Raw genomic sequence first — 56449 nt, forward strand, 5'->3', positions numbered from 1 at the left:
ACGTGGGGGTATGTGCGCACGGAGCACCGAGCATGCTCTGGCGTCTTTGTCCGTGCAGCGCGACGCAGGGATGGCGAGTACGCACATACCCCCACGTCCCCGCCCCCCACGCCACGTACCCTTTCGCAGGGGCCGCACCCCTCCCCCGTACCGCTGAAGGAGTCCGATCGTGCTCGTCCTGCTGCCGCCGTCCGAAGGCAAGGCACCCTCCGGGCGCGGAGCCCCGCTCAACCCGGAGAGCCTCTCGCTGCCGGGGCTCACCGAGGCACGGCAGGCCGTCCTCGACGAGCTCGTCGAGCTGTGCGCCGCGGACGAGGAGAAGGCACGCACGGTGCTCGGCCTCAGCGAGGGTCTGCGCGGCGAGGTCGCGAAGAACGCGGAGCTGCGTACGGCGGGCGCGCGCCCGGCCGGGGAGGTCTACACCGGCGTCCTGTACGACGCCCTCGACCTCGCCTCGCTCGACGCCGCCGCCAAGCGCCGCGCCACCCGCTCGCTGCTCGTCTTCTCCGGCCTGTGGGGCGCCGTCGGCGTGCACGACAAGATCCCCTCCTACCGCTGCTCGATGGGCGTGAAGCTCCCCGGACTCGGCGCGCTCGGCCCGTACTGGCGCGGACCCATGGCGGACGTGCTGCCCGAGGCCGCGGGCGACGGGCTCGTCCTCGACCTGCGGTCGTCCGCGTACGCGGCGGCGTGGAAGCCGAAGGGCGAGGTCGCGGGGCGGACGGCGACCGTACGGGTGCTGCACGCGCAGGTCGACGAGAAGACCGGCGCCGAGAAGCGCTCCGTGGTCTCGCACTTCAACAAGGCGACGAAGGGACGCATCGTCCGCTCGCTGCTGACGACGGGCGCCCGGCCGAAGGACCCGGCCGAACTGGTCGAGGCGCTGCGGGATCTGGGGCACGTGGTCGAGGCGGAGGCCCCGGCCAAGGCGGGCAAGCCGTGGGCCCTAGACGTGGTGGTCCGCGAGATCCACTGACCCACTGACCCACTGAGAGGACCGACCGGGCCGGACGGACAGCGGATTGCAGCATGCGCAACACCCTTTGCGCATGCTGAACACACCAGTGCAGGATGCCCTCATGACCTCCTCCACGCCGTCCCCCCACACCTCCCCCGGGCCGACCTCGGTCCTCGACCTCGCCCCCGTCGTCCCCGTGGTCGTCGTCTCGGACCTCGCCGACGCCGTGCCGATGGCGCGCGCGCTGGTCGCGGGTGGGCTGCCCGCGATCGAGGTGACCCTGCGGACGCCGGTCGCGCTCGACGCGATCTCGGCCATCGCCGCCGAGGTACCGGACGCGGTGGTCGGCGCGGGCACCGTCATCTCGGCGCGGAACGTCGCCGACTCCGTGGAGGCGGGCGCCCGGTTCCTGGTCAGCCCGGGCTGGACGGACACGCTGCTCGACGCCATGCAGGGCTCGGGCGTGCCGTTCCTGCCGGGCGTCTCGACGACCTCGGAGGTCGTGGCGCTGCTCGAACGCGGAGTAAGGGAGATGAAGTTCTTCCCCGCGGAGGCCGCCGGCGGCACCGCCTACCTGAAGTCGCTGGGCGCGCCACTGCCCCAGGCGCGGTTCTGCCCGACGGGCGGGATCACGCCGGCCTCCGCACCCTCGTACCTGGCGCTGAAGAACGTCGGCTGCGTGGGCGGCAGCTGGATGCTCCCCGCCGATGCCGTGGCGGCGAAGGACTGGGGGCTCGTCGAGTCCCTGGCCCGTGAGGCCGCGGCGTTGCGCTGAAGCCGCCGGGCGCTTCTCAGAGCCGCAGGTGGGACGTGTCGTTGAGGAGCCGTACGGAGGCGTTGCCGTCCGCGTAGTACGCCACCGCCGAGACCGAGGCCGCCGCGAGCTCCATGCGGAACAGGGACTCCGGCGGGGCGCCGAGCGCGAGCCGCACCAGCGTCTTGATGGGCGTGACGTGCGTGACGAGCAGGACCGTGCGGCCCGCGTACGCGCCGGTCAGCCGGTCTCGGGCCGCCGACACCCGCCGGGAGACCGTCGCGAACGACTCGCCGCCGGGCGGCGCCGCCTTCGGCGAGGCCAGCCAGGCGTTCAGCTCCTGCGGGTGGCGCTCGCGCACCTCGCCGAACGTCAGCCCTTCCCAGGCCCCGAAGTCCGTCTCGCGCAGCCCCTCGTCGAGGTGTACGTCGAGTCCGAGGCGGGCGGCGACGGTGCGCGCGGTCTCCTGGCAGCGCTTGAGCGGCGAGGAGACGATCGCCTGGATCGTGCCGCGCGCGGCGAATGCGGCGGCGGCGCGCTCGGCCTGCGCTCGGCCGATGTCGGAGAGGGACGGATCGCTGCCGCCGCTCCCGGAGAACCGCTTCTCGGGCGTCAGCGCGGTCTCGCCGTGCCGCAGCAGGACGAAGGTCGCGGGGGCACCGAGGTCGGCGGGGGCGGCCCAGCCGACGGGCGGGGCGGAGGCGTTGCGCGCGGCGCGGGCGTCGGCGCTCTCTCCCGCCGTACCCGAAGTGCCCCCCGCACCTGCCGCACCTGCCATACCTCCCGTACCCGCCGTGGCGGATGCCCCGCTCGACGCCGCACCAGCACGCGCCGCGACACCGGCACTCATCGCCGCCCGCGCGGCCCTCGCATCGAACTCCGCCGTCGACGCCGACGGCGACCACCGCTCCCCCCGCTTGCCCGCGTCCATCGCCTCGTTCGCGAGCCGGTCCGCGTGCTTGTTCTGCGCGCGGGGGATCCACTCGTACGTCACCCGGGACGAGGGATAGACGCGCGCGGCCTCGGCGGCGAGCGGCTTCATGTCCGGGTGCTTGATCTTCCAGCGGCCCGACATCTGCTCGACGACGAGCTTGGAGTCCATGCGGACGTGCACCGAGGCGGCCGGGTCCAGCTGGTGGGCCGCCTTGAGACCGGCCACCAGACCCTTGTACTCGGCGACGTTGTTCGTCGCGACGCCGATGTACTCGGCGACCTCCCTCAGGGTCTCCCCCGTGGCCGCGTCGATGACCACCGAGCCGTAGCCCGCGGGCCCCGGGTTGCCCCGCGACCCGCCGTCGGCCTCGACGATGAACTCCCGCACGGGCACAGCTCCTAGAGGCACGGGCAAGGCTCCTAGATGCCGGACTCGGACGTGCGGATCAGGATGCGGCGGCAGTTCTCGCACCGCAGCACGGTGTCCGGGGAGGCCGCCTTCACCTCGTTGACCTCGGTGATGTTGAGCTCCAGGCGGCAGCCTTCGCAGCGCCGCTGGTAGAGCTTGGCGGCGCCGACGCCGCCCTCCTTCTCGCGCAGCTTGTCGTAGAGCTTGAGCAGGTCGGCCGGGACCGAGCCGGCCACGACCGCGCGCTCCTTGCCGACCGTGGCGGCCTCGCCGTCGATCTCCTCGAACGCGGCGTCACGGCGCCCCGTCGCGGCGTCGATCTTCGACTGGACGGAGGAGACGCGCTCGGTGAGCTCGGCGACCCGCTCCTGCGCGGCCTCGCGGCGCTCCATGACCTCGAGGACGACGTCCTCCAGGTCGCCCTGGCGCTTGGCCAGCGAGACGATCTCCTTCTGGAGGTTCTCCAGGTCCTTGGGGGACGTGACGGCGCCGGAGTCCAGACGCTGCTGGTCGCGGGCCGCGCGCTGACGGACCTGGTCGACGTCCTGCTCCGCCTTGGTCTGCTCGCGGGCGCAGTCGCTCTCCTCGGTCGTCGAGGCGACGAGCAGGTCACGCAGCTGCGTGAGGTCCTTGTTCAGCGACTCGATCTCGGCGTGCTCGGGCAGGGACTTCTTCTTGTGCGCGAGCTGCTGCAGGCGTACGTCCAGACCCTGGACGTCGAGCAGTCGGATCTGGTCGGCGGGCGCGGCGTTCAGTTGGGGGCTCCTGTTGAGTCGTTTGAGGCGTTGTGTGAGGCCGCGTGGGCGGTCCAGGGGTCGGTGACCGTCTTCGAGACGTGGACGCGAAGGCCCCATCCGTTCCGGTCGGAGATCTCGTCGAGCTGGGCTGCGGCCAGCTCGCACCAGGGCCACTCGGTGGCCCAGTGCGCCGCGTCGAGCAGCGCGAGGGGCGTGCGTTCGCGGGCCTCGGACGCCGGGTGGTGGCGCAGGTCCGCGGTGAGGAAGGCGTCGACCCCCGCGGCGCGCACGTCGTCGAAGAGGCTGTCGCCGGAGCCGCCGCTGACCGCGACGGTGCGGATCAGCGCGTCCGGGTCGCCCGCGACGCGGATCCCCTGCGCGGTGGCGGGCAGCCGCTTCGCGGCGCGCTGGGCCAGTTCGCTCAGGGTCAGGGGGTGGGCGAGCTCGCAGATCCTGCCGAGTCCGCGGCGCCCCTCCTTGTCGGTGGGGTCCGGTACGAGGGGGCGCAGGATCCGCAGGTCGAGCGCGCCCGCGAGGGCGTCGGAGACGCCGGGGTCGGCGCGGTCGGCGTTGGTGTGCGCGACGTGCAGCGCGACATCGTGCTTGATCAGGTCGTGGACGACCCGGCCCTTGAAGGTGGACGCCGCGACCGTCGTCGTACCCCGCAGGTAGAGGGGGTGGTGGGTGACCAGGAGCTGGGCTCCCAGGGCGACCGCCTCGTCGGCGATCTCCTGGACGGGGTCGACGGCGAAGAGGACCCGGGAGACCTCCGCGTCGGGGTCTCCGCAGACCGTGCCGACCGCGTCCCAGCTCTCGGCCAGATCGGCGGGCCACAGGGCGTCGAGCGCGGCGATGACTTCAGACAGACGGGGCACGGAGAAAGGCTACCTTCCCCGCGTGCCCCGCAGGTCGAGCGTTACGGACCGCTACGGTGCGGCTACTTGACGGGGTCGCGACGGGAGTCGTCGGTCCCCCCTCCCCCCACAGCACAACCGCCCCCGCGTCCTCAGGCGAATCGGGACATCGCCACCCTTCTGTGTGAAGCGGACGCTCGTCGGTGCCACGTCAGTGCGTACGAAAACTAGCTTCGGGGCCGGAGGTGACACCACGATGACTGCGCCACCAGCGCCGCCACCGACCCAGGCCCAGGCCCAGACCTCGGGCGCGACCCCGGCCACGGCCACGGCCCCGGCCCCCATCCGCGTCCGCGTCCCCGCCCGCCCCGCGGGGTGCACGATCGCGGCGGACGCTTCGTACGCGGCACGCCTGGCCCGCGCCGCCGGCGCTCCGGACTCCTGGTACCCCGAACGCTGGACCCTCGGCTCCCCCGAGCCGTACGCCGTGCCACTGCCCGGCAACCAGCCCGAGGAGCCGTCCACGGAGGTCCATCCGATGGCCGACGGCCGTGTCCTCATCCACCGCGTGGTGGGCGAGCGGCACACCTTCGCCCTCCTGTACCCGACGGGCCCGGGCACCGGCGAAGTACCGCTCGGGGCCGTGGAGTGCGGCGAGCTGAGCCTGCTGCCGCCCGCGCCGGGCGGCGAGCGCGCGTACGCCCTCGCGCCCGGCGCCCGCTCCTCGGACATCTGGCTGGTGGCGGGCGGCACCTTCGGGCCCGAGCACCTCGCCTCGGTGCCCGGCCGCTGCTCGGGCGGCGTCTGGCTGGACGGCACGGACCGCATGCTCGCGCTCGACCGCGAGCTGGACGGCCGCACCAAGACGGTCGCGGTGGATCTGGAGCGCGGCGGCGAGGTCTCACCCCTCCTGCAGATCTCGGAGGAGAGCGACGATCGGCTGCTGCTCGCCGACGCGGGCAGCGGACTGCTCCTGATCCGCTCCGACGCCCCGGGCGGGCCCCGCATCGGGTGGGGCGTCCTCGGCGGTACGCGGCCGGTGCGCTTCCCGGAGTGCCTGCGGCTGCCGGACCTCACGGTGACGCCGTTCGCGATCCAGCCGGGGCAGGTGCTGACGCCGGAGGCCTGCGCGGTGGCGCTGCGGATCGACGGTCCGGGGAGCCGTGGCGGCCGGGAGCCCGGCGGAGGCGGAGACCGTGGCGGCGGCACCGGCTGGCTCGGCCTGTGGCGGCCCGCCGACCGGAAGCTGCTCCAACTGGCGGCTCCCGAGGGGTGGTTGGCCGGTTCGGGATGGTGGACCCGGGACGGCGTCCTGTGCCTGCCGTACGCGATGGCCGCGGCGCCGTGCGGGGTGGCCCGGGTGAGCGCGCCCATGCCGCCGCCCGGCACGCAGACCCCGTCGGCCGGCACCGAGGCGCCCGCGCCTGGCGCCGCTCCCCTGGCGGCGAACCACGGCGCCCCCCACCTGTCCCCACCGCCCCCTCCACCTCCCCCGGCGGACCCCCCGCAGCCCGCTGTCGCACGTCCCGTCCCCCTGCAACAGGCACCCCTCGGCGGACGAACGGGCGACCGTTAGACTCGCCCGGCTGTACGAACGATCTTCTTTACGGGGTGAATGGCTTGACTACGACCGAGACCGTCACGGAGACGCAGCAGAACACCGCACCACGGTGGCCGTCGACCGTGCCCACCGGCGCGGGGACCGGGCCCGGCAGGCACCGGGGCCCGGTGGCCGAGCACGACGAGGCGGCCGCGCCGCAGGGGCGGCACCGCAGGCAGGACCAGCAGTACCAGCAGCAGTCCTGACCCGGAGCTCTGCAGAAAGGTCTCGCCCCCGTACCGCCACAAGCGGCACGGGGGCGAGACCTTTCCGCCGTCAGCCCGACCCTCAGTCCGTCAGCCCGACCGCCAGCCCGTCAGCCCGACCGCCAGCCCGCCAGCCCGACCGCCAGTCCGCCAGCCCGACCGCCCGCCCTTCAGCCCCGCTGATCCCGCTTGAGCCCCAGCACCTCCGCCGCCGCGAACGTCTCGTTCTCCGGACGCCCCGCGTAGTACGGCGAGAGCGCCTCGTCCAGTTCGTCGAAGGTGAACGTCTCCTTCGCCGCGTCGAACTTCGCCGCCACCCTGGGCCGCTCGACGACCGCGACCATGCCGCCGTGCACCACGAGCAGCTGTCCGTTGACCCGGGCGGCGGCGGGCGAGGCCAGGTACCCGACCAGCGGCGAGACGTGCTCGGGCGCCAGCGGGTCGAGCCGGCCGTCGGAGGGCTCCTGGAAGCCGGCGAAGACGTCCTCCGTCATCCGCGTACGAGCGCGGGGGCAGATGGCGTTGGCGGTCACGCCGTATTTGGCGAGCGCCAGCGCCGTCGACGTCGTCAGACCGACGATGCCGCCCTTCGCCGCCGCGTAGTTGGGCTGGCCCGCCGAGCCCGCGAGGAAGGCCTCGGACGAGGTGTTGACGATCCGGCCGTACACCGGGCCGCCCGCCGCCTTCGAGCGCGCGCGCCAGTGCGCGGCCGCGAAGTGGGTGGTGTTGAAGTGGCCCTTGAGGTGGACGTGGATGACCGAGTCCCACTCGGCCTCGCTCATCGAGAAGATCATCCGGTCCCGCAGGATGCCCGCGTTGTTGACGAGGATGTCGAGCTTTCCGTACGTGTCGACCGCCAACTGGACGAGAGCGCGGGCCTGTTCGTGGTCCGCGACGTCCCCGGTGTGGGCGACGGCCTCGCCGCCCGCCGCCCGGATCTCAGCGGCGACCTCCTCGGCGGGCCCCGCCGATGCCGCGCCCGAGCCGTCGCGGCCCGGCTGCCCGAAGTCGTTGACGACGACGCTCGCGCCGAGGCGGGCCAGTTCCAGTGCCTCGGCGCGGCCGAGCCCGCGGCCCGCACCGGTCACGATCGCGGTCAGGCCCTCAAGTGGCAGTGACATCGAAGTCCCTTCGGAGCTGGAGGGGCAGGTGGGGCGAGAACGTGGTTGCGGCAGCGGGGTGAGTGGGTCAGATCTCGATGCAGGTGCGCAGGGCGACGCCCGTACGCATCTGTTCCAGCGCCTCGTTGACCTCGGCGAGCTGCACGCGGTGGGTGATCAGACCTGCCAGGTCGATGCGCCCGGCCCGCCAGAGCGCGATGGCCCGCTCGTACGACGTGAGGACGTCGCCCCCGCCGTACATGGAGGGCAGGATCCGCTTCTCGTCAAAGAAGAGCTCGAACATGTTGAACTGCAGGTGGTCGTCCATGGCTCCGGCTCCGACGACGCACATCGTGCCGCCGCGCCGCGTCGCCTCGTACGCCGTGCGGGTCGTGACCGACTTGCCGACGACCTCGAAGACGTAGTCGAAGCCCTCGCCCGCGGTGATCCGCTGCTTCGCGTCGGCCAGTCCGTCGGGCGAGACCGCCTCGGTGGCGCCGAACTTCAGTGCCGCCTCCCGGCGCGAGGCCACCGGGTCGACCGCGACGATCTGCGCCGCGCCCTTGAGTCTGGCCCCCTGGATCGCGCAGATGCCGACGCCACCGCAGCCGATCACGGCGACCGACGAACCGACCGCCACATCGGCGGTGTTGACGGCGGCGCCGAGCCCCGTCGTCACCCCGCAGCCGATGAGCGCCGCGATGTCGAAGGGCACGTCGTCGGGGATCGGCACGGCGCACCCGACGTCGACGACGACCTCCTCGGCGAACGTGCCGGTGCCCGCGAAGCCGAATACATCAGAATGGTCGCCGGAGCGCTTGAAGTTGGGGGTGCCCGCGTTCATGAACCCGGCCAGACACAGCTGGGTCTGGCCGCGCTTGCAGGCGGGACAGGTACCGCAGGCGGGCAGCCAGCACAGCAGGACGCGGTCGCCCTGGGCCAGGCCGGTCACCCCGTCGCCGACGTCGATGATCTCGCCCGCGCCCTCGTGGCCCGGGATGAAGGGGGCGGGCTGCGGCAGCACGCCGTTCATCGCCGATATGTCGGAGTGGCACAGTCCGGTGGCCCGGACCCGGATCTTCACCTTGCCGGGGCCGAAGCCCGCCGTCTCGACGTCGTCGAGGACTTCGAGCTTGTCCTGGCCTGTCTCGTGCAGTACGGCTGCGCGCATGGTGCGGCTCCTCTCGTACGAAGATCCGGGCGGGCCCGAGCGGGTCGGGGGCGGCCGGGCTGACTCAGGCGTGTTCGACGACGGTGTCGGCCAGGACCGGCGCGTCGTCCCGTTCGACGGCGGTGACCGTGGCCTGCACCCGGCCCTCGGTCCGCCACATGCGGATCCGCAGGGTCTCGCCGGGGAAGACGACCCCCGTGAAGCGGGTGCTGTAGCCGCGCACCCGGGACACGTCGCCGCCGAGCTGGGTGTCGACGACGGCCTTGAGGGTCATCCCGTAGGTGCACAGACCGTGCAGGATCGGCTTGTCGAAGCCTGCGAGGGCGGCGAACTCGGGGTCGGCGTGCAGCGGGTTCCAGTCCCCCGAGAGGCGGTAGAGGAGCGCCTGGTCCTCCCGGACGGGGAGCTCGACCTCCAGGTCGGGGTCGCCCTCGGGCGCGGGGAGGCGGGTGGAGGGACCCCGGTCGCCGCCGAAGCCGCCCTCGCCGCGCACGAAGATCTGGGCGTCGCTGGTCCACAACGGCCCGTCGGCGTCGGCGGCTTCGGTGCGCAGGACGAGGATCGCGGCCTTCCCCTTGTCGTACACCGCGGCGACCCTGGAGGTGCTGACGGCCTCGCCCCTGACGGGGATGGGGCGGTGCAGCGTGATGCTCTGGCCGCCGTGCAGGACGGCGGCCAGGTCGACCTCGATGCCGGGCGCGGAGAGGCCGCCGACGACGCCCATGCCCGCGCCCGCGACGGTGGCGAAGCTGGGCAGGACGTGCAGCCGGGACTCCAGTGTGTAGCGCAGCTCGTCCGGGTCCGTGGCGGGCCGTCCGGCGCCGAGTCCCAGGTGGTAGAGCTGGATGTCCTTGTGGTCCCAGGCGATCTCGGCGGACCGGGGCTCGGCGGCCACGGCCTTCACTGCGTCAATGGGCATCTGGGGGCAGCTCCTTGGGCCGGTGATCGAAGACCTCGGTGCGGCCGTCCGCACCGTCGACCGCACCGAGGTCGCAACAGGGCCGGAGGGGCGGTCCGCGAACAGCCTCGTCCCAGAACGCACGGAGAGCCTCGTTCTAGAACGCGTTCCAGTCCGGCGATCCCATGTATAGCCGAGGCCACGGCGGTTGTGAAGACTCCTGACAGCTCGTCAGATGAGCTCGGCGGCCCGGCGGAGCCACGGGTGACATTTGTCCTGGCCGAGTCGGTACAGGCGCATCTGCCGACGGCCGGCCCCCGGTTCGTACGCTGTGATCTCCTACCGAACGGTCCGCGCACCCGCGGCCGCCCGATTGCCGAGGACGGGGAACGCCGAGATGGCCGCAGAGAACAGGATCAGCCGCTCCGTACGTGAGTGGCAGACCTCCCGTACGGAGCGGAACAGCGCCCGCGAGGAGTGGAGGGCCGAACGGAAACGGTGCGAGGCGCAGCGGCGGGAGGGCGGCCGGTGGAGGAAGGGCCGGTGGAAGGGGGGCGCGGCGGGCCCGGACGACGAGCACCTCGGCCCGCCGCCCACCGGCTTCGCGCTCCTGCCCTGGCTCCTGATGGGCCTGGGCGCCGCCTCCCACCTCCTCCAGGGCCGCACCCCCAACCCCTGGATCGGCGGCATCGGGATCCTCGTCTTCAACTCCCTCTACGTCTTCCTGGCCTTCCGCGCCTTCGACAAGTGCAGGCGCCAGTCCCGCGCCACGCTGGTCGCCCTGATCGCGCTCGGCCTGCTGACCGTCGGGCTCGCCGCCGGCTACGGAGGCACCTGGCTGTTCTTCTTCCCGCTGCTCGGCCTCGCCGTGGGCGCGATCGTGCGCGGCCGCGGCCTCGGCCCCATCGGCCTGGCCCTGAGCGCCCTGGCGGGCGTCATCGGCGGGCTCAGGGACGGCTGGGGCGCGGTGAACGTCGCCTACGCCACGTTCCTGTCCACCATGGTGACGGCCGCGATCCTCTCGCTCTCCGAGGCGGTCCGCGAACTGCGCGACACCCGCGAGGAACTGGCCCGCACCGCCGTCGAGAAGGAACGCCTCCGCTTCTCCCGCGACCTGCACGACCTGCTCGGCCACACGCTCTCCGTGATCGTGGTGAAGGCGGAGGCGACCCGCCGCATCGCCCCGCGCGACCTGGACGCGGCACTCGGCCAGGTCGCCGACATCGAGTCCGTCGGCCGACAGGCGCTCACGGAGATCCGCGAGGCCGTCACCGGCTACCGCGAGGGCAGCCTCGCCACCGAACTGGACGGCGCCCGCGACCTCCTTGAGGCCGCCGGGATCAGCGCGACCGTCCGCCAGTCGGGACCGCCGCTCGCCCCGCAGACCGCGGCCCTCCTCGGCTGGGTCGTCCGCGAGTCCGTCACCAACGCCGTACGCCACTCCGGTGCGGCCCACTGCGAGATCGACGTCACGGGCACCGCCGACCGTGCCCGCCTGGTGATCACGGACGACGGCCGCGGCGCGGGCTCGGGGCCGCCCGGCAGCGGCCTGAAGGGGCTGGCCGAACGCCTCGCGGCAGCCGGGGGCTCCCTCACCTCCGGCCCGGCGCCCCGCTCCGGCTTCCGCGTCACGGCCGTACTCCCGACCACGGAGCCGGACCCGGCCCTGACGCCCACCCCCGCCCCGGCGGGCGCCCGACGGGATCACGCCGGATGACCGACTCAGCCCGCAACTCCGCTGTCCCCACTGTCCCCACTGTCCCCGCTGTCCCCGCTGTCCCCGCTGTCCCCGCTGTCCCCACTGTCCCCGCCGCGACATGATCGCGGCCCCGGGGGTCGCCGGGGGTTTCCCTGCGGAGCACGCCTCAATACGGTGGCCCGATGATGTCGATCAAGAAGTTCCAAGTCACCTTCGACTGCGCGGAACCCGAGCGTCTCGCCCGCTTCTGGTGCGAGGTCCTGGGGTACGTCATTCCGCCTCCTCCGGAGGGTTTTGCCACGTGGGACGATTTCAGGAGCGCCCAGCCTCCTGAGGAGCAGGACGCGTGGTTCGCCTGCACCGACCCCTCGGGCGAAGGCCCCCGGCTGTACTTCCAGCGCGTCCCCGAGGGGAAGTCCGCCAAGAACCGGGTGCACCTCGACGTGCGGGTCGGCACCGGACTCGTCGGCGAAGAGCGCCTCGCCGCGCTCGAGGCCGAGTGCGCACGTCTGATCCCGCTCGGAGCGGTACACGTCCAGACGCTGTACGACGGCACCGATTCGTGCATTCCGATGCTGGACATCGAGGGCAACGAGTTCTGCATCGACTGACGCATCGACCGGGCGACGGCCACGGCCCGCCGTCACGGGCTCCCCTGGCCCGTGGCCCGTGGCCCGTCAGCATGTCCGGCGTACTGCCGCTCGTGCTGCCTGACCTGTCCCCCCGTCGGTCGCCCCTGTCGCTGGGGTGCCTGGCGGGGATTTTCGGCGTTCCCGGTGGACCCTTCGGATCGAAGGCCCTCACGCCCTCTTGCGCTGCTCCGCCACAGGGGTGACGCTCAAGCAATCGGTAGCAATCGGATCGACGCAGCGAGGGGGCAACCATGAGGCTGCGGTTCCTGGGGATCATCCCGAACACGCCCGTTGACGACTCCCCGACCATCTGGCTGGAGGAGGACACCGGGGATCTGCTGATCCAGTCCTACAAGGCCACGGAGGAAGAGGTGCAGGCGTGCCAGGAGATCGGGTCGATCCCCGGTCACAGCACGGACGTGCCGGATCACGAGACGATCATCCGGCTTCCCGCTGTCATGCTGAAGTACATCCCGCGACCGGAGGGCAACAACGGTGAAGTACCCCGTACGTGAGGGGCTGGCGAAGGCCCGGCACTCCGCCGTACATCTGGAGATGCGCGACGCATACACCCCGGATGATCCGGAGTTCGCCCGCTGGCGCGCTGGCCACCGGTACGACGGCGATCCTGCGAGGCTTCCTGACTGGTGGGGGACGTGGCGGGACCTGGTACAGGAGACGACGGCTCGCGGCGTGGTGATGCGGCGGGCCCGGATCGTGTCGGAGCCGCTGACGGACTACATCCGATACGAGCACGACATGACGTTCGCCAACGTGGCGGCGGGTGAACTGGTGCGCTGGCTGCCCCGGCGCCGGGCTGCCGACATCCCGCTGCCCGGTACCGACCTGTGGATGTTCGACGGGGAAACGGTCTTGTTCACGTACTTTTCCGGGGTCGGGGAAGTCGTTGACCGGGAGTTGCGAACCGACGCCGAGGCCGTCCAACTGGCCATATCAGCCTTTGAGTTGGTGTGGCAGCGGGCCACGCCGCACGAGGAGTACAAACCGGTCTAGCGCGTCATGCCCGAATCAAGCAGTGTCCAGCAAGCCCGGCAGCTCCTCGCCAACCGCCTACGGGAGCTGGTCCATGACTCCGGGTTGGAGGGGAAGGAAGTAGCCGCGCTGTGCGGCTGGGCCCCGTCCAAGGTCTCCCGCATCGCGACGGGGCGGCAGAAGCCCAGCGAGGATGACATTCGCGCATGGTGCGCAGCCTGCGGGGCCCAGGAGCAGACAGCGGACCTGGTGGCCTCCCTGCGGGCCGTAGAAGGCATGTGGGTGGAATGGCGCCGCATGGAACGTGCAGGGCTGCGACGGGCACAGCAGGCGGTTCTGCCCCTGTTCGAGCGAACTCACTGGTTCCGCGCCTACTCCTCATGGTTCGTGCCGGGGCTCCTTCAGACCGCCGGGTACACCGAGGACGTGTTGCGCGCTGTCCAGCGAAGGCGGGTCACGGTTGATGACGTGGCCGACGCGGTGACCGTCCGCATGGAGCGCCAGCGCGTGCTCCACGACGCTTCCCGTCGCTTCGCGTTCCTGGTCGAGGAATCCGTGTTGAGCAACGGACTCGGGGACGCTGACACACAGACCGAACAGCTTGAGCGACTGCTCGTCGTCGGCACGCTGCCCAACATCAGCGTGGGAGTGGTCCCCACCCGTCTAGAGCGGACTCGCATGCCGGTAGAGGGGTTCTGGATCTTCGACACGGCGCAGGTGAACGTGGAGCTCGTCTCCGGGCATCTCACGTTGACGCAGCCCAGCGAGGTGGGCATGTACGCCGACACGTTCGCCACGCTGGCCGACATGGCGGTCTACGGCCAGAAGGCCCGCGCGCTGATCGTCAAAGCGCGTGAATCGCTGCGGTAATCCGCGCGCAATCAGGCGCAATCGGCTGTGAGTCGGGGGCCTGGGGTGCCTAGCGTGGTGACTGACGGATCACACGAGGGGACCGCGCCGATGGCAACGAGGACCGATGCACCCGCAACTGACCTAATCAACGGGGAAGTTGGGTACGTCGTGTCCCACGCAGTGTGCGGCTACGCGCTGACGGCACGCCGCTAGGCCCCTGCCTCGCTGCGGACGTCGATACCGCATCGAGTCTCCCAACCCCACGGGAAGCCCGCAGGAGAGACAGGTACAAACCCCCGTCCGGTCGCATGCCCCGTGAAGCGGAGACGGCCGGGTGGGGCACAAGCGCCCGCCCTGGTTGGCGGAAACCCTGGACAGGTCGAGCAACCGGGGCGGGCCTCTATCAGGGAGGAACGCACATGCACGATGCACGCGCCCTACTGACCCCTGACGGGTTCGAGGGTGTGGTCGCCACAGTGCGCGACAACAACCTCGACATGCCCGACGCTACGGCACAGCGGATCGTGGTGGAAGCGCTCAAGTTCGTTGCCGCTGCTGCCCAGTTCCCCAAGGCGAAGATCACTCCATCCAACGTCGTGGACGAGGGATGGCACGCACTGATCTTGCATACGAACCTGTACACGAAGCTGTGCGAGCGGCTGGGGCGGTTCGTGGACCACTGGCCTGAGCGACCCGACGAGGAGCGGCACGACCCGCACGCGCTGACTCGCACGGTGGCGCTGATCGAACAGGCCGGGTACGGCGTGGACGGCGAGCTGTGGACAGGGCCGACCAGGGCGCTGGTAGCCGTGGCCGCGAACTGCTCGCACACTCCCAAGCCAGGCGGGTGCGGGCCGATCAACCCCGGCAAGTGCGCTTCGCACTGTTCGGGCGGGAATGGGGGCGGGGGTAGCTAGGCTGCCCGCACGTACGGCTGAGAGGTGAGCGCATGGACGCGGAGCAGGCCCGGCAGGTGGACGCCACGTTGAGGCGTCTGGGTATCCCCGGTGTGGTCGCGCCGGAGGATCCGGAGGACCCGGCGGGAGCGTGGCGTGTGTACGACAGTGCCGATCCGACGACACGCAGGGACACGACCGCCGACGCGCTGGCGTCCGTCGTGGCGAAGTTCCGCGAGACCAGCCCCGAGTCCCCGGAGAAGCGGCAGCAAGGTCCGGCGCGGGGGTTCGTCTTCCCGTCCGAGGAAGGCTGACGATCCACACGGCCCCGGTCGGCACGTTGCCCGTGTGCCGGCCGGGGCTTTTGCTGCCCTGAGCTGGGGCGTTGGCCGTAGCCTGAGCCCATGGACGAGATGCCGCAGGACCACCGCCCGGCCAAGAGTGTGCGCGTTCTCCTCGCCGAGGACCAGGGCATGATGCGGGGCGCTCTCGCCCTCTTGCTCGGCATGGAGGAGGATCTCGACGTCGTCGCTCAGGTCGGTGCGGGCGACGAGATCGTCGACGCGGCGCTGGTCGCACGCCCGGACGTGGCGCTGCTCGACATCGAACTGCCGGGCCGCAGCGGCCTGGAGGCCGCGGCCGACCTGCGTGAGCAGTGTCCCGACTGCCGGGTCCTCATCCTCACGACCTTCGGCAGGCCCGGCTATCTGCGCCGCGCCATGGAGGCCGGAGCGGTCGGCTTCCTGGTCAAGGACGGGCCCGTCGAGGAGCTTGCCGAGTCGATCCGCCGGGCGCTGCGGGGCGAGACGGTCATCGACCCGGCGCTCGCCGCCGCCGCACTGAGCGCGGGGCCGAACCCGCTGACCGACCGCGAGGCGGACGTCCTCAAGGCCTCCGTGGACGGCGCCACGGTCGCCGACATCGCGGGCAAGCTCCATCTGTCGGAGTCGACCGTGCGGAACTATCTGTCGGCGGCGATCGGGAAGACGGGGACGCGAAACCGGATGGAGGCGGTGCGGGAGGCGCGGCATCAGGGGTGGCTGTAGCAGTTGTGCCACCGCAGCGCACCGTCACCTCACCGCACCGCACCGTCACCGGCTTCGCCGAGTTCGTCCTCAATCGCCGGACGGGCTCTTCCGACGTTGCCTCGGACGAGGAGAGCCGTCAGCCCGACTTCGCAGCCGCGGCCCCCCGGGCCCTCGGCATCCACAGCAGCAGCACGACCACGGCCGCGAGCAGAATGAACCCGCTCGTCCGGAACGCCGCCGCGTACCCGTCGGTGAGCGCCTGCGGTGACGTCGAGCCGTTCATCTGCGCGGCGGCCACCGTGGACAGCACCGCGAGGCCGAGCGCGCCGCCCATGGTGCGGGAGGTGTTGATCAGGCCGGAGACGAGACCCGCGTCGTCCGGCCGGGCGCTCGACGTGGCGAGCGAGGCGAGCGGGGTCGTGGCGAGGCCCGCACCGAGCATCATCACGATGCCGGGCAGCATGACCGAGGTGACGTACGCGCCGTCGACCGTCATCGTCGACTGCCAGCCGAAGCCCGCGGCGGCCACCACGATGCCGAGCACCGAGACGTTCTTCGCGCCGATCACCGGCATCAGGCGCGGCGCGAGCATCGAGCCGAGGACGACGGTGAACGAGGACGGCATGAGGGCCAGGCCGGCCTTCAGCGGCGAGTAGCCGAGGACGTTCTGGGTGTAGAGCGTCATGAACATCCACATCGCGAACATGCCGCCGCCGCACACGAACATCGCGGCGTTCGCGGCCGACACCGTCCGCACCTTGAACAGCTTCAGCGGCATCAGCGGCACCTTCGTGCGCGACTCCACCACGAGGAACGCCGCGAGCAGGGCGAGCCCCGCCGCCAGGGGCGCCAGGGTGGCGGCCGCCGTCCAGCCCTTCTCCTCCGTCTGCACGATGCCGTACGCGAGGGTGGCGAGGCCGCCCGTCACGAGCACCGCGCCCGGCACGTCCAGGCGGCGCGTCCGATCGGCCTTGCTCTCGGTGAGCCAGACCAGGCCCGCGACGATCACCAGGGCGCCGACCGGCACGTTGATCAGGAGCACCCAGCGCCAGGAGAGCAGGTCCGTGAGGACTCCGCCGACCAGTCCGCCGGCCGCGCCGCCGCCCGCGCCGACCGCGGTCCAGACGCCGATCGCCCGCGCCCGCGCGGCACCCTCCGGCACCGCCGACGTGAGGATCGTCAGGGTCGACGGCGCGAGGATCGCGGCGCCGAGGCCCTGCACGGCCCGCGCCGTGAGGAGCTGCCACTCGGCCTGCGCGAGGCCGCCGCCGAGCGAGGCGACGGTGAAGAGCGCGAGGCCGACGAGGAACATCCGCTTGCGCCCGAAGAGGTCTCCGGCCCGCCCGCCGAGCAGCATGAAGCCCGCGAAGGCTATGGAGTACGCGTTGACGACCCATTGCAGGCCGATGGCGCTCATGCCGAGGTCGGCGCGCATCGACGGCAGCGCGGTGTTCACCACGGACACGTCGAGGACGACGAGGAACTGGCCCGCGCAGGCCGTCATCAGCACCGCCCACACCGGCACGGATCTCTTCGGCGGGGCGGTGGCGGAGGTCGTGGAGGACGACGATGCGGGGGCGGAGCCGGAGCCGGTGTCGGCCGCGTAAGAGGTGGGGGGCTTCTGGACCATGACAGCCATCCTCTCAAGTGGGACCCGAGCGGTGCATCGGAAATTCGCTGGACGCGGCCTCGGTCGGCAGGACTAGGACCTGGGGGCCTCCGCCCCCTCACCTCCGCAGCATCGTCACCACCGCCGCCCCGCCAAGGCCGATGTTGTGCGCGAGCCCCACCCGCGCTCCCTCGACCTGCCGCGCCGCCGCCTCGCCGCGCAGCTGCCAGGTCACCTCGGCGATCTGAGCGAGGCCGGTCGCCCCCAGCGGGTGGCCCTTGGAGATGAGGCCGCCGGAGGGGTTGACCACCCATCGGCCGCCGTACGTCGTCGCGCCGCTCTCGACGAGTTTCCCCGACTCGCCCGGCTCGCACATGCCGAGCGCCTCGTACGTCAGGAGCTCGTTGACGGAGAAGCAGTCGTGCAGCTCGACGACGTCGACGTCCTCGATGCCGAGCCCCGACCTCTCGTACACCTGGCGGGCCGCCGCCCGCGACATCGGCTGGCCGACGGCGTCGATGCACGACCCGGAGGCGAAGGACGCGCCGGTGTCGGTGGTCATGGCCTGGGCGGCGATCTCCACCGCCCGGTCCGCGAGGCCGTGCCGTTCCACGAAGCGCTCGGAGACCACGACCGCCGCCGCCGAACCGTCCGACGTCGGGGAGCACTGGAGCCTGGTGAGCGGGCGGTGGATCATCTTGGCGGCGAGGATCTCGTCGACGGTGTACGCGTCCTGGAACTGCGCGTACGGGTTGTTCGTGGAGTGCCGGTGGTTCTTGGCGCCGACCGCGGCGAGCTGCGCCTCGGTGGTGCCGTACTTCTCCATGTGCTCGCGGGCCGCGTTGCCGAAGATCTGCGCGGTGGGCGGCGTCATCTCGAAGCCGTGCCGGGCAGCCATGATCCCGTAGTGGCGGGCGACCGGCGACGTCTTGCCGAATCCATCAGCGGCTTCGCCGCGGGCGCCCCCGTCGCTGCCGCCGCCCAGTGAGCCGCGCGCCATCTTCTCGAAGCCGAGCGCGAGCACGCAGTCGCTCAGGCCGCCCTCGACGAACTGCCGCGCCATCATCAGCGCGGTCGACGCGGTCGCGCAGTTGTTGTTGACGTTGTAGACGGGCACGCCGGTCAGACCGAGTTCGTAGACGGCGCGCTGGCCGGCGGTCGAGGCCTGGAAGCAGTAGCCGACGGGGACCTGTTCCACTTGGCCGTAGGAGATCCCGGCGTCGTCCAGGGCCTTCGTACCCGCTTCCTTCGCCATGTCCCAGTACTGCCAGTCGCGCGTCTCGGGCTTCTCGAACCTGGTCATTCCGACGCCGACGACGTACGCCTTCATGATGTCCCTTTCGCTGGCCGGGGGTTCAAAGACAGGCTCTCAGTCACGGGGCAGGCCGAGGATCCGCTCGGCGACGACGTTGAGCTGGACCTGAGTGGTGCCGCCCGCGATGGTCAGGCAGCGCGACATCAGGAAGCCGTGCAGCGCCCGTTCCCCCGGGCCCTCGCGGACCGCGCCCGCCGGGCCGAGGAGTTCGAGGGTCAGTTCGGCGACCTTCTGCTGGTGGGGGGTCTGGATGAGTTTGCGTACGGAAGCGCCCGCGCCCGGCTCCGCGCCCGCGACCTGCCGGAGGGTGGTGCGCAGCCCGATGCAGGCGAGGGCGTGTGCCTCGGCGGCGAGCGCTCCGATGCGGGCCCGGTACGCGCCGTCGAGTTCACCGGCGCGGGCGATGAGCGCTTCGAGGCCGGTGTCAAAAGTCAACTGGTCCGCCATGTGGACGCGTTCGTTGCCGAGAGTGTTGCGGGCGACGCGCCAGCCGTCGTCGATCTCCCCGACGACGGCGTCCTCGGGGAGGAACACGTCGTCGAAGTACACCTCGTTGAAGAGGGCGTCGCCGGTGATCTCCTTGAGCGGGCGGATGTCGATCCCGCCCCCCTCGCCCGCGGCGGCCTTCATGTCGACGAGGAAGTACGTCAGCCCCTTGTGCTTGGGCGCCGACGGGTCGGTACGGGCGAGGAGGATCCCGTGGTCCGCCCACTGGGCCGCGCTCGTCCACACCTTCTGGCCGTTCACGCGCCAGCCGCCCTCGACGCGCTCGGCCCTGGTGCTCAGGGACGCGAGGTCGGAGCCCGCGCCGGGCTCGCTGAAGAGCTGGCACCAGAGCAACTCGCCGCGCAGGGTGGGCCCGAGGAAGCGTGCGCGCTGCTCCTCCGTGCCGTACGCGATGAGGGAGGGAATCACCCAGGTCGCGATGCCGAGGTCGCTGAGTTTGACTCCGGCGACCTTCAACTCCTCCTGTACGGCGAGTTGTTGGACGGGGCCCGCGCCCAGGCCGTACGGCTCGGGCAGGTGCGGGGCGGCGTAGCCGGTGGGGGCGAGCGCCTTGCGGGCCGCCGCCGGGTCGAGTCCGCGGGCCGGGGCGATGGCCGCGCGGGCCCGGGCCCGGTGCTCCGCGGCCTCTTCGGGGAGCTCCAGGCGCAGTTCGCGGCGCGCGCCGCCCTGCGCGAGCCGGACGGCACGCAGCCGGTGCGCGTCGCCCGCGCCGAGCAGTTGCCGGGCCACGACCGCCCGGCGCAGATACAGGTGCGCGTCGTGTTCCCAGGTGAACCCGGTGCCGCCGAGGATCTGCACGCAGTCCTTGGCGCAGGTGCAGGCGGCGTCGAGGGCGGTGGCCGCGGCGAGTGCGGTGGTCAGGCCGCGTACGTCGGCGGCCGCCTCGGGGTCGCCCGCCGCGCGGGCCGCGTCCCAGGTCAGGGCGCGGGCCTGTTCGACGCGGACCAGCATGTCGGCGCAGAGGTGCTTGACGCCCTGGAACTGTCCGATCGGGCGGCCGAACTGCTCGCGCACCTTGGCGTGTTCGGCCGCGGTGTGCAGCGCCCACGCCGCGGTGCCGCACGCGTCGGCGGCCAGCACGGCGGCGGCCAGGTCGCGGACGGCCGCGGCGTCGACGGCGAGGACGCGGTCCGCGGGGACGTGCGCCGCCCGCGCGCTCACCTCGGCGGTGGGCCGGGTCGGGTCGGCGCTGTCGTGCGTACGGACGGTCAGCGCGGCGGCGTCGACCGCCAGCCACACCGGGCCCGCCGCCGACGCGGCGGCAAGGATCAGCAGGTCCGCCTCGCCCCCGGAGAGCACGGGCGGCGCCGTGCCGTCCAGGACGTGGCCGTCGGGCCCCGCGACGGCGGTGAGCGTGCCCGCGTCCAGCGCCACGGCGCCGATCCGGGCGCCGCTCGCCAGGTCCGCGGCGAGCGTGTGCGCGCCCGCGCGGTGCAGCACCAGGGAGGCGAGTGAGCTCGCCACGAGCGGCCCGGGGAGCGCGACCCGCGCCGCCTCTTCGAGGACGACGGCGAGGTCGAGGAGGTCCCCGCCCCCGCCCCCGTACTCCTCGGGCAGGTGGACCCCGAGCAGCCCCTGCCCGGCCAGCCCGTCCCAGTGGGCGGGCCGGGCGCCGCCGGGAACGGCCCCCTTTGCGCCGGGTGGGAGCGACAGCCCCGGAGAGGGGTCGAGTGAGGCGTCGAGCAGTTTGCGCACTTCCTCGGGTGGCACGGCGCGGGCGATCCAGCCCCGCACGGCCGACGCCAACTCCCCTTGTTCCCGCGTGATTCCGATCCCCATGCGCATCCTCGCCGGTAGCCGCTGCCGGGACGGCGACAGAGTAGAACACGTTTCAACCTGACGGAAGGTCAGATGCGCGGCGGCTTGGCGGGCGCCTCAGAGGTCGCCGAGGACCCGGCTGATGAAAGGGTTAACAACAGGTCAAGAGTTCCTCTGGTACGACATCCGTCGGAATAGTCGCCCCGGGAAACAGGTTCGAGCTACACGTACACGCCGCCGTGCGCGTACGGATCCACGTACTCCTGCCGAGTTCCCTGCCGCCCCGGAGGCCCCAAGCAATGTCGATGTCGACGACCCACCCACGTGGCATACGCGGAGTCGTCCCCGTACTCGCCTTCTCCGGCATCGTCGTCGCGGTGATGCAGACCCTGCTCGTGCCGGTCATCAAGGACCTGCCGGAGCTGCTGCGCACCTCACCGTCGAACGCCACCTGGGTCATGACGTCGACCCTGCTCGCGGGCGCCGTCTCCACGCCGATCATGGGCCGCCTCGGCGACCTCTACGGCAAGCGGAAGATGCTGCTCAGCAGCCTCGCCGTGATGGTCGTCGGGTCGCTGATCTGCGGATTCACCGACGATCTCGTCGTGATGATCGTGGGCCGCGCGCTGCAGGGCTTCGCCATGGGCGCCATCCCGCTCGGCATCGGCCTGATGCGTGACGAGCTGCCCCGCGAGAAGCTCGGCTCCGCGATGGCCCTGATGAGCTCCTCCATCGGCGTCGGCGGCGGCCTCGCCCTGCCGGTCGCCGCGCTGATCGCGCAGAACGCCGACTGGCACGCGCTGTTCTTCGGCTCGGCGGGGCTCGGCGTCCTCTCCATCCTGCTGACCCTCGTCTTCGTGCCGGAGAGCCCGGTCCGCGCCGAGGGCACCTTCGACGTGCTCGGCGCGCTCGGCCTCTCCGCCGGTCTCGTCCTGTTCCTGCTGCCGATCACCAAGGGCAGCGACTGGGGCTGGGGCTCCTCCACCACGCTCGGCCTGTTCGCCGCCGCCGCCGTCGTCCTCGTCCTGTGGGGCGTGATGGAGCTGCGCGTGAAGGCCCCGCTTGTGGACCTGCGCACCACGGTCCGCCGCTCGGTGCTCTTCACCAACCTCGCCTCGATCATGGTCGGCGTCGCCTTCTACGCCGTCTCCCTCGTCCTGCCCCAGCTGCTCCAGCTGCCGACAGCGACCGGCTACGGCCTCGGCCAGTCCATGGTCGTCGCGGGCCTGTGCGTGATGCCGCTCGGCCTGACGATGATGTTCACGGCGCCCGTCTACGCCCGCCTGTCGGCGAAGTACGGCCCGAAGGTGACCCTCATCCTCGGCATGCTGATCATCACGATCGGCTACGGCGCGGGCCTCGGCCTGATGAGCGCCGCCTGGCAGACGGTCGTCATCGCGGTGCTCCTCGGCGCGGGCATCGGCCTCGCCTACTCCTCGCTGCCCGCGCTCATCATCGGCTCCGTCGACCCGTCCGAGACGGGCGCGGCCAACGGCCTCAACACCCTGATGCGCTCCATCGGCACCTCGGTGTCGAGCGCCGTGATCGGCATGGTCCTGGCCAACACCGCGGACCACGTCGGGGGCGTCGCCGTCCCCACCATGCACGGCTTCCGCGTCTCGTTCCTGATCGCCGCGGGCGCTGTCGTCGTCGGCCTGTTCTTCGCCCTCATGCTGCCCTCCGCGCGCCGCTCGGTCACCACGCAGCTGCGCGCGAGCAGCGAGGAGGACGCCCATCTGGAGCGCGCCGCCGAGGTGCTCGCGGGCTTCCACGGCCTGGTGCGGGGCGCGGACGGGACGCCCGTCCCCCGCGCGAAGGTGACGCTGATCGACCGCCGCGGCAAGCAGGCGGGCGCCGCGCTCACCGACGACGAGGGCCGCTACGCCCTCGACGTCCCGGCAGGCGGCAGTTACGTCCTCGCGGCCACCGCCACCGGCCACGCGCCGCGCGCCTCGGCGGCCGCGTACCACGGGGACGACCGCCCCGTACGGGTCGACCTGGCGCTTTCGGGCGCGGCCGACGAGAGCGACGTGCCGGCCTGACGCGTCAGCGCCGCAGGCCCGGCAGGTCCCTCCGCCGCGCAGGACCGTCAGGTCCCTCCGCCGCGCAGGACCGTCAGGTCCCTCCGCCACGCACACCCCCGTCACCCAGGTGGCGGGGGTGGCGTGCATCATGGCGCCCACACCCACCCATGACACCTACGACCTGGAGGAAGCCCGTGGCCATGGCCGCCGAGCCCAAGCCGGAGACTCTCGCCGCCTTCGAGTCCGCCAAGGGCTTCATGCCGCGCGGCGAGGGGCTCGCGCTGTACGCGGCCGCGACGGAGGCGGCCGAGCTCGGCCTGCCGCTCCTGGAGGTCGGCACGTACTGCGGGCGCTCCACCATCCTGCTGGCCGACGCGGCGCGGCGGGCCGGGGTGAGCGCGATCACCGTGGACCACCACAGGGGCAGCGAGGAGCAGCAGCCCGGCTGGGAGTACCACGACCCGGAGACGGTGGACCCCGAGGTCGGCCGGATGGACACGCTGCCCACCTTCCGCCGCACGCTGCACCGGGCGGGCCTGGAGGAGCACGTGATCGCCGTCGTCGGGCGCTCGCCGCAGGTGGCGAAGGCGTGGGGCGGCGCGCTCGGCCTCGTCTTCATCGACGGCGGCCACACGGACGAGCACGCCACGGCCGACTACGAGGGCTGGGCGCCGCACGTCGCCGAGGGCGGCCTGCTCGTCATCCACGACGTGTTCCCCGACCCGGTCGACATCATGACCGGGCAGGCGCCGTACCGCGTCTACCTCAGGGCCCTGGAGTCCGGCGCGTTCACCGAGGTCTCGGTGACGGACTCGCTGCGCGTGCTGCGGCGGACGGGGCCGGGGATCTGACCGCGCGGGGGCCGGAGCCGGGGATCTGACCGCGCGGGGACCGGGCGCCGGGCCGCAATGAGGAGCGGGGATCCGGCGCCGCGGATAGGCTCGCCCCGTGTCGTACGTAGGTCCGGAATTCGATCCCTCCCAGCCGCCCCGGCGCCGCTTCGGCCGTCCGCTGACGGTGACCGTCGCCGCGCTCGTGCCGGCCTGTCTGGCGGGCTGGCTCATCTACCAGGCGACGAGCGGGCCCGACGGGGATGAACCGGCGAGATCGCTGCCGGTCTCTTCGAGCACGTCCGACGGCGCGAACGCGTCGGACGGGTCCTCCTCGTCCACTCCCTCCGGGAGCCGCGGGCCCGACAAGGGGAGGGACAAGGGCGACAAGAGCGACAAGGACGGCAAGGGTTCGGACAGCGACGACAACGATTCGGCCACGAAGCCGACCACGCCACGCCGTCCCGCACCCGACGGCCCCCTCAAGGGCAAGGTCGTCGTGGTCGACCCGGGCCACAATGCCGGAAACTTCCAGCACACGGCGGAGATCAACCGTCAGGTCGACATCGGGACGAACCGCAAGGCGTGCGACACGACGGGGACGTCCACCAACGGCGGCTACACCGAGGCGAAGTTCACCCTGGCGGTCGCCCGCGACCTGCGCACGCTGCTCGAAAAGCAGGGCGCCACGGTCAAGTTCACCCAGGACGGCGACCGGCCCTGGGGCCCGTGCGTCGACGAACGCGCCCGGATCGGCAATCAGGCCCACGCCGACGCGGTGGTCTCCATCCACGCGGACGGCTCCGCGGCAGGCAACCGCGGCTTCCACGTGATCCTGCCCGCGAAGGTGAAGTCCGGCGCGGCCGACACCTCGGCGATCGTCGCCCCCTCCAAGGAGTTGGGCGAACGCATCGCCGGAAAGTTCGTCGCCGTGACGGGCAGCGCCCCCTCGAACTACGTCGGCGGCGGCACCGGCCTCGACGTCCGCAAGGACCTCGGCGGCCTCAATCTCTCCACCGTTCCCAAGGTATTCATCGAGTGCGGCAACATGCGGGACGCGACGGACGCGGCCCTGCTGACCAGTGGTGCGTGGCAGCAGAAGGCCGCGCAGGGGATTTCTGAGGGAATCGCGGGATTCCTGCGCCGGTAGCGCGCAGACGTCTTCGCTTCCGAGGCGTGGACGTCTTTATCCCGAGCAGACACCCCGCGTGTCCGGACGATATTGTCCTCCCTACGATGAGGGGCCACCCCCGCGCTTCGCGCCCCGCGACACGACCGCGACTACGGCGACAGCGACGCCTCCACTGACGAGACGACTGACGAAGGACCTGAAGTGAATTTCCGCTCCCTCACTCGAGGCGACGGCGTGGTGATCGGAGCAGCGGTGTTGCTCTTCATCGCCTCGTTCCTCAACACTTTCGACGGCGACGGTGACGACGTCCCCAACGCCTGGGACAATGGCAACCTGCTGATGAGCGTGTACCTGCTCGGCATCATCGGCGCAGCGCTCATCGCTGTCGGCCGCGCCATGCAGCCGCAGCGCAAGGTCGCGGGCTTCGACCTGGGGCAGCTGGGCGTCGCCTTCACGCTGGCCGCCGCCTGGTCCTCGCTCGGCGCCATCTTCGACACCGACCAGTCCTTCGGTGTCATCTTCAACCAGCTCGGCGCGCTGGGCGGCGGAGGCCGTGGCACCGACTCCCCTGACGCCGGTGTCGGCCTCATCCTCGGCCTGATCGCGGCCCTCGTGCTCGCCGCCGGTGCGGTCGCGACCCTGCTCGTCCCGGCCCTGAAGGCCCCCCTCATGGGCGCCCCGCGTCCGGCCGCCCCGCAGCCCTACGGCGGCCAGCCGCAGGGTGGCTACGGCTACCCGGGTGCCGGTGCGGGTCAGCCGCAGCCGGGTGCGCCCTATGGCGGTCAGCCGGGTCAGCCGCAGGGCCAGTCCTTCGGCGGGCAGCAGCCGCAGCCGCAGGCCGGGCAGACGCCGCCGCCCGCGCAGGCGCAGCCGGCCGGTGACTTCTCGCCGTTCTGGTTCGCCGTGCCGGTGCCGCGTCCGCTGTACGCGGAGGACGGCTCGCCCACGCCGATCGCCGAACTGGCGCCCGGCACCTGGTACTTGGCCGTCGAGCAGCGCGGCCCCGGCCTGGTGGCCCAGACGCAGGACGGCCGTCGCGGCGTCCTTCAGGACACCACGGGGATCCAGCGCGGCTGAGTCCAGCGCAGCGGTTTCGCGGCCCCTCGCCCTTCCGGGCGGGGGGCCGTTGTCGTACAGTCCCTCCCCGACATACCCCACCTGACACCCCGTCAGTTCACCAGGGAGGCAGGCCTATGCGGCTCGGGCTCGCACTCGGCTACTGGGGGCGCGGCCCCGACCCCGGCCACGTCGCCCTCGCCCAGGAGGCCGAGCGGCTCGGCTACGACTCCGTGTGGACGGCCGAGGCCTGGGGCTCGGACGCCTTCACTCCGCTGACCTGGATCGCCGCGCGGACCTCGCGGATCAGGCTCGGCACGGCCGTCGCGCAGATGGCCGCGCGCTCCCCGGTCACCACCGCCATGCACGCGCTCACCCTCGACCACCTCTCCGGCGGGCGGATGTTGCTCGGCCTCGGGCTTTCCGGGCCGCAGGTGGTGGAGGGCTGGTACGGGCGGCCGTTCCCGAGGTCGCCGCTGACCGCGACCCGCGAATACGTCGAGGTGATCCGCCAGGTCCTGCGGCGCGAGGGGCCGGTGGAGCTGGCGGGCCGCTTCCACTCCCACCCGTACGACGGCGAGGACGGCACAGGGCTCGGCAAGCCCCTCAAGCCGATCACCCACCCCCTCCGCGCCGACCTGCCGGTGCTGCTCGGCGCCGAGGGCCCCAAGAACATCGCGCAGACGACGCGCATCGCGGACGGCTGGCTGCCGCTGTACTGGTCGCCGCTGCGGACGGACGTGTACGAGGCGTCGCTGACCGGCCTGCGGGAGGGTTTCACCATCGCCCCGATGGCCCGCGCGAAGGTGTGCGAGGACGTCGCGGAGGGCCTGCTCCCGGTCAAGGCCATGCTCGGCTTCTACATCGGCGGGATGGGCCACTCGGCCCGCAACTTCCACGCCGACCTGATGGCGCGCATGGGGTACGAGGCCGAGGCCCGGCACATTCAGGAGCTGTTCCTCGCGGGGCGCAGGGAGGAGGCGGTCCTCGCCGTGCCCGACGCCTTCGCCGACGAGATCTCCCTGGTCGGCCCGCGCGCACGGATCGCCGAACGGCTCGATCTGTTGCGCCAGGGCCCGGTGACGGACTTGCTCGTGCTCGCCCCCGACCCGCACACCCTGCGGGTCCTCGCCGAGCTCAACTCCTGAGTCCCGCCTCCCAATTTTCAGACGCGCTCCGATTGGCCATCGTCGCTGGCGCCTTACCCATCTCGCTCGACACTTGGGACTGCGGAGCATTGACGCCTTGAACCAGGGCCCACCCGGAGACGTTCGGCGAATTGAAGAACCGCATCAGCACGGAGCCCTCACCGGGCCCCTGGGCCAACTCGTTGCCACCAACGCCTGGTTGCTGTCTCACTTACCTCGAAAGCCAGCAACCACCCTTTGCTGATACGGCGATTGAAGTTGACGCAAATGGCATCACAACGCACGCGGGGTAGAGGTAAGCTCTCCCTGCCATACACACTCAACTCTTTGGAGAGACACATGCGACTCAAGAGACGTTCGTCCTCGATGCTCACAGTTGGTGCGCTCCTGGGGGTGTCCCTCGCGGGTTTCAGCGCAACTGACGCGAGCGCACAGCCGTTTATTTGCACGATCAACCACCTGCCTACGAATAGCTCCAGCGGAGTGGTCCACATGACCAAGACCGTCTGGCTCAAGCAGGGCCCTTACGCAAACTGTGACGACTCGGGTCACATATTCAAGGGCAAGAAGTTCTACATTTGGTGCTTCGTCAACAATACCCACGGCAACGTGTGGTATTTCGGGCGCGAAGCTGGCACAGATGAAAAGGGTTACGTGTACGCGGGTAACACCAGCAACTTGTCTGGATCATTGAACGAGTGCCCCATCTGAACCAACAGTAAATTCGGCTCTCACGCCCCCATGGCACAGGTGGTGAGGCGGCGCAAACGTATGCAGTCATGGACAGCACGCGCTTATTCACGACGCCTCGACATGGAAGTCTCGGAGGATCCGTCAGGGTCTTCTTCGAACCACGACAGGCTCAGGATGATCGTCGCTACCTGCGCCCCCAATGGGGCTGACGAGTCCGACGCAAGGATCGCAGCCTCACCAGCCCTGATGCCTGATGGCCGACGGCAGCATGACGCCAACTTAAACTTCCGTCGACCATCAGGCGGCCGTCCGTTTCGACGCTTGGCTCGTTATGGCAATCGTATGCTTCCTGCCTCGATGGCCGACTCCCCCTAGGAGCTTGACCAGGAATCCACCATCGCACGGCCTTTACCTGCCACATGAATAGTCCACACTCCACAGCAACAGGGGACGCTTTCCACCTGAGCTGGGACGTTAGGCAGTTGGCGTTTTTATGCCCTCAGCCCCTGCGGCGTGATGACACCTTGCTCTCCGTAGCAGGGACGCCTGTTCGAGTAGACTCGCGGCGGACGCCCGTCATGAATACAGGCGATGATCTCCGCTGAAGAGGACCCTTGTGTGACAGGCGTATCGCCGACGCAATCCTATTCGGTATACACCTGCATACCGAACGACAGGCCAGTACGGAGAATTTTAACGGAGTTTTCCAGGTCAGCACTAACCCTTGCTGAGTTCCCCGGCCGACGGCACCTTGTCCTTGACCTCGGCGCCCGCGCTGCTGCCCGCGCCCTTCACGTCCTTGATGATGTCGTCGAAGGAGTTCACGACCGAGTCCGTCCCCTCGCCCTTGCGGAGCTTGGAGGGGAGGTCCTTCAGGGCGTCGATGCCGGACGTCAGCGGGGCCACCGCCTTGGAAAGGGTGGGGTCGCCCTTCGCGTTCTTCGTCGCGGCCTTCAGCCTGTTGTACGTGAACGCGCCCGCGAGGCCCGCCTTGACCAGGGCGAACTTGCGGCCGTTCGCGCCCTTCTTGAACTTGCCCGCGCGGTACGGCTTCACGATCCACTGGTAGGTCGCGCCCGCGGCGAGCCCCGCGTTGGCGACGAAGCGGGTCTTGGCGAACTTCTGCTTCTCGGCGCTGCTGCTGGTGGACGGCGCGGACGCGGTGGCGGTGTCCTCGCCGCTGCCGCCGCAGGCCGTCGCACCGGCCAGCAGGGTGCAGCAGAGCGTGAGGGAAACTCCGGCACGGTGGACGGTTACGGTGCTGGGCACGGCGGGGCCTCCAGGCGTGGGCTGAGCGGCGCGCGGGAGCGCGCGGACCTGCTCGCACCCTCACCCGGCCCGCCGTGCCCCGCCACCGGGGTGGACCCGAACGGGTTTCGAACGGCGGCTTCCCCGGTACCCGGCCGCCATGTCTCCCACACGGCACTCCCACGGCAGCACCGCGGGACGGGTCATAGCGCTCGTCGCCGACATCATGGCCGCGATACTCGGCCTGTGGATCCTCATGTACCTGCTGGACGCGAACCGCGCCAACGACCTCGTCCAGTTCATCCACGACGCGGCCCGCTGGCTGGCCGGCTGGTCGCACGACCTGTTCACGTTCGACGAGGCCTGGGCCAGGGTCGTGGCGGGCTACGGCCTCGCCGCCGTCGTCTACCTGCTCGTCGGCCACGCCCTCGCGGGACGCCTGCGCCGCTACTGAGTGACGTCTACCGGGCCACGTCGCAGCAGTCCGGGTCGAGGCCGCTCGGCAGGCGCTCGCCCGAGAAGACGGCGCAGGTCGCCTCGTCGCCGCCGAGTGCCGCCACCGCGAGGAGCAGCGAGCCCGCCGTCCAGGTGGTGAGCTCCGCGGGCCAGAGCGCCTTGTCGTCGAAGACGTAGCCCGTCCAGTACAGGCCCGACTCCGCGTCGCGCAGGTGCTGGATGGACTGCAGGATCTCCAGGGCGCGGTCCGACTCCCCCAACACCCAGAGGGCCAGGGCGAGTTCGGCGCTCTCGCCGCCGGTGACCCAGGGGTTGGGGACCACGCAGCGCACCCCGAGGCCGGGCACGACGAAGCGGTCCCAGCCCTCCTCTATGCGGGACTTGGCCTCCGCGCCGGTCAGCGCGCCGCCGAGGACCGGGTAGTACCAGTCCATCGAGTAGCGGTCCTTGTCGAGGAAGCGCTCGGGGTGGCGGCGGATCGCGTGGGCGAGGGCGCCGGCCGCGAGCTCCCAGTCGGGCTGCGGCTCGTCGCGCTGCTCGGCGACGGCCAGGGCGCAGCGCAGGGCCTGGTGGATGGAGGAGGAGCCGGTCAGGAGCGCGTCGGTGACCGGCGTGCCGTCGGCCTCCCGCTTCCAGCCGATCTGGCCACCGGGCTGCTGCAGCGCGAGGACGAACTCGACGGAGGCGACCACGGCGGGCCACATGCGGTCCAGGAACCCCTCGTCGCCGGTCGAGAGGTAGTGGTGCCAGACGCCCACCGCGAGGTAGGCGCAGAAGTTGCTCTCGCGGCCGTGGTCGGTGACGTCGTCCGGGTCGCCGTCGGCGTACGCCGCGTACCAGGAGCCGTCGGGGTTCTGGTGGCGCGCGAGCCAGTCGTAGGCGCGCTCGGCGGCCGCGTGCTCGCCCGCCGCGTCCAGGGCCATGGCGGCCTCGGTGTGGTCCCACGGGTCCAGGTGGTGCCCGCGGAACCACGGGATGGCGCCGTCCTCGCGCTGCACGGCGAGGATGCCGCGGACCGTCGCCATGGCCTGATCGGCCGTCAGGACGCCGGGCAGGACGAGGTGTTCGGTCCGCTCCGGGCTCGTCACTTGGCGTCCGCCGCGGCGTCGGCCGAGGCCTTCGGCAGGTGCGGCTTGGTGGCGTAGGCGACGAAGCTCTTGCCGACCACGGGGTTGAGCAGCTGCTCGGCGACCCGGGTCGCGAGGGGCTTCTTCATGATGTCCCAGACCAGGAGCTTGTGGTAGGCGCGGACCGGCAGCGCCTTGTCGTTGTCGACGCCGAACGCGCACTTGAGCCACCAGTACGGCGAGTGCAGCGCGTGGGCGTGGTGTGTGCCGTACGGCTTGAGGCCGGACTCCCGCATCCTGTCGAGGAGTTCGTCGGCCTTGTAGATGCGGATGTGGCCGCCCTCGACCTCGTGGTAGGCATCGGAGAGGGTCCAGCAGACCTTCTCCGGGCCGTAGCGCGGGACGGTGACCGCGATGCGGCCGCCGGGCCTGAGGACGCGCACCATCTCCGCGAGGACGCCCTTGTCGTCGGGGATGTGCTCCATGACCTCGGAGATGATCACGACGTCGAACGAGGCGTCGGGGAAGGGCAGGTTGAGCGCGTCGCCCTCCATCGCGGTGGCGGTCGCGCCCGCGGGCGCCTCGCCCGCCTCCTTCATCGCCGCGAACCACTTGGCGACCTCGCGGATCTCCTCACCGTTCTGGTCGAGGGCCACCACCTGGGCGCCGCGCCGGTAGCACTCGAAGGCGTGCCGGCCCGCTCCGCAGCCCAGGTCGAGCACGCGATCGCCGGCGGCGAGCGGGAAGCGGGTGAAGTCGACGGTCAGCACGTGGCCCTGCTTTCGGGGTGAGGTCCTGCAACTTCGGGGGCGGCCGCGACCTCGGGGGCGGGCGCGGTCGCCGGGACGGCGTGGCCGCGGGCCACCGCGCGGGCGGCGCCCTGGGCTGCGGAGCGGTCGATCGCCGTGCGGTAGAGCTCCGCGGTGCCCTGGGCGGCGCGGGCCCAGGTGAACTTGGCAAGGACGCGCGCGCGGCCCGCCGCGCCGAGCCTGGCCCGCAGCCCGGCGTCGCCGAGGAGCCGGTCGAGGCCGAGCGCGAGCGCTCCCGCGTCGCCCGGCGGCACCGCGAGGCAGGTCTCGCCGTCGGGGCCCGCGACCTCGGGGATCGCGCCGCCGGTGGTCGCGAGGAGCGGGGTGCCCGTCGCCATCGCCTCGGCCGCGGGCAGCGAGAACCCCTCGTACAGCGAAGGGACGCAGGCGACCTGCGCCGAGCGGACGAGGTCGACGAGTTCGGCGTCGGTGATGCCCTTGACGAACTCGACGGCGCCCGCCAGTCCGTGCCGCTCGATGGCCTGGGCCACGGGTCCGTCCTCGGCGCGCCTGCCGACGACGACGAGGTGGGCGTCGGGATGCTCGGTGCGTGTCTTGGCGAGCGCCTCGATGAGGAAGACGAGGCCCTTGAGCGGGACGTCGGCGCTGGACGTCGTCACGATGCGGCCCGGCACCTCGGGGACCGCCGGGTCGGGCGAGAAGAGGTCGGTGTCGGCGCCGATGGGGACGACGCTGATGCGGTCGTCGCGCACGCCGAGGTGGTCGACGATCTCCTGGCGCGAGCTGCCGGAGACGGTGAGGACGGACGGCAGGCGGCGCGCGACCCGCTTCTGCATGCGCGTAAACGCGTACCAGCGGCGGACGGACATGCGGCGCTTGATGTCGGGCGCGGCGTCGAGCTCCAGGCGCCGGTCGACGGTGATGGGGTGGTGGATCGTGGTGACCAGGGGCGCGCCGAGGTCGCCGAGCAGGCCATAGCCGAGGGTCTGGTTGTCGTGCACGACGTCGAAGTCGCCGCGCCGGGCGCGCAGGTGCCGCCGGGCCCGCAGGCTGAAGGTGGTGGGCTCGGGGAAGCCGCCGGTCCACATCGTCGCCACTTCGAGGGCGTCGACCCAGTCGCGGTACTCGTCGCGCTTCGGGGTGCGGAAGGGGTCGGGCGAGCGGTAGAGGTCCAGGCTCGGGAGCTCGGTGAGCTTGAGGCCGGTCAGGTCCTCGCCCTCGTCGAGGACGGGATAGGGCTGTGCGCCGATCACCTCGACGCTGTGACCGAGCCGGGCGAGTTCGCGCGAGAGATGGCGGACGTAGACGCCCTGTCCCCCGCAGAACGGGTTCCCCTTGTACGTGAGGAGAGCGATGCGCAGCGGACGCTCGCCGTCCCGGCCGGGGCCCTTACGGGGGCCTGCCTCCATGGCCTCAGCGGTCACTCTCGGCCCCCTTCTTCCTGCAGCTCTCCGCGAGGTTACGCCGGGACGGTAATCTAGAACAAGTTTCAGACTTGATCGCTGAATGATCGCTGAACGAGCTTTGAATCTACCGGCAGGTAGGCGAGGTGTAAGGCCCGGATCAGGTGATTCGCGCCACGACAGGCTCCCTGCCATGCTGTGCGATCTCGGGAGGCGTTTTCCAAAGGGGCATCGACATGACAGCGGAAGCCAAGGCGGCGGACCCGGCGGCGCCACCCCTCACCGAACGCCAGGAAGCGCGCCGCCGCCGCATTCTGCACGCGAGCGCCCAACTGGCCAGCAGGGGCGGCTTCGACGCCGTGCAGATGCGGGAGGTCGCCGAGGCCGCCGGTGTCGCGCTCGGCACCCTCTACCGCTACTTCCCCTCCAAGGTGCACCTGCTGGTCGCCACCATGCAGGACCAGCTGCAGCACATGCACACAACGATCAGGAAGCGCCCACCGGCCGGTGAGACGCCCGCCGAGCGGGTCTCCGAGACGCTGATGCGGGCCTTTAGGGCGCTGCAGCGCGAGCCGCACCTCGCGGACGCGATGGTGCGGGCCCTGACCTTCGCGGACCGCTCGGTGAGCCCCGAGGTCGACACGGTCTCGCGCCTGACGACGGCGATCATCCTGGACGCGATGGGCCTCGACGGGACCCCGACCCCGCAGCAGCTCTCCGCCGTGCGGGTCATCGAGCACACCTGGCACTCGGCGCTGATCACGTGGCTCTCCGGCCGCGCCTCGATCGCCCAGGTGAAGATCGACATCGAGACGGTGTGCAGGCTCATCGACCTCACGGCGGATTCGCGGACGTGATCACGCCCCCATCCGTCTGGGTCACGGGGGGCGCACAGTCGTATGGCAATTGCGCCCCCTGACTCCCCCTTGGCCAGTTCTCTGCGTCACGATGGGGGTACTCGCCGCTATGAATGTTCTGCGTGCTTGAACGAAGCAACCGGAGCTGGAGGGGCAGAGCGTGATCCGGGTCCTTCTCGTGCACGACGCCTGTCTAATGCGAATGGCTCTGGCGGAACAACTCGCCCGTGAGCCGGATCTGGAGGTGTTCCACGCGCCGTGGTCACACGCGCGCGCTCGTCAACGCAACATTCGGCCGGACCTGTGCGTGGTGGACCTCGACGATGAGGCGACCTACGCGCACACGCCGCTCGGCGAGCTGACCGGGCCCTCGGCACTGGGGAGGGGTTGCCGGGTGCTGGTGCTCACCACCGCGAACCGGCCCGGCCAGCTGCGAAGGGCCGCAGAAGCGGACGCACTCGGCTATGTGAACAAGGCGAGCCCGCCGGAAAGGCTGCTCGCCGGGATCAGACAGGTGGCGGCAGGCCAGCGGTTCGTCGACGAATCGCTGGGCTTCGGCTTTCTCAGGGCGGCGCAAATGCCGCTCACCCGAAGGGAGTTGTCGGTTCTGTCACTCGCCGCCGGGGGCGCGTCGGTCGCCGAGATCGCCAGCAGTCTCCATCTGTCCAACGGAACGGTGCGCAACTACATGGCCGCGATCACCCGGAAGACCGGGGCGCGGAACCGGGTCGACGCGATACGGATCTCGCAGGGCGAGGGGTGGGTGTGAGGTGGCGCTTTCCTCCCCCCAGTCGCCCGCGCCGTTGAGGTCCCGATAGAGAGGCGAACGCTCCAACAGCTCGTCGTGCCGCCCGCACAGGGCGTACGCTCCGTCCATCACCAGGATGCGGTCGGCGCGACGGGCCGAGCTGATGCGGTGAGCGATCACCACCAGAGTGCCGCCGGGGCGGGCCGCGAAGGCCTGCTCCGCACGCGCCTCCGCGACCGGGTCGAGATGACAGGTCGCCTCGTCGAGGACCGCCAGCGTGGCGGCCGACAGATGCGCCCGCGTCAGCGCGATCAACTGCCGCTCCCCCGCCGACAGTTCCGTGGGTACGAGGGCGGCGTCGAGGCCGCCGAGCCGCTCGGCGAGCGGAGTCAGCCCGACGGCTTTCGCGGCGGCGAGCAGCTCCCGCTCCGGGACAGTGTCCGCCCGCAGGTAACACAGGTTGTCGCGGAGCGTCCCGGTGAAGACGTACGCCTCCTGCGGTATGAGGACACGCCGCCCCACGGCCCCCGCGCCCCGCACGGGCAACCCCGCGACACGCACCTCTCCGGCGTCCGGTTCGAGGAGCCCTGCGACGATTCCGGCCAACGTCGACTTTCCGATCCCGCTGGGTCCGACGACCGCGAGGTGCTCGCCCCGGGCCACGGTGAGGCTCACGTCGCGCAGGACGGGCTCGGCGTGCGGGCCGTAGGCGAAGGTGAGGGAGGAGAGGTGCAGGGCGGGGGCCTCGGTACCGGTACCGGTACCGCGACCGGCTTCGGCCGTCGTCCCGTCCCCGTCGGCCACGCTCCGTTCCGGCGCGTCCCACGTCAGGCGGCGCAGCACGATCGCCAGGCGGGAGCCGCTCGCGCCCAGGCCGTGGACGAGGTTGTGCAGGGCGGGGAGCAGCGCCTGGGTGACGTAGGCGAGGGCGCCCACCAGGGCGCCCGGTGTCACCCCGCGGTCCAGGAGCCAGGGGGCCGTGGCGAGGAGCAGGACGAGCGGAAGCTGGCCGCCGATCGCCAGGGCCGCCGTGCGCAGGATGCCCCAGCGGGCGAGGGCGCCGGCCGTCGCGTACTCGCGGTCGACCCCGCGGTCCAGCTCCTCGGCCACGCCGTCTTCCGCACCGGCCGCCGCGACGTCGCGCAACCCCGGGCAGACCACGCCCAGTTGGCCCGCGAGGCCTTCGTCCGCGACCAGGAACTCCTCCTGCCGCCGGGCCAGCGGGCGCAGCGTCGCCACGAACAGGCCGACCCCGGCGAGCAGCGGCGGCACGACGACCAGGAGGAGGAGCGGGTCCAGCGAGAAGAGGCCGACCAGTGCGCCCGCCGCGGTGAAGACGAAGGAGCGGGAGACCATCACCAGGCCCGCGAAGGTGTCCCTGGCGATCTCCACCTGCTGGGTGAGCCGGGACACGGCGGCGCCGTCCGCCTCCCGCAGGCCACGGCCGACGACCTGCCGCACCAGCGTGTCCCGCAACGGTTCCACGAGGTCGGCGACCGCGCGGTAGACCCGCCCGGTGCCGTACGCGGCGACCACCACGCCGAGCGCGGCCGCGCCGAGCCATCCGAGGCCGACCGCCTCGCGCCCGTCGAGGAACCCGTCGTCCAGGGCGTGCGCGAGGGCGTAACCGGTGAGGAACGTCTGGCCGGTCTCCAGGACGGACCAGAGCGCGAGCCGCACCACCACCGGCCATCTGCGCCACAGGAACCGGACGCCGCGGCGGTAGGTGCCCGAGGGGGGTTTCTGTCCGCCTGCCGGGGAGCTCACGCGCCGAACACCTCCCGGTACTCGGGCCGTTGCCACAACTGCGCATGGGTTCCCACCGCCCGGATCCGGCCGTCGTGCAGCCAGGCCACCGTGTCCGCGCGGGCCGCCGTCGCCGCGCGGTGGGCGATGATCAGGCGGCTGCGGTGCGGGGTGTGGCGGAGCAGGGCCTCGGCGATGTGGTGTTCGGTCACCGTGTCCAGGCTCGACATCGCGTCGTCGAGGATCAGCAGCCGTCCGCCGCGCGCGAACGCCCTTGCCAGGCCCAGGCGTTGGGCCTCTCCACCGGAGAGGGGAGCGTCGGCGCAGCGGGTGTCGTAGCCGTCGGGGAGCCGGGTGACGAACGTGTCGGCGCGGGCGGCGCGCGCCGCGTCGCGGATGCGGTCGGGCGAGGGGCGCGGGGCGCCGAAGCCGATCGTGTCCTGGAGGGTCTCGCCGAGCAGCGCGGGCCGCTCGAAGGCGTAGCCGACCTCGCGGCGCAGTTCCTCGCGGCTGAGCGTGTGGAGCGGGACGCCGTCGAGGCGTACGTCCCCTTCGTCGGGGTCGGCGAGGCGTCCCGCGAGGGAGGCGAGCACCGACTTGCCCGCGCCGGAGCGGCCCACGACGGCGATCGTGCCGCCCGCGGGCACGGTCAGGTCGACGCCGTCGAGCACGGCCCGTCCGCCGCGGGTCGCCCTGACCCCGCGCAGTTCGAGGAGGCCGCCCTCGGCGGGGAGCCGCTCCTGTCCGTATCCGGTCGCGGGCTCCGCGAGCACCTCGTCCAGGCGCCGTGCGGCGGCCCGCGCCCTGACCAGGCCGCTGAGCTGTCCGACGAGCATGCCGACGCCGGTGGCGAGCACCGCGTACCGGGACGCGGCGAGGAGGTCGCCGACGCTGATGCGGTGGTGGAGCACGAGGTGGCCTGCCACGGCGGCGACCGCGATCTGCAGCAGCGGGGCGACGGCGACGGCCTGGGCCTGCGAGCGGCCCTGGACCCGCCACATCCGGTGGCCGTGGCGGGTGAGGTCGGGCAACGGCCGCAGGACGCGCGCCGCTTCCTTGTCCTCGGTGTGCGCGGCGGCGATGGTCCGCGCCCCGCCGATCGCCTCGCCGAGGCGGCCCGCGATGTCCCCCTGGACCCGCTGGTAGCTCGCCACGCAGTCGGAGGAGACCCGGACGAAGGCGCGCAGCAGCAGGAAGAGGACGGGTGCGCCGAGGACGAACACGACGGCGAGGCGTACGTCGATGAGGGCGAGGGCGACCATGGCGCCGACGGGCGTGACGAGGGCGGCGAGGAGGGCGGCGAAGGTGGCGGGCGCGGTGCCCGCGTGCGCCGCGTTGTCGATGAGGCGGGCCACCAGGTCGCCGGGGGCGAAGCGGGCGGTGGTGCGCGGTCCGACGGCGAGCACGTGGCGTACGACGCGGCCGCGCAGCCAGGCCGTGGCGCGGGCGTTGGTGGTGCCGGTGAGGACGCCGTCGAGGGCGTCCAGGAGGGCGCTCGCGCCGATCAGGGCCGCGCACAGGAGGGTCCAGCGGGCGGCGTCGGGGTCGTCCCGGCCGGTCAGCGGGCCCGCCAGGACGGCGTCCAGGGCGTGGCCGATCGCGAGCGGCAGCAGCAGGGCCGCGCCCGAACCGGCGACGGCGCACAGGGCAAGGACCGTACAACGGGCCGCGCTGTACCGGGTCGCCGCACCCAACAGGCGGGTGCCGGCGGTGGTTTGTGGTGGGCGGGGGGTCGTCGTGGCCATGCGGTGCGGGTCTCCGTCGCCTCGTCGTGTGCCCGGGCTTCGCGGTCCTCCGGTCCGGCGGCGGTGGCACCGAAGGCCCGGGCGGCCCCTCACGGGGTGCGCCCGGGCCTTCAGTGCCGTGCCACTACTGGGTGATGCGGTCAGGCATCAGAGGCAGAGGACCACACTGGCCTGGCTCCAGCACAGGAGCAGGCTGGCCTGGCTACCGCCACCGCCGCCGCCGCCGCCGCCACCGGTCATCTCGTCGGACTCCATGCTCTGAAGGTCGAGAAGCGCCATGAGAATTCCTCTCTCTGGGGGGAGTTGAGTCCCCGTGAATTGGTGTCACGATCCCGCGGAGTCGCGGGACCGGGTCTGTGGCTGCCGCAGTGGCGGCAGGAAGGGGAGGTGCGCTCCCCCGTCGCCGAGCGCTCCGGCGAGGGCGAGGAGGCAGCCGGCCGTCCCGGTGTGGAGGTCCATGGACAGGCGCAGCATCTGGTTGCCGGGGAAGGCGAGTTGGCCCGCGTACGCCATGGTGAACCAGCCGAGTTCCTCGATCTGCGCCGTGACGTCCTCGGGCGTGATGCCAGGGGTGGTGCTGCGGCTGACGTGCAGGAGCAGTCCGGCCCGCCCCTGGAAGAGGCCCGGCTGTACGCAGAAGCGGGAGCGGGCGGCGGCGAGGATGGCGGGCCGCGCCTTCTCGAACTCGGCGTCGGAGCGGTGCGCGAGGTAGTCGTCGAGGACCGTGCCGATGCCGACGCTGCCCTCACCGAGGTAGGGCATGGTGCGCCAGCCCTCGTCCACGGCGAGGCCGCCGTCGCGCGGCTGGGTCACGCACTGGGCGAGGTCCCTGCGCAGGGCGCGGGCCGCCAGGTCCAGGAGTCCGGGGTCGCCGCCCCGCTCGTACAGGCGCAGGAAGAGCAGTGCGGGTCCGGTGGCGCCGCGCAGCAGGCCGGCCCGGCGCCGTCCGCCCTTGGGGGGCTGTTCGGTGTCCTCGGCGGCGAGGCGCTCGGCGAGGATCTCGGCCGCCCGCTCCGCGTGGCGGGCCAGGGCGGTTTCGCCGGTGCTGTGCGCGAGGGCGTCGAGGGTGAGGCCGAGTCCGGCGAGGCCGCCGTACAGGTCGGAGGGGAGCCGTTGCCAGTTCTCCCGGAGCACGAGGTCGACGAGGTCGAGGGCGCGGGTGCGGTGGCCAAGGCGGTCGAGTACGTGGGCGATGCCTGCGAGGCCGTCATGGAGGCCCAGCGGCGTGCCGGTGGGGGCGGGCGCGGTGTGCTTCAGGAGCCAGCGCTCGCCCTCCTCGTACCGTTCGGCGCCGCTCGCGTCGAGGGCGAGCAGGACACCGGCCGCGCCGTGTGCGAGGCCGAGCCCGCCGCCTTCGGCGAACTGGGCTATGTCGCCGGGGAAGAGCCGGTCGTCGCGGTCCGGGGTGGCCGATGCGAGGATGGCCTTGACCATCGAGTCGCGGCTGTACGGCCAGTCGGCGGGGTCGACCAGCGGTGCGGCGGCTCCCGCCGTGCGACGGGTGGCGCCGGTCCGGTCCCCCTCGTCGCGGACCGGCGCCGGTTCCTGCCCGCTGTCCCGGCGCTCCGGGCCGTGCTGGATCTCCGCCACCGCCTCGGCGAGGAACTCCGCCGGTACGTCGGGGAATTCGGCCGCGATCACCTCGGCGAAGTGCGCCGCCTTGCCGCGGTCGATGGAGAGCAGCGAGGTGATGGGCAGGAAGAGGGCGAGCCGCAGGCAGGCGAGGGCGTAGCGGTCGATGCCGGTGCCGGTGCGGTCCGGCGGTGCGAGGAACCCGGGGTGGGCGACGATCTGGCGCCCGGTGTCGTCCACGCCCGCCGCCGCCTCGAAGTCGAGGAGGGAGACGGACTGTTCGTCGGGGGCGACCATGATGTTGAAAAGGTGCAGGTCGTTGAAGACGACTCCGCGTCCGTGCACGGCGGCGACGGCTTCCTCGACGGCGCGGTGCATGCGCAGCGCCCAGGCCGTGTACTCGGATATGTCGGCCGGGTCCGGCTCGCTGGTGCACAGCGGGTGCCGGTGGGCGAAGAACGAGTTGAGGGTGGACCCTTCGAGGAAGTCCATGACGAGGAAGCGGTGGCCGTCGAGGACGAACCAGTCGCGCACCTCGGGGGCCACGCCGAGCCCGGAGAGCTTCTCCAGGGCGTCCTTCTCGCGTTCGAGGCGGGCCACGGCGTCGGCGCCGTCGGCGGCGAGGCCGGCGTGCGGGCGGCCCTCCTTGAGGACGACCTTGCTGCCGTCGCGGGTGTCGGTGCCGGCGTAGACGCCGCCGCCGTTGGAGAAGTGCAGGGCCTTCTCGATGCGGTACGGCAGGTCGGTGACGGTCGTCGTGTTGCGGGCCTGCAGCGCCGGTTCGAGGAAGGCGGGCAGCGTCACCCACTCGGGGACCTTGAAGGCGGGGTCGCGCGGGTCGGGGACGAGGTGTCCCTCGCCGTTCTCGATGGCGGGCACCAGGGTGCCCTTGCCGTTGTCGCACATGCGGCGGGTGAAGGCGCCGTACCGGACGTACAGCGGGCCCTGCCGCCAGCGCAGGTCGGTGAGGATGTACGGGCCCTCGGTCCCGTCGAGCAGGTCGCCCAACTCGGTGAGTATCTCCTGCAGTTGTACCTCGTCGGCCGGGTAGACGGTGACGGCCTTGCCGCTGTGGTCGCGGCCCGCGTACTTGCTGTTGCGCAGGTGCAGCAGGTGTTTGGCCGGCACGAACTTGAAGGGGATGCCGCGGGGAACGCAGTAGTCCCAGACGGTCGACGCGACGTGGTCCGCGTTCTCCAGCGTGGCGGAGACGTGGATCTTCCAGCCCTGCTGGGGTGCGGGGAGTGAGGCTCCGCCGTCATCCACCGGGGCGAAGGAGAGCCAGTCGCCGAGGCGTCCCGAGCGCCAGCCCGCGGGGACGGGGCGGCGGGCCGCGGGGTACTCGGGGGCACCCTCGGGGGCCGTGGACGAGATGCGGTCCGGGGTCTCGTAGAAGTACCTGTCGGCCAGACAGTAGACCTCGTACCGCTTGTCCATGGTGTCCCCTCCCTGCTCGGCGTGGCACCGACACTTCCAGGGCGCCGAGGGGCGGAACAGTCACGAGTGTCATCGATTGACCGTGCGGAACTCATGGGTAAAGACACGTTCGCTCATGTTCGAGAGTCCAGAATATTCGCGGTCCTGACATATGGCGACGCCCGCGTCGTCACCGGGGTGAACTGGACGCGGGCGCATACCGGTTGATGTCGTCGGGCTACTCCTCCGGCGGGAATACGATCTCGCCGCCGTCGGCCAGCGCGATCGTGATCGCCTCCACCGGGCAGCCCTCGGCGGCCTCCAGGACCTTCTCGTTGGCGTCGGTCTCGGCGGCGGTGGGGTGCGACTGGCGGGCGGTGTCGAGCTCGAAGCCGCCGGGCGCGGTCAGCACGCACATCCCCGAGCCGATGCAGACCGACCGGTCGACCTCGACGCGCCAGCGGTCGCCCATCAGGCACCCGTCCCCTCATAGCCGGCCGGAAGGTGGATCATCTTGTGCTCGAAGTACTCGCCGTACCCCTCGGGGCCGAACTCCCGCCCCAGGCCGGAGTTCTTGTAGCCGCCGAAGGGGCCGAGCATGTCGAGGCTGAAGGTGTTCACGGAGTACGTGCCGGTGCGCACCTGGCGTGCGATGCCGATGCCGCGCTCGACGTCGGCCGTCCAGACGCTGCCGCTGAGTCCGTAGTCGGAGTCGTTGGCGATCTTCACCGCCTCGCTCTCGTCGCCGTACGGCAGCAGGCAGATGACGGGCCCGAAGATCTCCTCGCGGGCGATCCGCATCGAATTGTCGACGCCGCCGAAGAGAGTGGGCTCGACGTACCAGCCCCGGTCGATGCCGGCCGGACGGCCCCCGCCCGCGAGGATCTTGGCGCCCTCCTCCTGGCCGATGCGGATGTAGTCGAGGGAGCGCTGCTGCTGCCGCTGGGCGACGAGCGGGCCGAGTTCGGTGGCGGGGTCGAGCGGGTCGCCGACCTTGAGCGCGGCGGCGGCCGCGGCGAAGGCCTCGGCGAACTCGTCGTAGCGGGTGCGCGGCACCAGGATGCGGGTCTGGGCCACGCACGCCTGGCCGTTGATCATCCAGGCGAACGGGGTGATGCCCGCGACCGCGGTCGCCGCGTCGGCGTCCGGCAGGACGACGGCGGCCGACTTGCCGCCGAGCTCCAGGGTCACCCGCGTCAGATTGCGGGCCGCGACCTCCATGACGCGCTTGCCCGCGGCGACGGACCCCGTGAAGGAGACCTTGTCGACGTCCGGATGGCCGACGAGGTACTCGCTCACCTCGCGGTCGGCGCAGAGGATCGAGAGCACCCCTTCCGGCAGCCCGGCCTCGGCGGCGATCTCCGCGAGGATGTACGCGTCGAGCGGCGCTTCCGGCGAGGTCTTGAGGATCACCGGGCAGCCGGCGAGCAGGGCGGGGCCGAGCTTGGCGGCGGCGGTGAACTGCGGGACGTTCCACGGCACGACGGCCGCGACGACGCCCACAGGTTCGCGCCGGACGAGCAGTTTCCCGAGGGCTCCGGCGCGCTCCTCCTCGTAGGTGAAGTCGCGGGCGACGGTGAGGGCCGCGTCCCACGCCATCACCGCGGCGAGGGCCTGCACCATGACACTGGACGTGTAGGGGGTGCCGTTCTCGGAGCTGATGACGCGGGCGATCTCCTCGTGGCGTACCGCGATGCCGTCCTTGATCCTGCCGATGATCTCGATGCGTTCGCCGGGGGTCATCCGTGGCCACGGGCCGTGTTCGAAGGCCCGGCGGGCGGCGGCGACGGCGCGGTCCACGTCGGCGGGCGCCGCGTGCGGCACGCGGGCGAAGACCTCTCCGGTGTGCGGGGAGACGACGTCGATGACGCCCTTGCCGAGCGGGTCCACCAACTCCCCGCCGATGAACAGCTGTCCGTGTTCCACGAGCTCGGTCATGGCTGACTGCCTCCTGCGGGGCGGTTCCTGACACTGTTTCAGAACTGATACCAGTTCTAGTTGGAGGAGTCCACGGACGGAACGGCCAACTCGCGCGAGAGTCGGTTGACTTGGGCAGCCAGTGAAACCAGTTCTAGTTATAGTGGCGGCACCAGCGACAGAGACGAGGCGCCCATGACGCAGGTCAGCGGCACGCAGCCGAGCGGCCCGCCGGTGCTCGAACACGGCGGCGGCGTCTGGAGCATCAAGGTCCCGATCCCCGACAACCCCCTCGGCTTCACCCTCGTCCACCTCCTGGACACCGACGCGGGGCCGGTCCTCGTCGACACCGGCTGGGACGACCCCGGCTCCTGGCAGACCCTCGCCGCCGGGCTGGTCGCGTGCGGCACCGCGGTCGAGGACCTGCACGGCGTCGTCGTCACCCACCACCACCCCGACCACCACGGCCTGTCCGGAGCAGTCCGCGAGGCCTCCGGCGCGTGGATCGCGATGCACGAGGCGGACACGGCCGTGGTGCGCCGCACCCTGTCGAGCCCGCCCGCCCGTCACCCGACCACCACCCCCCAAGGACAGCCCTCCGGGCAGACATCCACTGATCGCTGGTACGGCTACATGGCCGCGAAGCTCACCGCCGCGGGCGCCCCCGCCGACCACGTCGCCCCCCTCGTACGGGCCCGCGACGCAGGCCGGGCCCGCGCCCTGCCCGGCCTGCGCCCCGCCCTGCCCGACCGCGACATCACCCCGGGCGAGCTCCTCGCACTGCCCGGCCGGCGCCTGCGGGCGATCTGGACCCCCGGCCACACACCGGGCCACGTCTGCCTGCACCTGGAGGAGGACCACCCCACCGGCCGCCCCGGCAACGGCCGCCTCTTCTCCGGTGACCACCTGCTGCCCGGCATCACCCCGCACATCGGGCTCTACGAGGACCCCGACAGCGACGCCGCCGCCACGGACCCCCTCGGCGACTACCTCGACTCCCTGGAGCGCGTCGGCCGCCTTGCCCCGGCCGAGGTCCTCCCCGCCCACCAGCACGCGTTCACCGACGCCCCCGCCCGCGTCCGCGAACTCCTCGCCCACCACGAGGAGCGCCTGACGGGCCTGCGCACGCTGCTCGCCGAGCCCCTCACCCCCTGGCAGGTCGCACAGCGCATGGAGTGGAACCGTCCCTGGGCCGAGATCCCCTACGGCTCGCGCACCATCGCGGTCTCGGAAGCGGAAGCTCATCTGCGGCGCCTGGTGAAGCTGGGCCGCGCCGAGGCGGTGGCCGGGAGCGATCCGCTCACGTTCGTGGCGGTGTGACCCGAGGCGCCCGCGGACCGGCCGGTAGAGTGAGTGCGTCGTCCTCACGCCCGCGCAGGGGGAAGTCCGGTGCGAATCCGGCGCTGACCCGCAGCCGTGTTCCGCGTCCGCGCGGAGAGCCGGAATGCCCCGCGCGGAACGTGACCGGCTCGTTTCACCGGGACCCCCGGTGAGCGGCACCGTCGAGGTATACGGAGCCGGAGCCGCCCGGACACCGTGCTGCCCGCACGGCCCGCGGCGCCCGGCTCCCCCGCAGGGAGAGGCAATCCGCCCCATCATGAACGTTCGTCGCAGCGCAGCGGTCCTGGCCGCCGTCGCCGTGGTCGGCTCGGCCGCAGCACCGGCAGCCGTCGCGGACGACTCCTCGCCGTCGCCCTCGACCGCGCTCCCCTCGGGTCTCTACGGCAAGAAGGACCCCAAGTTCGACGGCGTCTTCCGCCAGTCGTACGCCCTGCTCGCCCAGCACACCGAGGGCGTCGAGCCCGCCGCCAAGGCCGTCGACTGGCTGACCGGGCAGCAGTGCGCGAGCGGCGGCTTCGCGCCGTTCCGCGCGGACGCGACCACGCCGTGCAACTCCAAGACCACCGTCGACAGCAACTCCACCGCCGCCGCCGTGCAGGCCCTCGCCGCGCTCGGCGGCCAGGACAAGACGGTGGGCAAGAGCGTCCAGTGGCTGAAGTCGGTCCAGAACAAGGACGGCGGCTGGGGCTACAACCCCGGCCTGCCCTCCGACGCGAACTCCACCGGCATCGTCGTCGGCGCGCTCGTCGCGGCCGGTGAGAACCCCGCGTCCGCCAAGTCCAAGGACGGCAAGTCCCCCTACGACGCGCTGCCGGAGCTCGCCATGGACTGCGGCAAGGACGGCGGCGCCTTCGGCCTCGCCGACGCCAAGTCCGGCAAGCTCTCGCCGAACGCCGACGCCACCGCCGCCGGTGTGCTCGGCGGCCTCGGCCGCGGCCTCGTCGTGGCGCCCGCCAAGAAGGCCGCGTCCGGCGCCCCCAAGTGCGCGAAGCCGGACACCACCGCCCAGGCCGCGAGCAACGGCACCGGCTACCTCCTCGACACCCTCGGCAAGACCGAGGACCACCTGATGTCCTCGATGCCGGGCGCCACCGACCAGCCGGACGTGGGCAACACCGCGGACGCCGTGGTCGCCCTCGCCGCCGCCGGGCAGAAGGAGCAGGCCGAGAAGTCCGCCCAGTGGCTCGCGAAGAACTCCGCGGACTGGGCGAAGCAGTCGGGCCCCGCCGCCTACGCCCAGCTGGTCTTCGCCGCCCACGCGGCGGGCCTTGACCCCCGCGACTTCGGCGGCGCCGACCTCGTCGAGCAGCTGAACGCCCAGGGCCCGGCCCCGCAGTCCGCGGCGGACTCCGCGTCCGCGTCGAAGAGCGACGAGAAGAAGGACGACGACGGCGGCGTCAGCGTCTGGTGGATCATCGGCGTCGGCATGGTCGCCGGCATCGGCATCGGCTTCCTGTACAGCGGCAACCGCAAGAAGAAGCAGCTGTGACGGCAGGCCGTGGGCGGCTGCTGCTCGGGGCGCTCCTCGCCGCCCTGGCCGGCATCCTCCTGGCCGTGCCCGCCCAGGCCGCCGGCTACCGCTACTGGTCGTTCTGGGACCGGGACGGCGGGCAGTGGACGTACGCCAGCCAGGGTCCCGGCACCGCCCGCCCCGAGGACGGCGCCGTGCAGGGCTTCCGGTTCGCGGTCTCCGAGGACTCCAAGGACGCCGCGAAGCCGCGCGGCGCCGCGGACTTCGAGGACATCTGCGCGGACACCCCGGCCAAGGACGGCCGCAAGCGCGTCGCGCTGGTCGTCGACTTCGGCACGGCGGGCGACGCCCCCGGCGGGGAGACGCCGCCGAAACCGCGTACCGCCTGCGCCCAGGTCGCCGACGACGCCACCAGCGCCGAGGCCCTCGCCTCGGTCGCCAAGCCGCTGCGCTACGACAGCAAGGCCCTGCTCTGCGCCATCGACGGCTACCCGAAGTCGGGCTGCGGCGAACAGGTCGCCGGTGACGGCGGCACGCGGCAGGATTCGGCCTCGACGGCGGACCCCGGCCACGACGAGGACGACGGCGGCCCCTCCCTCGGCCTGATCGCCGGGCTCGCCGCCGTCGCGCTGCTCGGCGGTGCGGCGGTCTGGCAGGCCCGCCGCCGCCGCGGCTGACCCGGCCGGACACGGACAGCACGATGACGGACCACGGCAGCGGCGCGCCCGGGCGCCTGCGGCGCCGCCTCGCCCCCGAGGCGCACCGGAGCAACGCCCTGCACCCGGGTGCCTGGTGGGTGTGGGCCATCGGCCTGGGCACCGCCGCGTCCCGCACCACCAACCCGCTGCTCATCGGGCTGCTGATCGGCGTCGCGGGCTATGTCGTGGCGGCGCGGCGGACGTCGGCGCCGTGGGCGAAGTCGTACGGCGCGTTCGTGAAGCTGGGGCTCATGGTCATCGCGATCCGGCTGGTCTTCGCGACCGTGCTCGGTTCGCCGATCCCCGGCACGCACACCGTCGTCACGCTGCCCGAGGTGCCGCTGCCCGACTGGGCCAAGGGCGTACGCATCGGCGGCCGGGTCACCGCCGAGGGCCTGGTCTTCGCGCTCTACGACGGGATCCGCCTGGCCGGCCTGCTGATCTGCGTCGGCGCCGCGAACGCGCTGGCCAGCCCGGCCCGGCTGCTCAAGTCGCTGCCGGGCGCGCTGTACGAGGTCGGGGTCGCCGTCGTCGTGGCCATGACCTTCGCGCCGAACCTCATCACCGACGTGCAGCGGCTGCGGGCCGCACGTCGGCTCCGCGGGCGCCACGACAAGGGCGTACGCGGACTGCTGCAGGTCGGACTCCCGGTCCTGGAGGGCGCCCTTGAGCGGTCGGTCGCGCTGGCCGCCGCGATGGACGCGCGCGGCTTCGGCCGCACCGCCCCCGTCCCCGCCGGGGTGCGCAGGGCGACGGCCGTGCTGACGCTCGGCGGTCTGATGGGCGTCTGCGTGGGGACGTACGGGCTTCTCACCGCGCAGGGCGCCGCCTACGGACTGCCCGTCCTGGCCGTCGGCCTTGCCGCCGCGCTCGCGGGCCTGAGGCTCGGCGGCCGCCGCTCGGTGCGCACCCGCTACCGGCCCGACCCGTGGGGCGTGCGCGCCTGGCTGGTCGCCGGGTCCGGCGTGGCGGTGGCGGGCCTGACGATCCGGGCCGCCTCGGCCGACCCGGCCGCGCTGCACCCCGGAGTCGTCCCCCTGACCGCCCCCGCGCTGCCGCTGTGGCCCGCGGCGGCGGTCCTGCTCGGCCTGCTCCCGGCGTTCGTGGCACCGACACCACGCGAGGCGGTGGCGCCAGGCGGGCCGGAACGCGCGCCTGCCCCTGAGGCCACACCCGCAGACCCGCACGAGCCCGCCCTCGCGCGGACACGCTCCCCCGCGGCCTGGCGGTCGGCGCCCTCCACCCGCCCCGAGGACACCCCGCCCGACGCGCCCGTCACCCCCGCCCCGCCCGAGGAGACCTCATGATCCGTTTCGAGGACGTCTCGGTGACCTACGACGGGGCGGCCGCGCCCACCGTGCGCGGGGTCGATCTCACCGTGCCGGAGGGGGAGCTGGTGTTGCTGGTCGGTCCTTCCGGGGTCGGCAAGTCGACTCTGCTCGGCACGGTGAGCGGGCTCGTGCCGCACTTCACCGGGGGCACCCTGCGCGGCCGCGTGACGGTGGCGGGCCGCGACACCCGTACGCACAAGCCCCGCGAACTCGCCGACGTCGTCGGCACGGTGGGCCAGGACCCCCTCTCGCACTTCGTGACGGACACCGTCGAGGACGAGCTGGCGTACGGCATGGAGTCGCTGGGCCTCGCCCCCGACGTGATGCGGCGGCGCGTCGAGGAGACCCTCGACCTGCTCGGCCTCGCGGACCTGCGCGAACGCCCCATCGCGACCCTCTCGGGCGGCCAGCGCCAGCGCGTCGCCATCGGTTCCGTGCTCACCCCGCACCCCCGGGTCCTCGTCCTGGACGAACCGACCTCCGCGCTCGACCCGGCGGCCGCCGAAGAGGTCCTCGCCGTGCTGCAGCGGCTCGTCCACGACCTGGGCACCACGGTCCTGATGGCCGAGCACCGCCTGGAGCGGGTCGTGCAGTACGCGGACCAGGTGCTGCTGCTCGGCGCGCCGGGCGAGCCGCCGGTGCTCGGCGACCCGGCCGCGCTGATGGCCCGCTCCCCCGTGTTCCCCCCGGTGGTCGCGCTCGGCCGCCTCGCGGGCTGGTCGCCGCTGCCGCTGACCGTGCGCGACGCGCGGCGCAGGGCGGGCGCGCTGCGCGAGCGGCTCGCCGACGCGGTCCCGCCCCGGGAGGCCGGGCCCTGCGCGCCTGCCCCGGAGCGGACGCCCGGCCGCCGGTACCGGCCGCGCAAGGACCGTACGCCGAAGGAGACGCCCGCCGCGGCCGTCGAGCGCCTGGCCGTGCGCCGCGGTCGCGTCGAGGCGCTGCGCCGCGTCGACCTGACCGTCGTGCCCGGCGAGACCGTCGCCCTGATGGGCCGCAACGGCGCCGGGAAGTCCACCCTCCTGTCCACCCTGGTCGGCCTGCTCGAACCCACCTCGGGCACGGCCCGCGTCGGCGGCGCGGTCCCGCACCGCACGCCCCCGCGGCAGCTGATCCGGCACGTGGGCCTGGTCCCCCAGGAGCCGCGCGACCTGCTCTACGCGGACACCGTGGCCGCCGAGTGCGTGGCCGCGGACCGTGACGCGGACGCGCCGCCCGGAGCGTGCCGCGCCCTGGTCGGCGAGCTTCTGCCCGGCATCGCGGACGACACGCATCCGCGGGACCTCTCCGAGGGCCAGCGCCTCGCGCTCGCCCTGTCGATCGTCCTGACCGCCCGGCCGCCCCTGCTGCTCCTGGACGAGCCGACCCGCGGCCTCGACTACGCGGCCAAGTCCCGCCTGGTCACGATCCTGCGGGGGCTCGCCGCCGAGGGGCACGCCCTCGTGCTTGCCACGCACGACGTGGAGCTGGCCGCGGAGATCGCCCACCGGGTGGTGATCCTCGCGGACGGCGAGGTCGTCGCGGACGGCCCGACCGAGGAGATCGTGGTGTCGTCGCCGTCCTTCGCGCCGCAGGTCACGAAGGTTCTGGCGCCGCAGGAGTGGCTGACGGTGGCGCAGGTGCGGCGGGCCCTGGACGCGGGCGGGGCGCGGTCGTGACGGCCACGAAGGCGCAGGCGCAGGCCCGCCCGGTCCGCCTGGGCCCCCGCTCGATCGCCGCGCTGGCGCTGGTCACAGCGGTCGGGGTGGTCGCCTTCGGGTGGCCGCTGCTCGCGGGCGGCGACTCCGGGCTCGCCGAGCACGCGCAGGACGCGCCCTGGCTGTTCGCGGCGCTGCTTCCGCTGCTGCTCGCCGTGGTGGTGGCGACCATCGCGGACGTCGGGCTCGACGCGAAGGCGATCGCCATGCTGGGGGTGCTCGCCGCGGCGGGTGCCGCGCTGCGGCCGCTGGGCGCGGGGACGGCGGGCATCGAGCCGATGTTCTTCCTGATGGTGCTGAGCGGGCGGGTGCTCGGGCCGGGTTTCGGGTTCGTGCTCGGGGCGGTGTCGATGTTCGCGTCGGCGCTGCTCACGGGCGGGGTCGGGCCGTGGATGCCATTCCAGATGCTGTCGATGGGCTGGGTCTGCACGGGCGCCGGGCTGCTGCCGGGGGCCGACACCCTCCGGGGCCGCCGCGAGCTGTGGCTGCTCGCCGCCTACGGGGCGGTGTCCTCCGTCCTGTACGGCACGGTGATGAATCTGCAGGGCTGGCCCTACCTCGGCGGTCTGGCGACCGGCGTCTCCTTCGTGCCGGGCGACCCCCTCGTGGACAACCTCGGCCGCTTCGTCGCGTACTGCCTGGCCACCTCGCTCGGCTGGGACCTGCCGCGGGCCGTCGTCACGGTCCTGCTCAGCCTGACGCTCGGGCCCGCCGTCCTGAAGGCGCTGCGCCGGGCCACCCGCCGGGCCGCGTTCGAGGCGCCCGTCACTTTCGAGGCCCCGAAGCCGTAGGCGACCCTCCACTCACCGTCACATCGGGGCCCTGTAGGGGTGAGGCGGCCCACAGGTCTTTGGTCCTCTACTAAGCGAGGGCGTAGCTCCGCATCCTGGCGTGCCCACATCAAAACAGGGTCCGACCTGCACGTTGAGAGCCACGTCACACGATGGACGTTCGGCACGGATGCGACTTCCACTAGTAAATACGGACATTGCGTCCACCCGGGGTCGGCTGTTTCTGTGGATGAGTCGCAAGGCGCCGACGACCCCCCGGGGACGCGGCGCCGCCGCATGTCCCCCACGTTCCACGACGTGCACCGCGACACCCCGTCCCCCACCGGAAGGTCCTCTGTGTCCGCCTCGCTCATCCGCCGCATCGCTTCCCCGAAGAAGGCCATCACCGGCGGCCTCGTCGCCGCCGCCGCTTCCGGCATGGTCTTCGCCGCGGCCCCCGCTCAGGCAGCCACCCCGACCACCACGAAGGCCGCCGCCCCGGCCGCCGCGCACGCCGCCGCCCCCGCCTCCGCCAAGGCGATCGCCAAGAAGAAGATCGCGGACCCGGCGCAGTTCGCCGCGTTCGACAAGATCGTCTCGCACGAGAGCGGCTGGAACCCGAGCGCGACCAACTCCTCGTCCGGCGCCTACGGCCTGGTCCAGGCCCTGCCCGGCTCGAAGATGTCCTCCGCGGGCGCCGACTGGAAGACCAACCCCGAGACCCAGATCGAGTGGGGTCTGAAGTACATGAACGAGCGCTACGGCAGCCCGGTCGGCGCCTGGAACCACTGGCAGGCCAACGGCTGGTACTGAGCCGCCACGAACCCGCCACCGCGGCACTGAAAGAGGCGGCAACCCCACTACGGGGTTGCCGCCTCTTCCGCGTACCGCCGCGCCCCTCCCCGCCCCCGGGCCCGGCTCAGCGCACCGAGGCGAACCACCGGGCGATCTTCGGCGCCGCCTTCGCGACCGACCGCATGTGCGGCACGCCGCCCTGATCCATGACGGGCGCCCGCACACCGTGACCGGCGAGGTCCGCCGCACAGCTGCGGGCGTTCCCGATGGGCACGTCGGTGTCGCCGCGGGCCGCGTAGAGCCGTACGGGAGCCTCCGGCTTCCAGTCACAGGAGCCGTCATTGGCCACCAGCGCCTCTTCCAGGCCGCCCGAGGGGTGCCTCAGGCGCTCGTAGAAGGAGGGTGTGACCAGCTCCTTCACGGACCCGGGGAGCGAGCCGATGATCTCCTCCTCGCCGTGCCGGCCGTCGAAGAGCTGCTCGACCCGGTCCGCATAGGGGGCGCGGAACGCCTCCGCGGGGTCCTTGTAGAGCGGGTGCAGACGGTTCTGGGCGACCAGGAAGTACGAGAGGTAGAAGACGCCGCTCGTGCCGTTGACCCGGCCGTCGTAGAGCGCGGGCATCTCCTCGCCGGAGAGGTCGTAGGGGCCGCTGACCGGGGCGACGGCCCGCGTCGTGAACCCGGAGCGCTTGCCCTTCAGCTCCCGGCCCAGCGCCATCGCCACCTGCCCGCCCTGCGAGAAGCCGGTGAGGTACAGATCGCCGGAGAGCTTGCGCCCCTGCCGGGCCGCGGCGGTGCGCGAGGCCCGCAGCATGTCCTCGGACGCGGTCACCGCCGAGCGCGTGTCCATGTACGGGTGGGTGCCCGGGCCCTTGCCGAGCCCGAGGTAGTCCGGGGCGGCGACGGCCTTGCCCGCGGCGGCGTGGAGGTAGGGGCTCAGCCGCCCGAAGTCCTCCGCCACGGAGGGCGCGTAGTCGCGGTGGACCATGGTGCCGTGGGTGTCGGACACGAGACCGAGCCTGCGCCCCTCCGCCCGCCCCTGGGAGCTCTTGGGCAGCACGAACAGGCCGGTGGCCGTGGTGGCCCCGCCCCGGGTGTCGACGGTGCGGTAGGTGAGCCGGTACGCGCTCACGCCGTACCGCACCGTGCCGCTGCCGAACTTCCCCTCCGCGAGGAACGCGGCGACCTCGGCGCGGCTCAGGTCGGCGACGGGAGTGACGTCCAGGAGGCTCCCCCGCCCCTCGGACGACGACGCCTGCGCCGCCGAAACGGCGGGCGCGGCGACGAGCCCACCGAGCATCAGAACGGCGAGGGCGGCGGCTCCCCGCCGTACGGAACGGGCGTGACGACGGCTTGAGTTGGTCATACCGAAACGCTACGAAGCCGACCGCTCGGACGACATCCGGGAGACCCCCCGGCAGGAGGTGTACCTACGAACACCAGAAAGGCTTCCGGTCGGGCCAATCCAGCCCGTCCGGGACCAATTCAGCCCGTCGGGCGCAAATTCCGCTCGGCCGGGGCAAATCCAGCCCGTCCGGCGCTTGAGGACGAACTCGGTGGAGCCGGTGATCCAGCCTGTCCGGGGCAAATCCAGCCCGTCCGGCGTTTGAGGACGAACCCGGCGAAGCCGGTGATCCAGCCCGTCCGGCGTTTGAGGACGAACTCGGCGAAGCCGGTGACAGACCGAGCCCCGGACTACAGCCTCTGCAAGATCGTCCCCGTAGCCACCGCACCCCCCGCACACATCGTCACCAACGCAAACTCCTTGTCCCTGCGCTCCAGTTCATGCAAGGCCGTAGCAATGAGCCGCGCCCCCGTAGCCCCCACCGGATGCCCGAGCGCGATCGCGCCCCCGTTCACGTTCACCTTCTCCAGGTCCTGCCCGAAGACCTGCGCCCAGCTCAGCACCACCGACGCGAACGCCTCGTTGATCTCCACGATGTCGATGTCCTTCAGGGACATCCCCGCCTTGCCGAGCACCGCACGCGTCGCGTCGACCGGCCCGTCGAGGTGGAAGTGCGGGTCGGCGCCGACCAGCGCCTGGGCGACGATGCGCGCCCGCGGCTTCAGCTTCAGCGCCCGCGCCATCCGCTTGGACGCCCACATGAGGGCCGCGGCGCCGTCCGAGATCTGCGAGGAGTTGCCCGCGGTGTGCACGGCGGTCGGCATGACCGGCTTGAGGCGGCCGAGGCCCTCCATCGTGGTGTCGCGCAGCCCCTCGTCGCGGTCGACGAGCCGCCACATGCCCTGCCCGGCGGCCTGCTCCTCCTCCGTGGTGGGCACCTGCACGGCGAACGTCTCGCGCTTGAAGCGCTCCTCGGCCCAGGCGACGGCCGCCCGCTCCTGCGAGATGAGGCCGAGCGAGTCGACGTTCTCGCGGGTGAGGCCGCGCTTGCGCGCGATGCGCTCGGCGGCCTCGAACTGGTTGGGCAGGTCGACGTTCCACTCGTCGGGGAAGGGTTTGCCGGGCCCGTGCTTGGACCCCGAGCCGAGCGGCACCCGCGACATCGCCTCGACACCGCAGCTGATGCCGACGTCGATGACGCCGGCCGCGACCATGTTGGCGACCATGTGACTCGCCTGCTGCGAGGAGCCGCACTGGCAGTCCACGGTGGTCGCCGCGGTCTCGTACGGCAGCCCCATCGCGAGCCAGGCCGTGCGCGCCGGGTTCATGGACTGCTCTCCGGCGTGCGTCACCGTGCCGCCGACGATCTGCTCCACGCAGTCGGCGTGGATGCCGGTACGCCCGAGGAGTTCGCGATAGGTCTCACCGAGCAGGTAGGCGGGGTGGAGATTGGCGAGCGCGCCCGCGCGCTTGCCGATGGGCGTGCGTACTGCTTCGACGATGACGGGTTCCGCGGCCATGGGCTCGTCCTCTCCCTCCACGTCCCGCGAGCCGTCCCGGCGGCTCGCGGGTGGAACTAGTACGCGTTCTAGTTCCGTGCAGCAGTCTGCTGAGCGCGACCCCGGCGCCGCAAGGGTCTTGCACGCATCTTGCGCGGGACCCGCGCGCAACCGGACCCGCCCTGGGCCTTGCCTCTTGTAGAACCCGTTACTACCTTTCGAGCGAGCTGCCCTGATGGACCGTCAGAATCATGCCCACGCCTGGAGTTGCCGATGACCTGTCCAGCGCTGCCCGACGGGTTCGACTTCACCGACCCCGACCTGCTCCAAGACCGCATACCCCTGCCGGAGTTCGCACAGCTGCGACAGACGCAACCGGTGCGCTGGGTCGACCAGCCGCCGCGGACATCCGGTTACGACGACGCGGGCTACTGGGCCGTCACGCGGCACGAGGACGTCAAGTACGTGTCCACGCACCCCGAGTTGTACTCCTCCAATCTGAACACCGCGATCATCCGCTTCAACGAGAAGATCACCCGTGATCAGATCGAAGTCCAGAAGATGATCATGCTCAACATGGACCCGCCCGAGCACACCCGGGTCCGCCAGATCGTGCAGCGCGGCTTCACCCCGCGCGCCATCCGCTCCCTTGAGGACGCGCTGCGCGCCCGCGCCGCCTCCATCGTCGGGACGGCCCTCGCGGGCGCGGGCGCCGACGGCTCCTTCGACTTCGTGACGAACGTCGCCGTCGAGCTGCCACTGCAGGCCATCGCCGAGCTGATCGGCGTCCCCCAGGCGGACCGCTCCAAGATCTTCGACTGGTCCAACAAGATGGCGGCGTACGACGATCCGGAGTACGCCATCACCGAGGAGGCCGGGGCCGAGGCCGCGATGGAGATCGTCTCCTACGCGATGAACCTCGCCGCCGCCCGCAAGGAGTGCCCCGCCAAGGACATCGTCAGCCAGCTGGTGGCGGCCGAGAACGAGGGCAACCTCTCCGGCGACGAGTTCGGCTTCTTCGTGATCCTGCTCGCGGTCGCCGGCAACGAGACCACCCGCAACGCCATCACCCACGGCATGCACGCCTTCCTCACCCATCCGGACCAGTGGGAGCTCTACAAACGCGAGCGCCCCGCGACGACCGCCGAGGAGATCGTGCGGTGGGCGACGCCGGTGGTCTCCTTCCAGCGCACGGCCACCCAGGACACCGAGCTCGGCGGCGCGCGGATCAAGAAGGGCGACCGGGTCGGCATCTTCTACTCCTCGGCCAACCACGACCCCGACGTGTTCGAATCACCGGAGAAGTTCGACATCACCCGCGATCCGAACCCGCACCTCGGCTTCGGCGGCGGCGGCCCGCACTTCTGCCTCGGCAAATCCCTGGCGGTCCTGGAGATCAACCTCATCTTCAACGCGATCGCCGACGCCATGCCAGGCCTGCACCTCACCGGCGACCCGCGCCGGCTCCGCTCCGCCTGGCTCAACGGCGTCAAGGAGCTGCAGGTCAGCACCTGCTGACCCGCCTCCAGGGAGGCAGGGGCGCCATTCCCACGCCCCCGCCCCTGCCTCCCCCGGAGCGGCCGGGGCCGGCCGGCCCGCCCGGTCGGCCGCCCGCGGCGCACCCCTGAGCCAGTGGAGCGCGGCAAGGCGACCTATCAGGTCAATCACGTTTACTGAACCAACGTTTCCGTTGCACGAAGCGTCCTGAGAAGTGAACCTTGCCTCCCCAGGACTCGAACGGAAACGGTGGCCGTGGTCTCTGCCGATGTCTCGCTCTCCCCGCCCGGCAGTGCGTCCACCGGCCGGAACTCTCCCCTCCGCCCTTTCTTGCGGCGCTTTCGCGTGCCGCTCCTCGCCACCGTCCCCACCCTCCCGCTCTACGCCGTCTGGGTGGCGTTCCTCGCCACCGGCGGCGGCGACCTCGCGGCGCAGGAGGCGTGGGCCCGATTCGCCTCCGAACACGGCACGGCCGCGTACAACCTCTTCTGGTACGGCGGCATGCACACCGCCAACTACAGCCTGATCTCGCCGTATCTGATGGCCGCACTCGGCGTGCGGACCGTGACGGTGCTCTCCGGGGTCGCGGGCGCCTGGCTGGTCGCCGCCCTGATCGAGCGCACCGGCATCCGAAGACCGCTCTGGCCCGCGGTCCTCGCCTCCCTCGCGATCTGGTGCAACGTGGCCTCCGGGCGCACGACGTTCGCGCTCGGCCTCGCGTTCGCCCTCGCGGCCTGCCTGGCGCTGGTGGGGCGGCGGCGGGTGGTCGTCGCGGTGGTGTGCGCGGCGCTAGCCACCATGGGCTCCCCGGTCGCCGGGCTCTTCCTCGTCGTGGCGGGCGCGGGCTACTTCTTCGTACGCGACTGGGTGCGGTCGGCGGCGCTGATCCTGCCCCCGGCCGTGGTCGTGGCGGCGACCACGGTGCTCTTCCCCTTCACGGGCGAGCACCTGATGCCCTTCGACCGGATCTTCCCGCCCGTGCTGTTCAGCCTGGCCCTCATCCTGGCGGGGCCGCGCCGGTGGCGGGTGCTGCGGTGGGGCGCCGGCGTCTACGCGGCCGGGACCGTCCTCACGTATCTCATCCCGTCCCCGATCGGCACCAACGTCGAACGGCTCGCGGAGCTGGTCGGTCCCGCCCTGCTGCTCGCCGCCCTGCTCGTCCCCGGCCTGTCCCGGGCGCGCAGGATCGCGCTGGCCGTGGCGCTCGTGCTCTCCTCGGCCTGGGTGACGCAGAAGACCGTCGACGACCTCGCGGTCTCGACGAAGGTGCC

General features: G+C 72.2%; 51 protein-coding genes, 1 pseudogene and 1 riboswitch (1 of these 53 cut by a window edge). Of the genes and pseudogenes, 30 read left to right on the plus strand and 22 right to left on the minus strand.

What is annotated here, in order from left to right; translation table 11 throughout:
* The first annotated feature begins 169 nt into the window (after window positions 1-169).
* A complete protein-coding gene (yaaA, locus tag ACFVYL_RS32860; RefSeq protein WP_389722473.1) occupies window positions 170-976 on the plus strand; it encodes a peroxide stress protein YaaA in 807 nt (268 codons plus the stop codon).
* A gap of 103 nt (window positions 977-1079) precedes the next feature.
* Window positions 1080-1733 (plus strand): bifunctional 4-hydroxy-2-oxoglutarate aldolase/2-dehydro-3-deoxy-phosphogluconate aldolase, encoded by a 654-nt coding sequence (gene eda / locus ACFVYL_RS32865; protein WP_389722590.1) that lies wholly within the window; start codon window positions 1080-1082, stop codon window positions 1731-1733.
* 16 nt (window positions 1734-1749) lie between these two features.
* On the opposite strand, the gene ACFVYL_RS32870 is transcribed toward eda, so the two are convergent.
* Genes ACFVYL_RS32870 through ACFVYL_RS32880 form a run of 3 tightly spaced genes read right to left on the minus strand, consistent with a single transcriptional unit; the run spans window position 1750 to window position 4666 of the window.
* Window positions 1750-3033 (minus strand): bifunctional RNase H/acid phosphatase, encoded by a 1284-nt coding sequence (locus tag ACFVYL_RS32870; RefSeq protein WP_389722592.1) that lies wholly within the window; start codon window positions 3031-3033, stop codon window positions 1750-1752.
* 32 nt (window positions 3034-3065) lie between these two features.
* A complete protein-coding gene (locus ACFVYL_RS32875) occupies window positions 3066-3809 on the minus strand; it encodes a zinc ribbon domain-containing protein (RefSeq protein ID WP_389722594.1) in 744 nt (247 codons plus the stop codon).
* Window positions 3806-4666 (minus strand): Nif3-like dinuclear metal center hexameric protein, encoded by an 861-nt coding sequence (locus ACFVYL_RS32880; protein ID WP_389722475.1) that lies wholly within the window; start codon window positions 4664-4666, stop codon window positions 3806-3808. The genes ACFVYL_RS32875 and ACFVYL_RS32880 overlap by 4 nt, the downstream gene beginning before the upstream one ends.
* A gap of 235 nt (window positions 4667-4901) precedes the next feature.
* On the opposite strand from ACFVYL_RS32880, the gene ACFVYL_RS32885 reads away from it, so the two are divergent.
* Both ACFVYL_RS32885 and ACFVYL_RS32890 read left to right on the plus strand, forming a co-directional pair.
* A complete protein-coding gene (locus ACFVYL_RS32885) occupies window positions 4902-6221 on the plus strand; it encodes a hypothetical protein (protein WP_389722477.1) in 1320 nt (439 codons plus the stop codon).
* Between the two features lie 44 nt (window positions 6222-6265).
* Window positions 6266-6451: a hypothetical protein gene (locus tag ACFVYL_RS32890; protein WP_389722479.1), complete on the plus strand. Its 186-nt coding sequence runs from the start codon at window positions 6266-6268 to the stop codon at window positions 6449-6451.
* Between the two features lie 170 nt (window positions 6452-6621).
* On the opposite strand, the gene ACFVYL_RS32895 is transcribed toward ACFVYL_RS32890, so the two are convergent.
* The 3 genes from ACFVYL_RS32895 to ACFVYL_RS32905 all read right to left on the minus strand — a co-directional run bounded on the left by ACFVYL_RS32895 (window position 6622) and on the right by ACFVYL_RS32905 (window position 9641).
* Window positions 6622-7572, minus strand: a complete 951-nt coding sequence (locus ACFVYL_RS32895; protein ID WP_389722481.1) for a 3-oxoacyl-ACP reductase — start codon at window positions 7570-7572, stop codon at window positions 6622-6624.
* Between the two features lie 67 nt (window positions 7573-7639).
* Window positions 7640-8722, minus strand: a complete 1083-nt coding sequence (locus ACFVYL_RS32900; RefSeq protein WP_389722483.1) for a Zn-dependent alcohol dehydrogenase — start codon at window positions 8720-8722, stop codon at window positions 7640-7642.
* Between the two features lie 64 nt (window positions 8723-8786).
* Window positions 8787-9641, minus strand: a complete 855-nt coding sequence (locus ACFVYL_RS32905; protein WP_389722484.1) for a MaoC/PaaZ C-terminal domain-containing protein — start codon at window positions 9639-9641, stop codon at window positions 8787-8789.
* A 376-nt stretch (window positions 9642-10017) separates the two neighbouring features.
* On the opposite strand from ACFVYL_RS32905, the gene ACFVYL_RS32910 reads away from it, so the two are divergent.
* The gene (locus tag ACFVYL_RS32910) at window positions 10018-11337 is read left to right on the plus strand and encodes a histidine kinase (RefSeq protein WP_389722485.1); all 1320 of its coding nucleotides are present in this window, start codon (window positions 10018-10020) and stop codon (window positions 11335-11337) included.
* On the opposite strand, the gene ACFVYL_RS32915 is transcribed toward ACFVYL_RS32910, so the two are convergent.
* On the minus strand, window positions 11249-11482 hold the full coding sequence (locus ACFVYL_RS32915; protein ID WP_389722487.1) for a thiocillin family RiPP: 234 nt from the start codon (window positions 11480-11482) through the stop codon (window positions 11249-11251). The two genes, ACFVYL_RS32910 and ACFVYL_RS32915, sit on opposite strands and share 89 nt — an antisense overlap.
* Window positions 11483-11501: 19 nt before the next feature.
* On the opposite strand from ACFVYL_RS32915, the gene ACFVYL_RS32920 reads away from it, so the two are divergent.
* The 7 genes from ACFVYL_RS32920 to ACFVYL_RS32950 all read left to right on the plus strand — a co-directional run bounded on the left by ACFVYL_RS32920 (window position 11502) and on the right by ACFVYL_RS32950 (window position 15738).
* Window positions 11502-11930, plus strand: a complete 429-nt coding sequence (locus tag ACFVYL_RS32920) for a VOC family protein (protein ID WP_389722489.1) — start codon at window positions 11502-11504, stop codon at window positions 11928-11930.
* Between the two features lie 272 nt (window positions 11931-12202).
* Complete coding sequence (locus ACFVYL_RS32925) at window positions 12203-12466, plus strand: hypothetical protein (protein WP_389722491.1); 264 nt, start codon at window positions 12203-12205, stop codon at window positions 12464-12466.
* Window positions 12447-12965, plus strand: a complete 519-nt coding sequence (locus ACFVYL_RS32930; RefSeq protein WP_389722493.1) for a DUF6879 family protein — start codon at window positions 12447-12449, stop codon at window positions 12963-12965. Before ACFVYL_RS32925 ends, ACFVYL_RS32930 begins: the two co-directional genes overlap by 20 nt.
* Window positions 12966-12971: 6 nt before the next feature.
* Window positions 12972-13814 (plus strand): helix-turn-helix domain-containing protein, encoded by an 843-nt coding sequence (locus ACFVYL_RS32935; RefSeq protein WP_389722495.1) that lies wholly within the window; start codon window positions 12972-12974, stop codon window positions 13812-13814.
* Window positions 13815-14215: 401 nt separating this feature from the next.
* Complete coding sequence (locus ACFVYL_RS32940) at window positions 14216-14713, plus strand: glycine-rich domain-containing protein (RefSeq protein ID WP_389722497.1); 498 nt, start codon at window positions 14216-14218, stop codon at window positions 14711-14713.
* Between the two features lie 32 nt (window positions 14714-14745).
* Window positions 14746-15006 (plus strand): hypothetical protein, encoded by a 261-nt coding sequence (locus tag ACFVYL_RS32945; RefSeq protein ID WP_389722499.1) that lies wholly within the window; start codon window positions 14746-14748, stop codon window positions 15004-15006.
* Between the two features lie 90 nt (window positions 15007-15096).
* Window positions 15097-15738, plus strand: coding sequence for a response regulator (locus tag ACFVYL_RS32950; protein WP_389722501.1), 642 nt, complete (start codon window positions 15097-15099; stop codon window positions 15736-15738).
* A gap of 118 nt (window positions 15739-15856) precedes the next feature.
* Here the strand turns inward: ACFVYL_RS32950 and ACFVYL_RS32955 are convergent, their stop codons facing one another.
* The 3 genes from ACFVYL_RS32955 to ACFVYL_RS32965 form a co-directional block, all read right to left on the minus strand.
* The gene (locus ACFVYL_RS32955; protein WP_389722503.1) at window positions 15857-17350 is read right to left on the minus strand and encodes an MFS transporter; all 1494 of its coding nucleotides are present in this window, start codon (window positions 17348-17350) and stop codon (window positions 15857-15859) included.
* Between the two features lie 97 nt (window positions 17351-17447).
* Window positions 17448-18659 carry a lipid-transfer protein gene (locus tag ACFVYL_RS32960; protein ID WP_389722504.1) on the minus strand — a complete coding sequence of 404 codons (1212 nt, stop codon included), beginning with the start codon at window positions 18657-18659 and terminating at the stop codon, window positions 17448-17450.
* A gap of 39 nt (window positions 18660-18698) precedes the next feature.
* Window positions 18699-20930 (minus strand): acyl-CoA dehydrogenase, encoded by a 2232-nt coding sequence (locus ACFVYL_RS32965; RefSeq protein WP_389722506.1) that lies wholly within the window; start codon window positions 20928-20930, stop codon window positions 18699-18701.
* 278 nt (window positions 20931-21208) lie between these two features.
* On the opposite strand from ACFVYL_RS32965, the gene ACFVYL_RS32970 reads away from it, so the two are divergent.
* From ACFVYL_RS32970 to ACFVYL_RS32995, 6 genes are all read left to right on the plus strand, one after another.
* Window positions 21209-22951: an MFS transporter gene (locus ACFVYL_RS32970; RefSeq protein WP_389722508.1), complete on the plus strand. Its 1743-nt coding sequence runs from the start codon at window positions 21209-21211 to the stop codon at window positions 22949-22951.
* A 182-nt stretch (window positions 22952-23133) separates the two neighbouring features.
* On the plus strand, window positions 23134-23784 hold the full coding sequence (locus ACFVYL_RS32975) for a class I SAM-dependent methyltransferase (RefSeq protein WP_389722510.1): 651 nt from the start codon (window positions 23134-23136) through the stop codon (window positions 23782-23784).
* Between the two features lie 97 nt (window positions 23785-23881).
* On the plus strand, window positions 23882-24913 hold the full coding sequence (locus tag ACFVYL_RS32980) for an N-acetylmuramoyl-L-alanine amidase (protein WP_389722512.1): 1032 nt from the start codon (window positions 23882-23884) through the stop codon (window positions 24911-24913).
* 183 nt (window positions 24914-25096) lie between these two features.
* Window positions 25097-25972: a hypothetical protein gene (locus tag ACFVYL_RS32985; protein WP_389722514.1), complete on the plus strand. Its 876-nt coding sequence runs from the start codon at window positions 25097-25099 to the stop codon at window positions 25970-25972.
* 116 nt (window positions 25973-26088) lie between these two features.
* On the plus strand, window positions 26089-27099 hold the full coding sequence (locus tag ACFVYL_RS32990; protein ID WP_389722516.1) for an LLM class F420-dependent oxidoreductase: 1011 nt from the start codon (window positions 26089-26091) through the stop codon (window positions 27097-27099).
* A 492-nt stretch (window positions 27100-27591) separates the two neighbouring features.
* Window positions 27592-27810 (plus strand): hypothetical protein, encoded by a 219-nt coding sequence (locus tag ACFVYL_RS32995; protein ID WP_389722518.1) that lies wholly within the window; start codon window positions 27592-27594, stop codon window positions 27808-27810.
* Window positions 27811-28509: 699 nt separating this feature from the next.
* Here ACFVYL_RS32995 and ACFVYL_RS33000 read toward each other — a convergent pair.
* Window positions 28510-29061: a hypothetical protein gene (locus tag ACFVYL_RS33000; RefSeq protein ID WP_389722520.1), complete on the minus strand. Its 552-nt coding sequence runs from the start codon at window positions 29059-29061 to the stop codon at window positions 28510-28512.
* 139 nt (window positions 29062-29200) lie between these two features.
* Between ACFVYL_RS33000 and ACFVYL_RS33005 the strand changes: the two genes are divergently transcribed.
* Complete coding sequence (locus ACFVYL_RS33005) at window positions 29201-29494, plus strand: hypothetical protein (RefSeq protein ID WP_389722522.1); 294 nt, start codon at window positions 29201-29203, stop codon at window positions 29492-29494.
* Window positions 29495-29501: 7 nt separating this feature from the next.
* Here the strand turns inward: ACFVYL_RS33005 and ACFVYL_RS33010 are convergent, their stop codons facing one another.
* The 3 genes from ACFVYL_RS33010 to ACFVYL_RS33020 are packed head-to-tail and all read right to left on the minus strand — an operon-like array spanning window position 29502 to window position 32757.
* Window positions 29502-30584: a prenyltransferase gene (locus ACFVYL_RS33010; RefSeq protein ID WP_389722524.1), complete on the minus strand. Its 1083-nt coding sequence runs from the start codon at window positions 30582-30584 to the stop codon at window positions 29502-29504.
* A complete protein-coding gene (locus ACFVYL_RS33015; RefSeq protein ID WP_389722526.1) occupies window positions 30581-31333 on the minus strand; it encodes a class I SAM-dependent methyltransferase in 753 nt (250 codons plus the stop codon). Before ACFVYL_RS33015 ends, ACFVYL_RS33010 begins: the two co-directional genes overlap by 4 nt.
* Entirely contained in the window at window positions 31327-32757 is a 1431-nt protein-coding gene (locus ACFVYL_RS33020; RefSeq protein ID WP_389722528.1) for a glycosyltransferase family 4 protein, read from the minus strand. Before ACFVYL_RS33020 ends, ACFVYL_RS33015 begins: the two co-directional genes overlap by 7 nt.
* Before the next feature lie 215 nt (window positions 32758-32972).
* On the opposite strand from ACFVYL_RS33020, the gene ACFVYL_RS33025 reads away from it, so the two are divergent.
* The gene (locus ACFVYL_RS33025) at window positions 32973-33593 is read left to right on the plus strand and encodes a TetR family transcriptional regulator (RefSeq protein WP_389722530.1); all 621 of its coding nucleotides are present in this window, start codon (window positions 32973-32975) and stop codon (window positions 33591-33593) included.
* A 202-nt stretch (window positions 33594-33795) separates the two neighbouring features.
* Window positions 33796-34278: pseudogene (locus ACFVYL_RS33030) on the plus strand (LuxR C-terminal-related transcriptional regulator); the annotation flags it as partial.
* Here ACFVYL_RS33030 and ACFVYL_RS33035 read toward each other — a convergent pair.
* From ACFVYL_RS33035 to ACFVYL_RS33060, 6 genes are all read right to left on the minus strand, one after another.
* Window positions 34204-36108, minus strand: coding sequence for an ATP-binding cassette domain-containing protein (locus tag ACFVYL_RS33035; protein WP_389722532.1), 1905 nt, complete (start codon window positions 36106-36108; stop codon window positions 34204-34206). The pseudogene ACFVYL_RS33030 and the gene ACFVYL_RS33035 overlap by 75 nt on opposite strands.
* Window positions 36105-37832, minus strand: coding sequence for an ABC transporter ATP-binding protein (locus ACFVYL_RS33040; RefSeq protein ID WP_389722534.1), 1728 nt, complete (start codon window positions 37830-37832; stop codon window positions 36105-36107). The genes ACFVYL_RS33035 and ACFVYL_RS33040 overlap by 4 nt, the downstream gene beginning before the upstream one ends.
* Window positions 37833-37979: 147 nt before the next feature.
* Entirely contained in the window at window positions 37980-38111 is a 132-nt protein-coding gene (locus ACFVYL_RS33045) for a SapB/AmfS family lanthipeptide (RefSeq protein WP_389722536.1), read from the minus strand.
* Between the two features lie 45 nt (window positions 38112-38156).
* Window positions 38157-40841, minus strand: a complete 2685-nt coding sequence (gene lanKC, locus ACFVYL_RS33050) for a class III lanthionine synthetase LanKC (RefSeq protein ID WP_389722538.1) — start codon at window positions 40839-40841, stop codon at window positions 38157-38159.
* Window positions 40842-41058: 217 nt separating this feature from the next.
* Window positions 41059-41292: a ferredoxin gene (locus ACFVYL_RS33055; RefSeq protein ID WP_389722540.1), complete on the minus strand. Its 234-nt coding sequence runs from the start codon at window positions 41290-41292 to the stop codon at window positions 41059-41061.
* Window positions 41292-42758, minus strand: a complete 1467-nt coding sequence (locus tag ACFVYL_RS33060; RefSeq protein ID WP_389722542.1) for an aldehyde dehydrogenase — start codon at window positions 42756-42758, stop codon at window positions 41292-41294. Before ACFVYL_RS33060 ends, ACFVYL_RS33055 begins: the two co-directional genes overlap by 1 nt.
* Window positions 42759-42932: 174 nt before the next feature.
* Here ACFVYL_RS33060 and ACFVYL_RS33065 point away from each other — a divergent pair, with 174 nt between their 5' ends.
* The 7 genes from ACFVYL_RS33065 (at window position 42933) to ACFVYL_RS33095 (ending at window position 50855) form a co-directional block, all read left to right on the plus strand.
* Window positions 42933-44057, plus strand: a complete 1125-nt coding sequence (locus tag ACFVYL_RS33065) for an MBL fold metallo-hydrolase (protein ID WP_389722544.1) — start codon at window positions 42933-42935, stop codon at window positions 44055-44057.
* A 56-nt stretch (window positions 44058-44113) separates the two neighbouring features.
* A riboswitch (cobalamin riboswitch) is annotated at window positions 44114-44187 on the plus strand.
* Between the two features lie 147 nt (window positions 44188-44334).
* Window positions 44335-45567, plus strand: coding sequence for a prenyltransferase/squalene oxidase repeat-containing protein (locus ACFVYL_RS33070; RefSeq protein WP_389722546.1), 1233 nt, complete (start codon window positions 44335-44337; stop codon window positions 45565-45567).
* Entirely contained in the window at window positions 45564-46226 is a 663-nt protein-coding gene (locus ACFVYL_RS33075) for an SCO2322 family protein (RefSeq protein WP_389722548.1), read from the plus strand. The genes ACFVYL_RS33070 and ACFVYL_RS33075 overlap by 4 nt, the downstream gene beginning before the upstream one ends.
* Window positions 46227-46249: 23 nt before the next feature.
* Window positions 46250-47554: a CbiQ family ECF transporter T component gene (locus tag ACFVYL_RS33080; protein WP_389722550.1), complete on the plus strand. Its 1305-nt coding sequence runs from the start codon at window positions 46250-46252 to the stop codon at window positions 47552-47554.
* Complete coding sequence (locus ACFVYL_RS33085) at window positions 47551-49233, plus strand: ABC transporter ATP-binding protein (protein ID WP_389722552.1); 1683 nt, start codon at window positions 47551-47553, stop codon at window positions 49231-49233. Before ACFVYL_RS33080 ends, ACFVYL_RS33085 begins: the two co-directional genes overlap by 4 nt.
* Complete coding sequence (locus ACFVYL_RS33090) at window positions 49230-50063, plus strand: ECF transporter S component (RefSeq protein WP_389722554.1); 834 nt, start codon at window positions 49230-49232, stop codon at window positions 50061-50063. Before ACFVYL_RS33085 ends, ACFVYL_RS33090 begins: the two co-directional genes overlap by 4 nt.
* 276 nt (window positions 50064-50339) lie before the next feature.
* Entirely contained in the window at window positions 50340-50855 is a 516-nt protein-coding gene (locus tag ACFVYL_RS33095; protein WP_389722596.1) for a transglycosylase SLT domain-containing protein, read from the plus strand.
* A 106-nt stretch (window positions 50856-50961) separates the two neighbouring features.
* Here ACFVYL_RS33095 and ACFVYL_RS33100 read toward each other — a convergent pair whose 3' ends face one another.
* Window positions 50962-52203 (minus strand): alpha/beta hydrolase, encoded by a 1242-nt coding sequence (locus ACFVYL_RS33100; RefSeq protein ID WP_389722556.1) that lies wholly within the window; start codon window positions 52201-52203, stop codon window positions 50962-50964.
* Window positions 52204-52532: 329 nt separating this feature from the next.
* Window positions 52533-53702 carry a steroid 3-ketoacyl-CoA thiolase gene (locus ACFVYL_RS33105; RefSeq protein ID WP_389722558.1) on the minus strand — a complete coding sequence of 390 codons (1170 nt, stop codon included), beginning with the start codon at window positions 53700-53702 and terminating at the stop codon, window positions 52533-52535.
* A 252-nt stretch (window positions 53703-53954) separates the two neighbouring features.
* Here ACFVYL_RS33105 and ACFVYL_RS33110 point away from each other — a divergent pair, with 252 nt between their 5' ends.
* On the plus strand, window positions 53955-55199 hold the full coding sequence (locus ACFVYL_RS33110; RefSeq protein ID WP_389722560.1) for a cytochrome P450: 1245 nt from the start codon (window positions 53955-53957) through the stop codon (window positions 55197-55199).
* Between the two features lie 228 nt (window positions 55200-55427).
* Window positions 55428-56449: the 5' portion of a hypothetical protein gene (locus tag ACFVYL_RS33115; protein WP_389722562.1), read on the plus strand. 610 nt of this gene lie beyond the right edge of the window; only the first 1022 of its 1632 coding nucleotides appear in the window; it begins with the start codon at window positions 55428-55430; its stop codon lies beyond the right edge, outside the window.

The sequence above is a fragment of the Streptomyces sp. NPDC058308 genome, from assembly GCF_042880275.1.
Classification (GTDB): Bacteria; Actinomycetota; Actinomycetes; order Streptomycetales; family Streptomycetaceae; genus Streptomyces.

Bases quoted from the DNA above. Each gene is read 5' to 3' on its own strand.
- eda (WP_389722590.1), top strand. From the start codon at position 1,080: ATGACCTCCTCCACGCCGTCCCCCCACACCTCCCCCGGGCCGACCTCG.
- ACFVYL_RS32885 (WP_389722477.1), top strand. From the start codon at position 4,902: ATGACTGCGCCACCAGCGCCGCCACCGACCCAGGCCCAGGCCCAGACC.
- ACFVYL_RS32895 (WP_389722481.1), bottom strand. From the start codon at position 7,572: ATGTCACTGCCACTTGAGGGCCTGACCGCGATCGTGACCGGTGCGGGC.
- ACFVYL_RS32900 (WP_389722483.1), bottom strand. From the start codon at position 8,722: ATGCGCGCAGCCGTACTGCACGAGACAGGCCAGGACAAGCTCGAAGTC.
- ACFVYL_RS32905 (WP_389722484.1), bottom strand. From the start codon at position 9,641: ATGCCCATTGACGCAGTGAAGGCCGTGGCCGCCGAGCCCCGGTCCGCC.
- ACFVYL_RS32910 (WP_389722485.1), top strand. From the start codon at position 10,018: ATGGCCGCAGAGAACAGGATCAGCCGCTCCGTACGTGAGTGGCAGACC.
- ACFVYL_RS32920 (WP_389722489.1), top strand. From the start codon at position 11,502: ATGATGTCGATCAAGAAGTTCCAAGTCACCTTCGACTGCGCGGAACCC.
- ACFVYL_RS32925 (WP_389722491.1), top strand. From the start codon at position 12,203: ATGAGGCTGCGGTTCCTGGGGATCATCCCGAACACGCCCGTTGACGAC.
- ACFVYL_RS32935 (WP_389722495.1), top strand. From the start codon at position 12,972: ATGCCCGAATCAAGCAGTGTCCAGCAAGCCCGGCAGCTCCTCGCCAAC.
- ACFVYL_RS32940 (WP_389722497.1), top strand. From the start codon at position 14,216: ATGCACGATGCACGCGCCCTACTGACCCCTGACGGGTTCGAGGGTGTG.
- ACFVYL_RS32945 (WP_389722499.1), top strand. From the start codon at position 14,746: ATGGACGCGGAGCAGGCCCGGCAGGTGGACGCCACGTTGAGGCGTCTG.
- ACFVYL_RS32950 (WP_389722501.1), top strand. From the start codon at position 15,097: ATGGACGAGATGCCGCAGGACCACCGCCCGGCCAAGAGTGTGCGCGTT.
- ACFVYL_RS32955 (WP_389722503.1), bottom strand. From the start codon at position 17,350: ATGGTCCAGAAGCCCCCCACCTCTTACGCGGCCGACACCGGCTCCGGC.
- ACFVYL_RS32960 (WP_389722504.1), bottom strand. From the start codon at position 18,659: ATGAAGGCGTACGTCGTCGGCGTCGGAATGACCAGGTTCGAGAAGCCC.
- ACFVYL_RS32965 (WP_389722506.1), bottom strand. From the start codon at position 20,930: ATGGGGATCGGAATCACGCGGGAACAAGGGGAGTTGGCGTCGGCCGTG.
- ACFVYL_RS32970 (WP_389722508.1), top strand. From the start codon at position 21,209: ATGTCGATGTCGACGACCCACCCACGTGGCATACGCGGAGTCGTCCCC.
- ACFVYL_RS32975 (WP_389722510.1), top strand. From the start codon at position 23,134: ATGGCCGCCGAGCCCAAGCCGGAGACTCTCGCCGCCTTCGAGTCCGCC.
- ACFVYL_RS32990 (WP_389722516.1), top strand. From the start codon at position 26,089: ATGCGGCTCGGGCTCGCACTCGGCTACTGGGGGCGCGGCCCCGACCCC.
- ACFVYL_RS32995 (WP_389722518.1), top strand. From the start codon at position 27,592: ATGACCAAGACCGTCTGGCTCAAGCAGGGCCCTTACGCAAACTGTGAC.
- ACFVYL_RS33005 (WP_389722522.1), top strand. From the start codon at position 29,201: ATGTCTCCCACACGGCACTCCCACGGCAGCACCGCGGGACGGGTCATA.
- ACFVYL_RS33025 (WP_389722530.1), top strand. From the start codon at position 32,973: ATGACAGCGGAAGCCAAGGCGGCGGACCCGGCGGCGCCACCCCTCACC.
- ACFVYL_RS33040 (WP_389722534.1), bottom strand. From the start codon at position 37,832: ATGGCCACGACGACCCCCCGCCCACCACAAACCACCGCCGGCACCCGC.
- ACFVYL_RS33045 (WP_389722536.1), bottom strand. From the start codon at position 38,111: ATGGCGCTTCTCGACCTTCAGAGCATGGAGTCCGACGAGATGACCGGT.
- lanKC (WP_389722538.1), bottom strand. From the start codon at position 40,841: ATGGACAAGCGGTACGAGGTCTACTGTCTGGCCGACAGGTACTTCTAC.
- ACFVYL_RS33055 (WP_389722540.1), bottom strand. From the start codon at position 41,292: ATGGGCGACCGCTGGCGCGTCGAGGTCGACCGGTCGGTCTGCATCGGC.
- ACFVYL_RS33060 (WP_389722542.1), bottom strand. From the start codon at position 42,758: ATGACCGAGCTCGTGGAACACGGACAGCTGTTCATCGGCGGGGAGTTG.
- ACFVYL_RS33065 (WP_389722544.1), top strand. From the start codon at position 42,933: ATGACGCAGGTCAGCGGCACGCAGCCGAGCGGCCCGCCGGTGCTCGAA.
- ACFVYL_RS33070 (WP_389722546.1), top strand. From the start codon at position 44,335: ATGAACGTTCGTCGCAGCGCAGCGGTCCTGGCCGCCGTCGCCGTGGTC.
- ACFVYL_RS33080 (WP_389722550.1), top strand. From the start codon at position 46,250: ATGACGGACCACGGCAGCGGCGCGCCCGGGCGCCTGCGGCGCCGCCTC.
- ACFVYL_RS33085 (WP_389722552.1), top strand. From the start codon at position 47,551: ATGATCCGTTTCGAGGACGTCTCGGTGACCTACGACGGGGCGGCCGCG.
- ACFVYL_RS33095 (WP_389722596.1), top strand. From the start codon at position 50,340: ATGTCCCCCACGTTCCACGACGTGCACCGCGACACCCCGTCCCCCACC.
- ACFVYL_RS33100 (WP_389722556.1), bottom strand. From the start codon at position 52,203: ATGACCAACTCAAGCCGTCGTCACGCCCGTTCCGTACGGCGGGGAGCC.
- ACFVYL_RS33105 (WP_389722558.1), bottom strand. From the start codon at position 53,702: ATGGCCGCGGAACCCGTCATCGTCGAAGCAGTACGCACGCCCATCGGC.
- ACFVYL_RS33110 (WP_389722560.1), top strand. From the start codon at position 53,955: ATGACCTGTCCAGCGCTGCCCGACGGGTTCGACTTCACCGACCCCGAC.